This window comes from Chryseobacterium sp. Marseille-Q8038, assembly GCF_965111995.1.
On the sequence record NZ_CBCOPN010000002.1, the window covers coordinates 57672 to 113002 of the forward strand.

The following is a 55331-nucleotide window of genomic DNA, read 5'->3' on the forward strand; positions in this document are numbered from 1 at the left end:
AATCCTTCAAAGAGAAAGTAACAAACGGTGCTCTTGATTGGGGTACTATAGCTCTATCCATTGGTGGAGGTCCTGAAGGAATGTTAACGGTACAAGGAGGAAAAGTTCCTGCTTTAAGAGCTTTCGAGTCAGTTAAAGAGTTTCAAAGATTAGAAAAGAAAGCTGCAAAATTAAGTCAAAAACCAAGACCAAATTTACCCTTCACTAAAGCAGGAAAAAAAGTTGTTATTAACTTGAATTCTCATAAGTATGGAGGGAAAACGAAATGTAAGAAATGTCAAGTTGAAACCGTTCCAGCAAAACAGTCTAAAAAAGGAGTTGTGCCAGACAAGAATGAAACGCAGGTTGATCACATTGAAGCAGAATCTCTTGGAGGAAGTGGAACACCTAATAATGGGCAAGTTTTGTGTAGAGACTGTAATATTAAAAAGAGTAATAAAAGAGAATAGATATGGAAAATAGAACAAGAGTTTTTTTTGTACAGCAAATAGCTGAAAATAAATATGAGACTGAATCATTATGGTGTAAGGTCGAAGACAATTTATTTATTGTAGATAATATTCCTTTTATAGCTGAAAGAGTCTCTCTTGGTGATACAATAGAGGCTGAACTTGATGAAGATGATAAACAATATTATTTTGAAGATTTTGTTGCTAATTCTGGTAATACTACTGTGAGAATTTACGTTTACAACGATTATGTAAATAAAATTGAAGAGATTAGAAACCGATTGAAAGATGAAGGCTGTAATACTGAAGTTTTTTCCGAGAGAAATATTATCGCAGTAAATGTTCCACAAGCCGTTTCATACGCACCAATTAAAAAATATTTGGAAAATGGTGAAGGAAATTTGTGGTCTTATGAAGAATCTTGTTTAGAACATGAATATTAAAGTAATGGAAAATAAAGTAACAGTTGTATACTACGATGTCAATCAAGAAATAGCTGAAGAAAAGCTGTGGATAGAAAAGAAGAATGATTTAGAATATCAAATTAAAAACATCCCCTTTTTTGCACCTAACTTGGCATATAATGATATAATATCGGTTGACAATGATGAAGGAGAGTTATATTTCGAGGATCTAATTCGAGCTTCAGAACATAGTACTATACAAATTGTATTTTTTAATTTGGAAAGTATAAAAGATGTAACGAATGATATTGAAAAAATGGACTGTTCTTGGGAAGGAATAGATAATCAACATATTATAGCTATTGATGTGCCTAAAAATGTGGATTATAAGAAAATCCGAGAATATTTAGACAAAAAGTTAAATAGTAAAATTTTAGATTACAAAGAATCATGTCTTTCTGAAACTCACTCAAATAATTTGTAAAATATGAATCGTACAAATAAGAAAATTAACAACATTTCAAAAATGTCAGAAGATGAAAGGTATAACTATTTCATCAGAAAAGTAGCAGATTTTGAAGAATTATGGGGGTTAAATGATGATGGTTGAACTCTACTTGGAGATAATGATGATAATCGAGTACTTCCCGTATGGCCAGAGAAAGAATTTGCAGCACTTTGCGCAGTTGATCTATGGAAAAGTTATAAGCCTGAGGTAATACGATTAGATAACTTTATAGAAAAATGGATTCCTGGTATGACTAATGATAAAACATTAGTAAATGTCTTTCTTACACCAAGTGCTAAAGGAATAGTTATTTCACCGAATGATCTTAACACAGATTTACAAGAAGAATTGGAACAATATGAATAAAAGATAATATAAAAGCTAATAGCAACCCTCCTGCGTTTATACGTTCTCAACCTGTTCGAAAAGATGCATGTGCTAAAATTCCTAATTGTATTTAATATAATAAAGTAAAGAATAATGAACAATGTCGAAAAATTAATCAAAGCAATACAAGAACAAGCTGAGAAATTTTTAGTTGAGAATGGGGAGTTTGCACCTTTTGCAACGTATATAAGAGAAAACGGCAAATTAACATATATTGGAACATATTCTGAAACAGCAGATTCAAAAGAAATGTATGAAACTCTTTTAAATGGAGCTTATGAGAAATTGAAAGATGAAGATGTAAGACTTTATGCCATAGGTTTAGACGGAAAGTTTAATGGCATGGACGTATTAGTTATAGAAATAATTTTATCTCCTGATGATAGATATATTGCTAAATATCCTTATGCTTTGGGAGAGAACGATGTTATATTTGGTGATAAAATTTAGCAAATTACTATGTCAGAAAAATATATAACAGGAATTAGTCAAATCGTTGAAACAAGTAAGAAATTCTTGAAAGAGCTAAAGGAGTTTGCGCCCTTTGGGCTAATTTATAAGAATGGAGAATGGATAGATTTGGCAACTTATGATGATTCTATGGATTCTAATAAGATGAAAAGTTTTTTAATCAATACGATAGTGAAGGATTTTGAAGAAGGAAATACTGAGTTTGGAGCAGTATGTGTTGATGCTAGAATTAAGGATATAGGAGATGTAATAATAATCTATAATACATCGAATGGAAAAGATTGGTATGAGCTAGTCTATAAGTATGAATTTGATGGTGAAGATGCCCAGATTGTAGAAAAAAATATTGAATATTGAGAATGTTATTTTTCAAATGTTAATGATTTAGGGTATTGATCTCAGTACCCTAAATTTTAAGAACCAAAACATATACTACCGATCATCAAGGAAACATCAGAGTTGCGTATTATAAGGATGCTTCCGGAAACCTGAAAATAGACAGGACAACGAACTTTTATCCATTTGGGCTTGAATTCGGTGGAGATCTGAGCACTGCCAATTCAATATCTCCAAACTACAAGTACTCTTCCCAGGGGCAAGAAAAACAAACAGAAACAGGCTGGAGTTCTTACCGATGGAGAAACTATGATGCTTCAATGGCAAGGTTCTTTAATGTTGATCCATTAAGTGAAGACTATGCTTATCAGTCACATTATAATTTCTCTGAAAACAGAGTTGTAGATGGTAGAGAGCTAGAAGGCTTAGAATGGCAAAGCACAAAAAGAGCACAAGATCTTCCTGGTGATCCTGCAGAATTTGCAGAAATGATTGGTGGTGGGATCAACAGTCTAAGAGCTGCAGTAGCCAATAATGTTGTAAGAACAGCTAACTTTTTCTCGAATGATGCTGTAAGAAATAAACTTGTAGTTGGTGAAGATGGTGGTTTAACTCTGTTAACTGGAGTTCCTAAAGAATCCTTCAAAGAGAAAGTAGCAAACGGTGCTCTTGATTGGGGAACTATAGCTTTATCTATTGGGGGAGGGCCTGAAGGTGTTTTAATGGGGAAAGGAGGTAAAGCTCCAGCGATTAAGGCAATTGAAGAGGTTAAAGACGCAGCAAAATATTCACATTTATTGGATCACAAATCAGTAGGTCCAGGTAAGCCATTTACAAGAACTCAGAAAAGAAACATTCTTGCTGAGAATATGAAAAGGAATGGAGGTGTGATTAGAAGTGATAAGAGTGGGGAAATTTTAGATATGCCTAAACAATCGAGAAAAGGAGAAAAGGCCAACATGAATCAAGCAGAAATTGATCATATAAAAGCCAAAAGTAAAGGAGGTGCTAACTCTTATAAGAATGCACAAGTTTTAAGCAAGACAGAAAATCTTGATAAATTAGATAAATAAAAGTACTATGGAAAATTTAAATGAAGCAGTAATAACAACACGCTTTGTGTTAGAAAATAACTCAACAATTGTTTCAGCATTTAAAGATCCTGATGGAGAATGGCAATTTTTTGGGAATGAAGAAGGTATTTCTGAACAAGATGCTAGGATTATCAGTTTAAATGAAATTCTACAGATAGACCCAACTATAAAGAAATTATTAGAAATTGCTTCTGGAAGCCACGCTTATAGAGACAGTAAGGAAGATGATTGGAAAATTGAACAGTATGAATAATAAAGAGGAATTTTTCAAAAAAATTAAAAATAATATTGAAAGAGATATCTTTCATATTACTGTAGTTCAAACCAGCGAAAATCCTAGATTTGCTTATACAATCGGGAATTTAGAAAAACTACAATTTGAATTAATATTAGCAGGAAATGAAAACTATCTTTATAATGATATTTCAAGAATTTTTAATTCAATCGTGCCCAAACTAGGTAAAGAATTAGATACTAATGAATTTTCTTTTGAAGTTAAGGGGCTGGGGACATTTAGACTTAAACAAATTCATGATTCATGGAGTAAACTGATGATGCTAGGAGTCTATGACTATTATAAAGTTGAAGCTTTTAGGGCATATCAAATTTTACCCGATAATAAGCATTATACATTGGACATTCCAGACATGTCAATTGAATGGGATGCAGATAATATTATCTGGAAGTGGCTTGATGATAGAATTGAATGGGAATTTGAAGTACCTCGGGATTCACAAGTTGTAACTGAAGTACAAGTTTTGTTTGGTGAAAAAATAACAGAGGTAACAAGATGGGAAGAAAATGAGTGGGAAGGGTTTACTCAAAATGGAGAAGATGTTGATAAAAATAATTTAAGAGTGATTCCCATTGCAACTTTACTTGGAATTGATAATTCTTTAGAGCCTATTCTAAAGCTAGGCATTGAGAAAGGACTATGGAGAGAGGATGAGAATTCAGAATGGAATAGTTGGGACTAGGCACTTTAACTTTTAAATATTTTGATAATAATTTAGGGTATTGAAATCAATACCCTAAATTTTAACAAAGCCCCCGCTGGTGCGAGCATGCTGCTCGTGTCCACGCTAAAATAAATAACAACCCTTGCATTTATGCAAGGGGTTGTTTATACTATAAGTTTTACTACTTTTAAACTTTGGATGACAACCAGCTTTGTTTCAATCTGTAATTGAATTCTTAGAATAGTTATATATAAACTTAATGATTTTGTTTATGGAGCGTTTAAATTCTAATGATTTTAAACGTAGATTAATACAAAATAAAATTGCATTTTTAAAAAATATGTCTCAACAAGCTTCTGAAGAAAACAAAAAACTTTCTAACTATATTACAAATATTGTTGGTATTAATAAAATAATTGATCGTCATTATGACAAAGAAAAAAGAATTTTATCGATATTTTCACCTGTGATGATCCTCTTTATCCTAGAATAAAAATTTGTGGTACGATAGGAGTATCTGATCACCCCAATAAAATTGAAATGAATAATAATAGCTTTAAAGACATTCCAATAGAGCTTTTAATTGGTGGATACAGAGAATTCAAAATGTTGTCAAATATTCTATCCACAGCAGGATTTTATATTACTAATAATGGGTGGGAATGCCAACCAGGTTCAGTATTTATGAGAATTGTTGAAATGTATTTTGAGACTTCTGAAATGAAACATATTATGTTTACATCACCATTTTTATGGGAGGACAAATTACAACCACTAAAACTTGAAACGAAAACAGTACATTGGCTTTTGTGTATTCCTATTTCTGATAAAGAACTTGAATATAAAATGGAAAATGGTACATCTGCATTAGAAGATATATTTCAGGAAAAAGATATTGATATATTTGATATTAATAGAAAATCAGCTATTTAAGAGTTTTATTTTAGTAGCAAAATTCAAATTGCCACATGAATCCTTTTGTGTGGCATTTTTCTGAATTTAGTGATTAAATACTTCAAAATCTTACTTCCAAATGATAATCCTTAAAAATTATGAAGCTTTTAATTTTACTTTCCTTTGTTCCATTATTACTTGCTAATCCAAAAGAAATTATTTCTGGAAACCTATCTTGCAAAGATTTTAAAACCGGAAAATTTGTATTAATAAGCAATGAGACAAACAGAAAATATCTTATACACAGAACCAAAACTCTTCAGATAGAAGAAGTTTTTGATCTTTCAACAAAGAAAAAAATACAAAAGGACAGATATTATAGAATATTATGGAAGAGTGACTGTCAATTTATATTATTATTAGACCTTACCAAAAGCCAGCATGATGAAACTGACAAGTATATTAACTCTCATGGTGGGTATCTTTGTACGATCAAAAAGATAGAAGGAAAATGTGCTATTATTGAAACCCAATTTGCAGGGGAGATTTTTGCTTCTGAAGTTTGTAAAACTCAATAAGAGATAAATTTATAAATATGTTGATTATTTAGGGTATTGGAAACAGTACCCTAAATTTTAACAAAGTAATTTACTATCAGGTAGGAAACATCAGATTAGCGTATTACAAAAATGCTTCCGGAAAACACTAAGGTAGACAGCGTCCCGCTCATATCCACGTTAGAATAAATAACAACCCTTACATAAATGCAAGGGTTTGTTTATACTACAAGTTTTGCTACTTTTAAACTTTAGATGACAGCCAGCTTTGCTTCAATCTGTAATTGAATTCTCAGAATAGTTATATAAACTTAATGATTTTGTTTATGGACACGAGCAGCATGCTCGCGCAAGCAAGGGAATGCTTTTATCATCAACAAACCAAGCTTATTTCTCTCAAATTCCTACTGCAGATCTAAAGTGGTAGTCTGGATTCCTAAGGAATGACAAAGACATCATGTATATAATCTGTATTAGTTAATTATTCAACATCTACAATTCAACAATACACTTCCCTACCTACATAGCTTGTCATTCCGCAGGAATCTCAACAATCTATTACTGTTTGGGTTAAAACCAGATAAATGCTTTTATCATTACAACAAACCAAGCTTATTTCTCTCAAATTCTTACTGTAGATTAAAGTGGCAGCCTAGATTCCTACGGAATGACAAAAACGCAGGTATAGGATCTGTATTAATTAATTATTCAATATGTACAATTCTAATAATGCACTTACCTACCCACACAGCTTGTCATTTCGTAGGAATCTCAACAATCTACTGAAGTTTGGACTAAAACCAGATGAATGTTTTATCACTACAACAAACCAAGCTTATTCCTCTCCAATTCCTACTGCAGATTAAAGTCGCAGCCTAGATTCCTACGGAATGACAAAAACGCAGGTATAGGATCTGTATTAATTAATTATTCAATATGTACAATTCTAATAATGCACTTACCCTACCCACACAGCTTGTCATTCCGTAGGAATCTCAACAATTTACTGAAGTTTGGGCTAAAGCCAGATGAATGTTTTATCATTACAACAAACCAAGCTTATTCCTCTCAAATTCCTGCTGTAGATCAAAATGGTAGCCTGAGTTCCTATGGAATGACAAGAATCGAAAATATATTTTTTGTAACTTTTGAAAAATAAACACACAAATGATTGAATTTCCAAAAGGAAGATACACCTACTATATCTATATTCTTACTAATAAAAATAGAAAAGTACTTTATACAGGGGTTACAGAAAACCTCCACAGAAGATTGTATCAACACAAAACAAAGCAAAATCGCAGTAGCTTCACGGCAAGATATAATCTTGAATTTTTGATTTATTATGAGAAATATGACTGGATTCATTATGCCATTGAAAGAGAAAAAGAAATTAAAAACTGGTCAAGAATTAAAAAACTTGAACTTATAAGGACAATCAATCCTAATCTAGAATTTTTGAATTACTTGTTTGAAAATTGGCGTTAACATAAACCATTTTATATCAAAATACTAATATTGTCATTCCATAGGAACCCAATTTTCTACAATAAAAATTCTTTATATAATAACTTTGGCTGGATTCCTACGGAATGACAAAGACGCAGGTATAGGATCCGTATTAATTATTCAATATGTACAATTTTAACAATGCACTTACCTTGCCCACGCAGCTTGTCATTCCGCAGGAATCTCAACAATCTATTGATGTTTGGGCTAAAACCAGATGAATGTTTTATCATTACAACAAACCAAGCTTGTTCCTCTCACATTTCTACTGCAGATCAAAGTGGTAGCCTGAGTTCCTTCGGAATGACAAGGTGAATACGTATACTGACTGCTTTATAATAGACGAATGTTTTCCGGAACTCCTACGCCCTTCATAATACTTTAACACCCATTATACCCCATGCCCCAATAAATTTTCGTTCTTTTGCAAAAAGTTTTAATTTTTACCCAACCGCATGTCTAAGTTTGATGAAATCCGGTATTTCAATGATCAGGAAGTAAATGAGAGATTACAGAGTATAGCCCGTGATCCGATGATGAAAGCCTTCATGAATTTTACTTTTCCTGATACGGATGAGCAGGTTTGGCTGGAACAGTTTAAGAATATTCATTCTATCAGTGATTTTCAGCATCAGTTTGTAGCCTATGCCGTTCGCCAGATCCTTGCAAAAAGTTCTGACGGCTTAACGACTTCAGGCTTTGATAAGCTGGATAAGAATACCCCTTACCTTTTCATCTCGAACCACAGAGATATCGTTCTGGATACTTCATTGCTTAATCTGGTATTGCTGGAAGGCGGTTATGTGATGACAGCTTCAGCAATCGGTGATAATCTTGTTCGCAAAAAGTTCTTAAATGTACTGGCTAAACTGAACCGAAATTTTCTGGTGCAAAGAGGTCTGCCACTTCGTGAACAGCTAAAAAGTTCACAAACCATGTCTGAATATATTAAAGAACAGTTGTCTCAGGAAAACCGTTCTGTATGGATTGCACAGCGTGAAGGCCGTACCAAAAACGGTAACGATTCCACCCAGCAGGGAGTTTTGAAAATGCTTGCCATGGCTTCCGGAGACCAGTCTCTGACAGATTATTTTAAAACATTAAAGATCGTTCCGGTTTCCATCTCCTATGAATATGATCCCACAGATTCGTTAAAGATGCCTCAGCTGCTGGCACAGCACAGAGATGAGGAATACATTAAAGGGAAAAATGAAGATTTTACCAATATCATCAGCGGAATTCTGGGGCAAAAGAAACGCATCCATATCCACGCAGGTGAGGTATTAGATAGAGAACTGGATGAAATTGCAGCTACCATTGACAATAAAAATAAACAACTGCAGGCTATTGCACAGGTAATTGACCGTTCTATCATCAGCAATTATAAGCTTTGGCCTACCAAGTATATCGCTTACGACCTGCTTCACAACACTCATACCTATGCTTCCGAATATACGGAACAGGAAAAACAGTTATTTGTCCGCAGACTTGAAATGCGTATTGATCCGTCAGATCCTGTTTCTAAAGAGTATTTCCTGGCGATGTATGCAAATCCTCTGGTCAATAAACTGAAGATCCAGGAAAACCCTGAAGGATAATTAACAATCAGATAAAATTAAAAAACCACTGCTATTGAGTAGTGGTTTTGTTTTATTGAGAATACGAACGAAAATTCATATCAGCTGACCAATAAAAGGGTTGCTATTCTTGAAATTCTGTAATTTTTTATTGGGATGATGACATGGAATCTACTTCTATGATAGCCTCTGCAAATGCTTTCGGAGCTTCCTGTGGTAGATTGTGACCAATTCCGCCTGTTAGGGTATGGTGTGCATATTTGCCTGTAAATCTGGAGGCATAACTTTCCGGTGCAGGAAATGCAGCTCCGTTGGCATCACCTTCCAGGGTAACGGTGGGAACAGTGATAGAAGGAGATTTTGCCAGTCTGGCTTCAAGCGCATCATATTGTTTTTCGCCTTTCGCTAATCCCAGACGCCAGCGGTAATTGTGAATCACAATATCAACATGATCAGGGTTATTGAATGCCTGGGCAGAGCGTTCATAAGTAGTATCATCAAAAGCCCATTTTGGTGAAGCGGTTTTCCATATCAGTTTATTAAATGCCGTAGTGTTGGCTTTATATCCTTTATACCCTCTTTCTGTGGAGAAATAATACTGATACCACCATAAAAGTTCAGCATTTGGAGGTAAAGGCTTTTCATTTGCTTTTGGACTTCCTATTAAATATCCGCTTACAGCTACCAGTCCTGAGCAGCGTTCAGGCCACAGGGCTGCCATGATATCAGCAGTTCTGGCTCCCCAGTCGAAACCGCCAATGATCGCTTTATCAATTTTCAGGGCATCCATAAAAGCAATAATATCCAGTGCAACAGCGCTCTGCTGACCGTTGCGTTTGGTATCCGGAGACACAAAGGTAGTGGTTCCGTAGCCTCTTAAGTAAGGCACTAAGACCCGGTACCCTTTTTCAGCAAGAATAGCAGAAGACTGTTCAAAACTATGGATATCATAAGGCCATCCGTGAAGAAGGATCACAGGTTTTCCATTTTCAGGCCCTACTTCTGCATAGCCTACATCCAGCAGCCCGGCTCTGATTTTCTTTGTATTCTGGAAAGCAGTTCTTACAGCAGTGTTTTCAAGATCTTTTTCGACATTCGTGTAAGTCTGTGCTTTAAGAGATAATAATCCCATTCCTATAAAAATGACCAAGGATAAAATGGCCTGTACTTTTTTACTGAAGTTCAATGTAGTATTCATAATAGTGATGTTTTATGAGGGTAAAATTAGGGTAAAGCAGCGCTCAAAATAAGGGTAAATATGTTGAACAGGTCATATTGAACGGCGAAAACTGATTTTCGGACGGTAAACCAGACAGCTTCCATGCTCTTCTTCATTGGTTTTATTTTCAAAAGAAAGGATTCCTGATGAATAAAAAAGTACCACATCTGGTAAAAACATCATGATAATCATTCTATTAAAAGTAAAATTGCTTATATTTAATTAGATATATTCAAAGAATTCATGTTGTAAAGGCAGGATAATTGCAATAATCTACAAATCACACAAAATAAGACTTATGAATGTACAGTTAGACCCGCAATCTAAGACTGCAAAGAATGCTGTTGATCAATTCCGTTCAGATATTTTGAACGGCCTTAGCAATACTCCTAAAAAATTATCTTCAAAATATTTTTACGATAAGGTCGGCGATCATCTTTTTCAGAAAATCATGGCCATGCCTTCCTATTATCTGACCCGTTGTGAGCTGGATATTTTCAAAAATAAAACAGATGAACTTATTGATCTGCTTATTCCCGGAGACGAACCTTTTGATCTGATTGAATTGGGTGCAGGAGACGCCATGAAATCCACCTATTTACTTGAACAGCTGATCCGGAAAGGGATTAACTTTACTTATATGCCGATTGATATCTCAGGAAATATTCTTTCCATACTTCATCAAAAACTGAGCAGCCAGTTTCCGGAAATTAAAATAACCTGTCTGGAAGGAGATTATTTTGAAATGCTTCAAAAAGCAGCTTCCTTATCGGACAGGAGAAAAGTTGTTCTATTTTTAGGAAGTAATATCGGGAATATGACTCTGGAAGAGGCTGAAGGTTTCTGTCTGCATCTGAATAAAAATTTATCTCCGAAAGATCGTGTATTGATAGGATTTGACTTAATGAAAAATCCACACATTATTCTGGAAGCTTATAATGACAAAGAAGGAATTACCGCTTCTTTTAACCTTAATCTTCTTACCCGCATCAACAATGAACTGGGCGGTAATTTTGATCTGAAACAATTTCAGCATTACCAGACCTATGATCCGGTTAGCGGAGCCTGCAGAAGTTTTCTGATAAGCCTTATCAGCCAGGAAGTGACTATTGACAATACAAGGATTTCTTTTGAAGAAAACGAATGGATTGACATGGAGATTTCGCAAAAATTTTCTTCTGAAAAAATCATGGGTTTAGCCCAACAATCAGGATTTGCCATCGCAGGAACTATCAACGATTCTAAAAAATGGTTTGTAGATTCGATCTGGCAGGTCAAATAAAAAAAGAGGATACACACCACACCTATGTAAAAGTGAAATAAAATAGACTTCTTTCATTGAACATCAATCATTAAAAACTAAAAGACATGACACCAGAGATCACCACAAAAGATTTTACTAAAAAGTATAAGGACATCCGCAGACGTTCTGAAGAAATCTGTGCTCCGCTGGAAATCGAAGATTATGTAGTACAGCCAATTGTAGATGTAAGCCCCCCGAAATGGCATCTTGGTCATACCACCTGGTTTTTTGAAACCTTCATTCTTACCCCACATTTCCCGGATTACAAGGTTTTTGATCCCCAATATAATTTTGTTTTCAACAGCTACTATGAAACTATCGGGGCACGGGTGATCCGGACCGACCGTGGAAATCTCAGCCGTCCTTCCGTTTCAGAGGTGTATCAATATAGAAAATATGTAGATGAGCATATGGAGGTTTTTCTTCAAAGCTCATTTCTGACAGAAGCTCTTGAACCCCTTTTGGAACTGGGGCTTAACCATGAGCAGCAGCACCAGGAGCTGTTAGTTACTGACATTAAATATATTTTAGGACATAATCCGCTTTTCCCTGCTTATACAAAAGAAAAATCCGGACAAAAGAACCCCGGAGATCTGGAAATGTTAAGGTTTTCTGAAGGCATCTATGAAATTGGATTTAAAGGAGAAGGATTTTGCTTTGATAATGAATTAGGAAGGCATAAAGTATATCTTCCAGACTTTAAAATTGCCAACCGTCTCGTCACCAATAGTGAATATTTAGAATTTATGAAAGCAGGCGGATATGAAGATTTCACATACTGGCATGCTGAAGGATGGGACTGGGTGAAACAGAATGCTGCAAAATCTCCACTGTACTGGCATTATATCGAAAACAAATGGATGTATTATACCCTCAACGGATTACAGGAAATAAACCCTGATGCTCCATTGTGCCACGTTAATTTCTATGAAGCGTCTGCTTTTGCTTCCTGGAAAGGAATGCGTCTGCCCACCGAGGAAGAATGGGAAACAGCTTCCATTTATTTTGACTGGGGAACACGCTGGGAATGGACGAATTCTGCTTATCTGCCCTACCCTCATTTTAAGAAAGAAGCAGGAGCAGTAGGTGAATATAACGGAAAGTTCATGATCAATCAAATGGTTTTAAGAGGAGCTTCGGAAGCCACACCTCCGGGACACAGCAGAAATACCTACCGCAATTTTTTTCAGCCTAATTTAAAATGGCAGTTCACAGGAATCAGACTTGCCCAGTAATTTTTTACCGATGATCACAGTAGAATCAATTTCAAAAAGTTTTAACGGAAAAAAAGCAGTAGATCAAATTTCTTTTCAGGCACTTGATCAGGAAATCCTTGTTCTTTTGGGAACCAGCGGGTGCGGGAAAACAACCACACTTAAGATGATCAACCGTCTCATAGAAGCAGATTCCGGAAATATTTTTATAGATGGCAAAAATATCCGTGATCAGAAAGCTGAGGAACTGAGAATGGAAATTGGTTTTGTCATGCAACATTCGGGGTTATTTCCCCATTATACCATTCAGCAGAATATTGCGGTAGTTCCTGAACTGTTGAAATGGGACAAAAAGAAGACGCAAAGAAAAATGGATGAGCTTTTGGCCAAACTCCACCTTTCTGAAGAGATACTTTCCCGATTTCCCCACGAGTTGAGCGGTGGACAACAGCAGCGGGTAGGTATTGCAAGAGCATTGATTGCAGATAATCCCGTTTTGCTGATGGACGAACCTTTTGGAGCGCTTGATACCATTACTAAGGCTGACATTCATTCGGAATTTAAATCGCTGGAAGAACTTAAAAGTAAAACTATCATATTGGTTACCCATGATGTACAGGAGGCCTTTGAGCTGGGCCACCGGATATGCCTGATGGATCAGGGAAAAATTATACAGACCGGTACTCCCGGAGAAATGCTTTACCACCCTGAAAATGACTTTGTGCGTGATTTTTTTGCCAAAAACCGTCTTTTATTAGAGTATAAAGTAACATCATTACACCACATCAGTCCGTTTCTTACACCAGAAAATGTATACCACAGACCAAATGGTACGGGCAGTACAAGTGTGTGGGATATTTTACAGCAATTGAGTTCCGATCATCAAAACGCTGAAGTATATGAACAAGTGATCAGAGCGTTTAATCATTACAGAAAATCACAGATGGTATGACGCAGCAACAGAGTCTTTGGCAATTTATTGCCGAACAGCACGAAAAGCTTACTACCCAGATCATTCAGCATCTTGGGCTTACCTTTTTGTCTTTGCTTCTGGCCATCATTGTTGGAGTGCCATTAGGTATCCTGATTTCAAGAAAAAAGAAACTTTCCAGCCCGGTGCTGGGTACCGCAGGTATTTTACAGACCATTCCGAGTATTGCCTTGCTTGGATTTATGATTCCTGTTTTCGGGATTGGTCCGAAGCCGGCCATTGCTGCTTTATTGATCTATGCTCTTCTTCCCATTATCCGGAATACCTACACTGGAATTATGGGTGTAGATCCGGCTGTGATTGAGGCAGCCAAGGCTATGGGAATGAACAGAAACCAACTTCTTTTTAAGGTTAAACTTCCTTTGGCCATGCCGGTTATCATTGCCGGTATCAGGACCGCTGCTGTAATTAATGTAGGAGTGGCTACTCTGGCATCATTTGTGGCAGCAGGTGGTTTGGGAGAGTTTATCTTTGGAGGAATTTCACTCAACAATACGAATATGATTCTTGCCGGAGCCATTCCTGCGGCATTATTAGCTATCTTTCTGGACCAGGTTATTGCCATGATTCAGAAATCGGGATACCGGTTCTTTCAAAAGCTGAAATATATTCTTCCTGTTATCTTTATTATTCTGGGAATAGGATATCTTCTGACTTTTGTGTCACACCGGTCGATTAGGGCTGGTTTTACACCGGAATTTATGGGAAGACAAGATGGTGATATCGGGCTTCGTTCGGTATATGGACTGAATGTGAATCCCCTTGTGGTAAGTGATGCGATAATGTATAAGGCTGCTTATGAGAATGAACTGGATCTGATCAGCGGATATTCTACAGACGGAAGAATCAAAGCGTATGATCTGTATGTCCTGAATGATGATAAAAAAATATTTCCGCCTTATTATGCTGCTCCCATCATCAAGACCAAGACTCTGAAAAAATTCCCGGAATTGGAAAACACCTTAAATCTATTGGCTGAAAAGTTCAATGATTCTATCATGACGGATCTGAATTACAGAGCTGATCATCTCCATCAAACTCCGGAAAAGATTGCAAAGGAATTTCTCATCAGAAATAATCTGTATAAAAGTCCCCGGAAAGGTAATGCAGGAATCGTCAGGATTGGTTCAAAAATCTTTGGGGAACAATATATTCTCGCAGAAATATATACCCTGCTTATTGAAGGATACACAGATTATAAAGTGGAAACCAAAACAGGTTTAGGAGGAACAAAAATATGTTTTGATGCTTTAATGAATGATGCCATAGATTTTTATCCTGAATACACGGGAACAGGGCTTCTGGTGCTTTTAAAACCTTCCACAGAGACCATCAGCAATGTGTCCAAAAGTCCCGCTGCAACCTATGAATATGTGAATACAGAGTTTGAAAAACAATATGGAATTCAATGGCTGAAACCACTTGGGTTTAACAATGCTTATGCTCTGATGATGCGGAGAAAGCAGGCTGAAGAGCTTCATATCAAAAGTATATCTGATCTTACCCATTATTTTGATGGAAACTAAATTTCCATTGATGATCCGGATAGCTTGAATCAGGAATATATCTCATTTTTATTAAAAAACAGCAGGAAAAGTCTTTTGAAATCCATCAGTTTTTCCAAAAACCCTATCTTCGTATCTGAAAAAAATTGACAAAAATTGACAAAATGAAGAAAATAATATTGCTGGCTTCGGTTGTATTTGTTCTCCATTCATGTGTGGTAAGAACAGCTACAAAAGTAGTTTCCGGAGCGGTAAGCTTAAGTTATAAAGCCGTAAAAGGAACCGTAAACGGGATCAGCTGGGCGGTAAGCAAAGCGAAAGGAAAAATAGACGAAGACCGCGTGGATGGTACCTGGAAAGTAGTAGGTGTATACCGTGGTTCTTTTGAAGATTTTTCGAAAGATCAGAATCCTGACGGCTCATTTACCTCAGAATGTACAGAAGGTTTTGATCAGATTGTTTTCAAGGCTAAAAAATCTAAATTCAAACCGGTACACTGCAGTACGCAGGATGAGGATTGGGTGAAATATTCTATGGAATTTGGAAAAAACCCTTCAACGAAGGAAAAGGAAAATTATATAGAATACAATTCCAACAACTATATTTCAGTTATTGATGTTACTAATAAAACGATGGTTCTGGAAGGCAATCTGATGCCGAAATTAGGTTTTTCCGGAGCTAAATTATATCTTCTGGAAAAAGTAAAATAACAATATAAAGCAGGTTATTTTAAAAACTGAGCTGCGATAAAATATCCGGCTCCTACCACCAATAATGGCAGTGCTATTGAGATCAGGATTAATGGCCAGGCAAAAATTCTGAAATACGTATATAATTCTACCGAAGAAGGATCATCCGGATCATAGATAACCGTCTCCGTTTCCCCTACCGACCACGCTGAAGGATTGGTTCCTTCAGGCAGTTCATAGGTATATTCAATATTATTTTGGGTACGGAAGGTAAATAGAGGACTGAATACTACTCCATCCGATTCAAATTCCCGAAGTGAGGTAACGGTTGCCGTTGCCTTTTCGGCTTTCTTTAAGAATAAGAGTGTGCTTTTGAGGCTCAGCAATGCTGCAACAAACAGAATCACTCCTGCTCCAAGGATAAAATAATATTGCCACATACCTTTCGTTTTATTTCTGTTCATAGTACTGCTTTCCGGAAACAAATATTCATCTATTGCATTTATTTTCAGATTGATACTCTAAATATACAAAGATTTTCATTGTAGGAGCAGTGATCTGGTTTCTATGTCCACAATCTTCTTTCCCTGTTCTCCCAGATAGTGGACAACCAGTTTTTCATATACTTTGTAACCGTCATCAACATTGGTAAATATCACAATCCCTTTACCTGAATTAGGCACTACAATAGCAATACAATGGGTGCCATGATCCGTCCCGCCGTGAGCCAATGCATAATCCCCATTTCCAAGGTCATATATTTCAAAACCCAATCCGAAATACTTGTTCTCTTTAGTTTTTACCTGCTTTTTAATCATCTCCTGAAAAACCTCTGGCTTCATATTTTTCTTTTTCATGACACTGACCATAAAATTCCCGTAATCTTCTACCGTAGTATGGAGATCATCGGCAGCATTAGCCGTTTTAGTTTTTTCTATGGGATAAGCTTCTCCTTTTTCATTGTATCCTGTTACAAATCTTGATTCATCCGTGCTTTGATCCCAGATGTAGCTTGTATCACTCATTTTGAGGGGGTTAAAAATCAATTCTCCGGCAAGCTTTTCCAGCGATTTCCCAAACTTCTTTTCTAATGCTTTCCGAAGGTATTCAAAACCATCTCCTGAGTATTGGTATTTTGTGCCGGGATCAAATTGAAAATTCAGTTTTTTATCTGTATTCATCCATCTCCAGTTGGGAAAACCGGTCTGATGGGTCAGGATCATTCTGGTGGTAAGTTTTTTATGCCTAGGATCGTTGGCAATATCAGGATCTGTCCAGTAAGTATCTAAGGGTTCGTCCAGTTTCCATTGTCCTGAACTTATCAGACGTAAAGTGACCATTGCCGTGACAGGTTTGGTGAGAGATGCTACATTAAAATAGGCATTACGGGGAGCTGGCATTCCTTTTTTATAATCTCCAAAAACTTTTACCTGCTGAAGTTTTCCTCCTTCAATAATTCCTAACCCCAGCGCAGGAATATTATTTTCTTTCAGCCAGTTTTCCATGGAACGATCGTTATCAAATAGGGTTTCACTATCTGTAGTCTGCTTCGGATGGTGATTAAAACTCAATGAATTTTTAAGTTTCCATTCATCATTTTCCAGCATCCAGAGGTGGGTAAACTTTGCTTCTCCAACTAATTTTTCAACGTGATTTCCGGTGTTTTCATAGAACAGATGATCTCCATTCTGAATAGCAGCATATATTTTCCCTTCTTTATACATGGGATAAATTTCAGTACTTTTCTCCACCAGAACTCTTTTTAGCTGATACGTTTCGGGAGATTTGCATAATCCGTTTTTAAAATCAATGATGAATTTTTTCCGGTCTTCAAAACCGCCTTTATCGTGATAAAATTCAAACGTATCGCTTAACAGATTTTCCATCTTCTTTATGTTGCAGGTATTGTAGCCTGCTGAAAAAAACAGGCTGTCTTTCGACATAATGGTTTTATAAAGGGAATCTGTATTTTTGAGTTGCGCCTGGTGTATGCTAAAGAATAGGGTGCAAAAAGGAAGGAAAAACTGAGTAAGCTTTGTCATTGTTATTTTTTTGACAAAGATTCAATTTCATTTCGTTTTTTAAATAAAAATGAACCCGACAAAAACCCGACAAAGTCACGACACAAATTATAACATACTGAATTTCAGATTGAAATACAATTTCTTCTTACGATCAATCTCAGCAGCATTCCGGAGGATCATCAATACGTTGGATAATACAATAAGGATCATCAGAATAAGGGTAAACTCTTTTCCGAGCTTTAAAAAGATACCGAGCATAAATACAATGGGCGCCATAGCAGTCCAAAACATCTGCAACGAAATAATCTGTTTAGTAAGAGTGTTTCTCTGCTTCATGAAAAACATCAGCAGAAAAGGAGCCAGAATATTTAATGGAGGTATAATTACAAATAATAAGGAGGAGAGATTGATCATTTTAACCAAAGAATAATTGATGGTTTCAGATTCTTCTGCAGCTTCTGTTGTTACCTCATTATTTTCCGGGAAAATGACAGCTTCTTCCTGCAATAATAAAGATTCGTCTATTTCCAAAGTCTGTGCAAGGGCTCTCAGCGTATGTCCTTTAGGTTCTGTTCCGGATTCTATCCTTTGAATGGTTCTTACAGAAATCTTTGATTTTTCTGACAGCTCCTCCTGCGTCAGGTTTTTTTGTTCTCTTATGGCTTTTAGCTTGGACATCTTTTAGAGTAATTCGAAAAAAATTATTTTGGCTAATTTACAGTTTTCCCTTATAAAAAAAACAGAAACTATTTTCTTTACGGAGGCTAATGCTAAAAATTGGTATTCGTATAAAAAATAAATGTATTTTTATTTAAAAATAACCTTCTATTTTTCAATCATTTATAAACATCAACACCAGATCAGTTTATGGAAAATACAATCTCCAAATCCGAAATCAGGAAGAATATTGCTACTTACCTGATTCTTACCTTACTTTTCTGTCTCCCGGTTTATTATATGTGTATCCGTACCGGAAAACTTGGCGGCGGCATTATATCTTATGCTACTATTGTCATGTGGTGTCCCGCTATTGCTGCATTCCTTACCTGCCGTATCCGAAATATCCCGATTTCTTCTCTGGGCTGGAAATGGGGACTTACGAAATACCAGATCATGGCTTACTGCATTCCTGTTCTTTACAGTTTAGTTCCTTACCTCATCATCTGGATCAGTGGAGCCGGCGGTTTCTATAATCATGAATTTGTAGCAGAAATGGGCAAAGGAATGGGCTGGAATCTTTCTGATGGCATGACGATCATCCTGTATATTATTCTGATGAGCAGCTTTGGTATGGTACGTTCGGTAGGATCTGCATTAGGGGAAGAAATAGGCTGGCGCGGTCTTCTGACTCCTCAATTGGCCAAAATGAATTCTTATACTGCGACTTCTCTTTGGATGGGTGTGATATGGTCTGTCTATCATTATCCTCTGCTGCTTTTTTCCAATTATAATACGGGCGGCCCCAAATGGCTGGCTTTTTTATGTTTTACGGTGATGATATTTGCAGCCTGTTTCATTTTTACCTGGTTACGGTTAAAATCCGGAAGTTTATGGACAGGTGTTATTTTACATGCCAGCCACAATCTTTTTATACAGTCTATTTTCACACCGCTTACGGTAGATACGGGAAATACCAATTATTATATTGATGAGTTTGGGGTTGCTCTGCCTATTGCAACCGCTATTGTTGCTTATTTCTTCTGGCGAAAGAGAAAAGAACTTCCAGCAGTTTCAGATCGAACATCCGCTATTTTTTGTATTTAATTTAAATAAGAAACGGCATTCTGAATAGCTTCAGAATGCCGTTTTTTTTGGAGCATGGTATATTTATTTTAATCAATCTTTTCGGAACTTTCCAGGAGTTTTTCGTAGCTTTTCTTTCGCTGCGGGATATTACGTTCGTATCCTGTTTCTCTTTCTACCCAGTCTAAGGGCTGCAGATATCTCAGAATAATATCCATATCATCAGTATTAAAGCCTTCTGAGTAGTTGCTTTTTTCTTCTTTCAGAATAGGTTCGGGAGGCTTTTGATCTTTGCGATAGGGAGACAGGTCGGATCCGGCATACTTTTTCTTTTTGGCATCGCCTTCATCGTCTATTTCTTTTATCTTTTTTTCAAGGTTTTTGATAGTCTGACTTTGCGGATTTTCCCCGCTTTCTTTTAATCTTTCAATATGATCTTTAAATGGTTGTTTCCTTCCCCTGATCTCTGTGTTTATTTCCTGAATCTGATATTGAATAAATTTACCGGATCTTGTAGGAGGTTCACCCAATAAAAGCCTTTCATATCCGGTGGCTTTACCTCCTTTTTCTGTTTCACCGTCTCCTCTATTAAACCAAATGGTCATTCTGCCTCCGCTTTCACTTCCTTTTTCTTCCATATACCGAACCGTGTATCCTAACATCGCCATCACTTCTAAGTTACCACTTCTGAATCCCAGATGTTTTACATTTTGAAAATGCCTCTGAAAATAATCATACAACTTAAACTGGCCTAAACGGGTGTTTCCTCCCCATGCTTTCAGTTCGGAAGAGTTTCCTTTCCAAAATTCTGTAATATTGAATACTTTTTTTGGGCCATAATATCTATTAATCTCCTCTGCTGTTTCATCGTATTTCTTTGCTCTTTCTTTTATGTATCCCTTATCTCCGGTAATAATGATGGCATCATACATATCTGCCACTCTATGCACAATCTGCTTGATTCCCCAATAGCTGGTATCATGTTCTATGTGAATATCACCTCCTTTTCCGCTGAAACGGGACCATAAAATCAGTAAATTTTTCCCGCTTGTGGGGATCCCCTGTGTTTGCAGCCATATTTCTATCGCATTATCCTGGCTTCCGTTGATGTCCCAGACATTTCTAAGATTATTTCTCATCTCATCAGAAAAGTTTTGCGCAATATACTGGGTTCCTTCCCCTACTGGTTTATAGTAGTTTCTGATTATTTCTCCTTTTGAAATATTAGGATAATGTATTAAAAGGTTTATTACTTTTTTTTTCAGCTCACTTGCCAACCCGGGACTTCTCACTTCCGGAACTCTATGAGTATGTATCCTGTCTTCACTTATTCCGGAATTCCTGTAGAATTCTCTGATCGATTTGCTGTTATCATACGGATCATTTACATTCTCAAATTCATCCATTGTTGTAGATAGCAATACGTGGTATCTTTCATCATTAATCAATGTTGCAGCAATGGCAAACATATCTCCGGTGGCATATCCCGGCTGTACTATTATAAAGGGAGGTCTCACTTCCGGTTCTTCGTTGTTCTGATTATTCATATTATGATTTTAAATGTTAGAATAGGTTATCAGACAAATTTCAAAGTAAACCTGCTGCTGTTATAGAGGGGATCTACCCATTTTCAAAAACTAAGGGTTTACCCGTATTCACAGGTGATGTATTTATGTATTCATATGTATTTTCATGAAGCAGATAGGAAGCTGGAGGTTGGGAGGGGGAAGTTCATGAACGCAATTGAAGAGCGTCCTCTTTTTTATTCAACTTTATAAAATTTCATTCATCAATAAACCCTTAAAGAAATAATTGGCCGGATAGTAACTTCCGGCTTCATTCTTCCAGCTTCTGGCTTTTAAGATAGATTATTTCTTTTTTTACTATTTCTTAAATACAATCCATTTTTAAAAAAATTCACTCATAGGAGAATTCCCTTATTTTTTAAAATTCCGTTTTTTCCCTTAATGAAGATTTATTGAGTTTGATGAAATTTGTATCAGACAAAAGAGATCAACAATCTCATAGTGAAGGCTTAACCGGAAAATAAAAAAAGGTTGAGTTTAAAGAAAAGTCTTTGAAAAAAGATACTTGAACATAAAAACAATAGTAACCCAATAAACCCAGAATATGGCAGATACAGTAAACACCCAGACTACAGATGCAGTAACACAGACGAATGTTACGGTACTTGGTGAGTCTCCCGCACAGGCTATGAGTATGCTTTACCAGATGGCCACCCATGCCAGTGGAATTTCCATTCAGAATTCTGTAACGAATCAGCAGAACTTGAACCAGCTCAACCCAGCGATTGTTGCAGATGCCATTAAAATTTTAAAAGGATAACCTAAAACCTTACAATCATGAGTGAACACAACAGTGAAACCCAACAATCCCAGGCAGCAAATGCTACCACTCCGGCGGAGAAAGCTGTAGTATTTGTGAACAGTGAGGTATTGGCTCCCCCTAAGGCTTCCCCAATGACCGGAGTAACGAAAGTAATGATAGAACAGTCTACAGGAATGATGGTTCAGGATTTACAGTCTTTTTTAAAAGGATTCGAACAGGTAGGTTTGATTGCATTAAGCAGGCTAGCTAATAATTTACTGACGTATGGAACCACTTTCGGGCCTGCTCCCGGAAGTAAAGAAACCTCTGTTCAGATGGCCGAGAATCTTCAGGGCCAGGATGCAGGAAAAGGCAATGAAATGATGAAGGACTTATTCAAAATGGTAAGTGAATATGCTGAAGTAAAGGCTAAAATTTCCAATACTATTTATAATGTGAACACCCTTCCAGTCTCAGAAGCACTTCCTTCTCCCCCATCTTATACGGAAGTTTCCCCTGAGATTGAAGATTCTGAAAAAAAAAACGAGTAGATCCGGTTTCGGAAGAAGTCTCATCAGAAAAGGAAGGTATGAGAAAAAGCTTTATCACGGCTGATCATGGGGGAAAATTAGTATTAAAGTCAGTAAAACTGACACAGCCACTTGTAAAACCAGAGATTAAAGAAGCAGTAATTCCTTCAGTAGAGCCTGAAGATAAGCCAAAGAAAAAAACAATCATCAACCAAATCATTGAAAAAATTAAAATAAATAAGAGATGAATTATTCCTCAGTAACTAAACCCGCAAAAATTTTAAATCTAGAAAGTTTAAACGATTTAAATGAACGACTTTACCTGGTCAAAGACCATGATAATGATTATTTTGATACCAAAAGTGCAGATGCCAAAAGGACAGAAAACAATGCAGAGCGTTTTGTATTTAATCTTCAAACATCCAATATTAATATACAACCCTCTGTAAGACTGGTCAACTGCCTCAACAGAAATAGTAAAAGATACAATCAGTTTCAGTGTTTTGTGGTGGAACCTATAGATAAATCAACGGGAATTGCCGTGATCATGGTCAAACTGGATGATCCAAAGGTGTTTTATTGTAATGTCAGAATTATGCCTCTTACCACCTTAAGTGACATTGCTGTTCCTGATTATGATTCAAAACTTCTAACGGTCAATCTTGAAAAATCAAAATGCATCCTTAAAGCAGATATTACGATCACTCCATCTGATACAGGTGAAGCACAATATTCAGTACATGATGTAGATGTGGCTGCTATTTCTGACCTGGCTACCCAGGAGGAAACAATAGCCTTAAAAAGGGAACTGGAATTTCAGGCCTCCAAGCTGATTGCTCATTATTTCCAGGAAATCCTGAGTATTGTGGTGAACGAAGCGATTCCACCTGGTAAATCTCTTATCATTCCGGATGATTATATCCTTACACTTCCTCCACACCAGCTGAAAGAAATGTTATCTGCCAGTACTATTGCGGCATGTGTAGCATTGGAAATTACAGGGTATAATGTATTGAAAGAAATCAACCGTGACTGGAAGGCTGCGTCTGCATTTATTAATTATCTGCTGTAATAATTTTTACAACATTTAAAGCAATATGTATGCGCAGAAGAACCAGAAAGAAAGCTCCCGCCTATAAACCTCCGATTCCTGTATCGGAACCTGAAGTTGTGGAAAAAGAAATCATGCCTTTTGTTTTAAGACATGAAGATGAAATCATCAATTATATCAGGGATAAAGCCATCAAAGAGACGATGAAGTCATTGGCTCCTCTGCTGGAAAAGCTTGAAGAAGCCGTTAAACAACAGGAATCTGCCCAGGTTCAGGCTGTCACACCAGATCCACCGGATACTCCTGTGATGAATTATGAAGAACAGCTGAAAAAGCTTCAGGAGGCCTCTACAGCAAAGGTAAAAGAGAAAGAACTCAAAATAATGGACCGGATGAATAAACTGAATGCCAGATTTGGAAACATCCGACCATAGAACCCCCAAAATCCACTATTATTATGAACGAAATCGATGCAATGATTACAGGAATGTCTACCGCTGTACCTCAGGCGATCACCACACAGGTAAGTGCACATTCTACGGGAGCAATGCAGATCAATTCTGCCTTGAACCAGCAGCGAAATAATATGACTGCCATGAGCAACTATGTCATGGGCTTAAAAAAAATGAGTCCGAAAAACAGTAAAATAAAGGAACTGGAGATATTTAGAAAAGAACGTTTCTAATTTCAATTTTATCACTACAGATGCGGTCTGTTTCCTGCAAAGATGAAAGCTGGTGCCCTCAATATATACAATCAGGTCAACATTTATCCTGCACCGCCTTTCAGATGCTGCCAATGTACAAAACAATCATTCAGAATCCATCTTTAGCCCAAAGGAATCCAGCATTGTCAGCATACCCGCAGTAGAAATTTATTTTTAAGACAGATATTAAAAATAAAGACCGCATCCTTTTATCAGAAAAAACAGGCTTTAAACTCGCGCAGATTTTACAGAGAGGGTTTCAATCATTGTATTCAGAGCCACCCTTCAGATTTAAATATTCATAACTATCACCTGTCTATACCAATGTCTTTGAAATGTATTCATCTGAAGATCTGTGGTGAGTTTAAAACTCAAATAGTAAACTAGTTTACCTCAAATAATTATTAACCGAGATCAGATCTCAACAAAAACAATTACAATTATGCCAGTTAATGAACAAATCACAGACGCAGTAACGCAATCTAACGTGAAAGTAGTAGGAGAATCTCCTGCAATGGCTTTAGCCAACGTGTACCAATCTGCAGCACATTCAACAGGAATTATGTTTGAAAATGCAGTAAACGCACAGAACCAACAGAATATTTTAGGTCAGGCAGCTACTACTCAGGGTATTCTGCAGATCTATAGCCTGGACACGGTAGCAGATGCAGTTTCTATTGCAAAGATTCTTAAGCCGTAGTTTTTAACTTTTTCGAAAAAAGTAATCATCCCAGCCGGAAAATCCGGTTGTTTTTTAACCTAATAAACTATAATCATTATGCCAGTTAATGAACAAATCACAGATGCAGTAACGCAGTCGAACGTAAAGGTAGTAGCAGAATCTCCTGCAATGGCTTTAGCCAACGTATACCAATCTGCTGCGCACTCTACAGGAATCATGTTTGAAAATGCGATGACCGCTCAAAACCAGCATAACATCGTAACGCAGGCAGCTACTACGCAGGGAATCTCTCAGATCTACACGAAGGATACGATAGCTGATGCCATTTCTATTGCTAAAATTCTTAAACCTTAATTAAAACAATTCTATAAAGCCGGAACAGCCGGTTATTTTAACCCAATAAACAATAATCATTATGCCAGTAAACGAAAAAATCACAGACGCAGTAACGCAATCAAACGTAAAAGTAGTAGCAGAATCTCCAGCAATGGCTTTGGCCAACGTATATCAATCTGCTGCACATTCTACAGGAATCATGTTTGAGAATGCAGTAAATACCCAAAACCAACAAAATATTGTTACCCAGGCAGCTACTACTCAGGGAATCACTCAGATCTACAGCCTGGATACGATAGCAGATGCGGTTTCAATGGCTAAAATCCTTAATCCGTAATCCATTTTTGCGAACAGCTTACATTTCATTATCCGAACAACCGGAAAATCCGGTTGTTTTTAACCTCAACTAAACAATAATCATTATGCCAGTAAACGAACAAATCACAGACGCAGTAACACAGTCGAACGTAAAGGTAGTTGCAGAATCTCCTGCAGTAGCTTTAAGCAACGTATATCAGACCGCAGCACATTCTACAGGAATTATGTTTGAAAACGCTGTGAGTGCACAAAACCAGCAGAACATTGTTACCCAGGCAGCTACTACACAAGGTATTGCACAGATCTACAGTCTGGATACCATAGCTGATGCGGTTTCTATGGCTAAAATCCTTAATCCATAATCCATTTGCGGACCTCTTTTAAAACTATTATCAAAACAGCCGGAAAATCCGGTACTTTTAACCCCAATAAACAATAATCATTATGCCAGTAAACGAACAAATCACAGACGCAGTAACGCAATCGAACGTAAAAGTAGTAGCAGAATCTCCTGCAATGGCTTTAAGTAACGTATATCAATCAGCTGCACATTCTACAGGAATTATGTTTGAAAATGCAGTGAATGCACAAAACCAGCAAAATATTTTAGGTCAGGCAGCCACTACACAGGGTATTTTGCAGATCTATAGCCTGGACACTGTAGCCGATGCAGTTTCTATTGCTAAAGTATTGAATCCTAAATTATAGTGTGTTTTTAGATTTCTTGTGATCAGGGAGTACATCATGTACTCCCTGATTCTTTTTGGATACAGACTACTTGTCAAATAACACTATTTCATCAGGATCTATCACCTTATTTTGTACGGCATAAATAACCAGTCCTGCCATATTTTTTACGCCTGTTTTGATCATCAGGTTGGTTTTATGCGTTTCTACGGTTTTCGGAGAAATAAAAAGAGAATCAGCAATTTCCTTGGTGCTGAGCTGCTGGCAAACCAATCGCAGAACATCTATTTCTCTTTCGGTGAGTTCATTCCTGGAAAACGCATGAAATTCCGGGAGTTTATTGGAAAGCTGAGTTCTCATGACATCAATTTGATCATTGGAAAAATAATGTCCTGTGTGGTGAACGGTTTTGATGACAGCCAATAATTCTTCTAATTCAATTTCTTTAGGCAAAAAAGCATGGGCTCCCATTTTCAACATTTGTCCCATGAATGAGCGGCGGTAAAAGCTGGAAAGAACGATAATTTTTGTTTCCGATTCTCTTTTGGTGAGTTCAGCCATTACTTCCAGACCGTCACCGTTTGTCATCCTAAGATCCAGAATCAGAATATCTAAGGTTACGGAATTTTGCTGTGTGAGAAACTGATGTCCACCTGTAGCTGTCATTACCACCTGATAGTCACCATTATTTTCAATATAATTTTTTAAAAGCTGTACAAACAGCAGGTCGTCATCTACAATTCCGATTTTAATTTTTGAGTTTTCCATGTTTATTTTTTATTGTATGGCCATACAGGCTATGAATTTTGTTCCTTTTTGAGGTTCTGTTTTAAGTTTATAGATTGCTTTAATTTTTTGTGCTCTTGACTGAATATTCCTCAGACCAATACCTCCGGAATGGGTTTCTATGATAAACCCGCGCCCGTTATCTTCTATGGTTAATATCAGATAATTCTGAGAGATTCTTAAGGACACCTCTACTCTGGTAGCTTCAGCATGTTTTAAAATATTGGTTATCAATTCCTGTAAGATTCTGAAAAGATTCAGTTTTACAGGATTACTGATGGGTGTACTTATCGTGATATGCCGGAAAATGACTTCTATGCTTTTATTGACCTGATCAAGATAATCGGCAATTAAATCTTCCAGCTCAATCTCATCAAGATCAGGCGGGGTAAGATTATGGGATAATTCGCGTATCAGCTGCATAGATTTTTTTAAATCACGATTAAGCTCTTCAGGGTTTTTATCATTAAGGTTCAAACGGATAAGATTCAACTGTGAAATAATATTATCATGAAGTTCTTCTGCCAGACGTTCCCTGTCCTGTTCCTGTAAAAGCAGCATACTCTCCCAATATTCATTTTTTGTATTCCGAACCATTCGGGAAACCTTCTGTTTATTTTTTTTAATACTATTTAAATAACTAATAACCAATAATGTAATGAATAATGTTGTTAAAAAAAACAGTCCAATTCCGATCCATATCCATACAACTATCTGATCCTGATTTTCCCAACGCCACATCCCAGATTAATAAAAGCAATATAAAAAAACAATAGCAGGAAACCTCTGAAAAGCCAGATAGGAGCTACCCAGTTCAGATGGTTGCTGATTAAAAAATTATAGGTAGTAGATATGAGACATTCGATAGAAAAAAACAAGAAAACAATGATATTCACGATAAACATATCCCTATCTGTCCTACCTTCCCTTATGATCTTCATAAAATAAGAGGAGGCATAACTACAAATAATAATACTGGTGATAATATTGGAATAAAAAGTAATCTGTGTATCTCCTTGTACATACAACACATTCGTAACTAACACCAATATTGCATAACAATAGATCATCCATCTCAGCTCACGGGAAAGCTGGATATAATAATTGCTATAGATCACCGTAAGAATCATCAAACCAAAAAACTGGCTTAATGTATAATTGTAGGTATTGAAAGTATTTAACTTCATCAGCCTTCCGGCCAAATCTGTCAGTTCCAGCATGAATTCTCCTGAAAGAAGTATGATTACAGGAAGTTTCGTTTTTTCCCTTTCTTTTATCAATAGAATCAGCCCTGTACATAAGACCAGGTTAATAATGATCTGCAAATACAGGGATAAACTGTTATACGAAAACACTGGTGCTTACCTTCAAAAGTTGATAATCATTAAGAGTATCAATAATGGTAAAAGGAGGTCTTGGAGTAGAATAATTTTCTGCGGTTTCACTCATATGATCAATCGCCAGACTTTTCATGGTAATAATTTCGATATGATAAGGAAAATCTGTGTCCTTTTTTTCTAAATCATCAGTAAGTCCAAAGAAACTGGCACACGTCTGTCCGCCAGCAATTCCCATTTTTTCATAATCCGAAAACGGAATGGAAATAAGCTGAAAGATATCTTCTTTTTTCTGAGCCTTCAGCCATGACGTACTAAACATATTCCATCGGAAACTACGGTTAATAGCAGATTCTGATGTGATTGGAGGAACATTTACTGCAATATCGTTACTGCTTTCTATTTTTGATTCATTGAACTCAAGTAAAAAATCTTTAGTAATGATTGTACTGAAATTGGCATCTTTATCGCTTTTAGAATCAATCAGGAAAAATTTCAGCTGATCTTCATGAATCCCTACATAAGCATGAATCATTTTCAGTTCTGCGGTTTCAAGATTTCTTTTCCATTGTTCAATCTCTTCCCCTGAAACACTGAAGTGGGTTCCCTGATTCAAATAATTCAAAATTTGTTTACCATTTGTATCAATTCCGTTTTTATAAGAATCAATAAGATTTTTCCATTTTCTGATGGCTTTAAAGATGTTTTCAGTAGTCATGATAATATTTATTTGTGAATGATAATTATTTTATGTGTTGAAATTTACAAAAAAAACAGACTGCTATTTATTTTTAAATCACATTCAAGTGGAAAATAAAATATAATGAAGTTAAAATGACTATTTCTTCTTTTTTTCATAAAATTAAATGAGAAACACCTCTTATCTTTGCATCAGAAAACACCTCATTTAAATAAACACCAGCGTATGATTCCATTTCACGAGCTTATATTTTTCATTCTGGCGGCACTCATCTTAGTGATCAGCCCCGGTCCCAATATGATTTACCTCATTTCAAAGTCTATAACACAGGGGAAAAAGTCTGGTTTTATCTCATTAGCCGGAGTAGTATGCGGATTTTTATTCCATATCATCATGGTTTCTTTTGGTCTGACCGCTGTTTTACTGGCCGTACCATTCGCTTATACCATTCTTAAGGCAGCGGGAACGTTGTACCTTTTATATCTTGCCTATCAGGCGATCAAACCCAACGGCAGGAATATTTTTGATGTTGATAAAAGCAGTTCTCATGACAGTCCCAAAAAGCTTTTTACCATTGGTTTTTTAACGAATGTCCTGAATCCAAAAGTGGCAGTCTTTTATCTGTCTTTCTTCCCTCAGTTCATCAAACCTGAGTATGGTTCCATATTCACTCAAAGCCTGGAGCTTGGTGTTATTCAGGTTCTGATCAGCTTCAGCATTAATTTTATCATTGTCTTAACTGCTGCAAGAGTTTCCTTATTCTTTTCCAATAATCCGGTCTGGATAAAAGTCCAGAAATGGTTTATGGCCAGCGTACTGACTTATCTGGCGATAAAAATGGCATTTTCTAAAGCAAAATAAAATCCGGAACAGGTTTCTTTCTGTTCCGAATTCTGTTGTATATTCATATAAAATCTGACTTGAAGAAAGCATCATGGTTATGCACCGCGAATTTGAGATTAATATTCGGGGTATAAAACTGTGAAAATACGTAATTTTACCATTGCGTATTATCCTCATCACAACAGGTTTAAAGATGAAACAGACCATTCCCACTTATGATTTAAACGGTATTTCCCCTCATCAGTTCCATGTCAAAAGAATGGATAAAAGTACTCAGGAAGCTGAGGATATTCTTTTGGACAAAGGAATACACCGGGACAGTCACTATATTTTTACCTGTATGGAAAGCGGACATGTAAGAATGATGGTGGATTTTAAAACGATTGAAGCCAAAGATTCCACTCTTTTCTGTGTATTGCCGGGACAGGTACATCAGGGACTTTTAATGAAAGACGTCTGTGGGTGGTTTGTCGCGGTAAAAGCAGAGCTTGTTCCTGATGCAGTACGTACTTTTTTTGATGAATCTCTGGGAGAAATTCAACCGCTGGCTCTGGATAAAAACCTGGTTAAAAAACTCAATACCACAGCCGGTATCCTTCATACTTCCTATACCAACGAGATGCTTTCATCTAAGGAGGGATTCCTGGTGGTTCAGTCATTACTAAATGCATTTCTTGGGATGTTTGCTTTGCTGTATTCCCAGAAAAACAGGTCTCAGGCTTCCGTTGAAAGCCGATCTGTGCAACTGTCAAGAGCCTTCAGAGGTTTAGTTCGAAGAGATTTTAAAACCCTGAAAAGTCCATCAGAATATGCAGAGATTTTAAATATTACAAGAGGGTATTTAACCGAAGCGGTTCGTGAAGTAACAGGAAAACCCGCACAACACTGGATTCATCAGGAAATTTTAATTGAAGCGAAAAGACTACTGGTCTTTACTCATCTGAGCGTAAAAGAAGTAGCCTATGAACTGGGCTACAGTGATCACACCTACTTCAGCCGTTTATTCTCCAAACTGGAAGACCAATCTCCGTCAGAATTCAGAAATCAACACCAATAACACAAACCACGAATAGTCCAATTAATTCCCCGAAACAGCTATCGGTATTTTCTGATTTTGCAACGTCCTTTGCAATAAAAATGATTTATGCCAAGCCTACCAAAATGGATCAATGACACCGTAGAAAATGTTTGGTCCTCAAAATTTAAAGAATGCACTGTTACGCATATAGAAAAAATTACGGAAGACCTTTGCCGTATACGTTTTGAAACAGATTTACAGGAAGTTCCCTATGAACCTGCCTACGCCATAGGAATAAGAATTAACGACCGGGATTTCCGGAATTATTCTCCTTATAATTTCAACAGGGAAGCAGGAACTTTTGATATTTTATTTCACCTTCATGACATTTCTGCCGCCGGAAGCCATTTTGTAACCCAATTGACTCAAGGAGATTCTGTAAAACTTTTAATGCCCAGAGGAAAACAGTTCTTTGCTCCTGAGGCAAAAATTCATTTTTCGGTGGGAGATGAAACGTCTTTGGGAAGTTCTCTTTCCCTCAAAGAAGCCGTGGAGGAATGTGGTTCTTCATTCATTTGTCTTCATGAACTGGAAGAATGTTCCGCTCTTGAGAAACTCAATTTATATGGCTATCACAGTCCTAAAAACAATACCATGAGAATGATTGAAGCTTTGAATGACTTTCTGAGAGAAGAAAAAGAAGCCATTTACAATGATGATGCTGTGTTCTACCTTACCGGAAACGGAGGAAGAATGTCTTTAATCAGGAAATTCCTTAAAGCCAGAGGGGTTTCTCCCAAATGTATAAAATCCCAGGCTTATTGGATTGAAGGGAAAAAGGGTCTGTAAAAAGGAACAACAACAATATTTTCACTTTAATAATGAAACTTTATCTGACAATAGAAAATTATTGCCGGATAAAGTTATCATTACTACATCTTAAAATTTAAATTATTTATGTTTCTTCCCTAATTCTTTTACTTTTCTCAACCATTGAGCCCGCTGCTCATCTTTAGAATTCCGGATAATCCCGATATAAGTTAGTTTAACAGGTTTTACGCCGCAATATTCCAGTATGGATTTTTTAAGCTGATTTACGCTGGGCCTTCCAAAAAACAAACGGTAATACCAACCCGGTTGGTCTAATGTAGTCATTATATGTGCCGTTTTACCTTTCAAAAGCTTATCCCACCAGACAGAATTCTCCCGGTATTTATAAGCCATTCCCGGTAAGAAAAGACGGTCTATGAATCCTTTCATCAGGGCAGGAAATCCTCCCCACCAAACGGGATGTACCCAAACCAAATGATCTGCCCATTGAATAATTTCCCAGGCTTTCATTAAATCCGGCTCCAGTTCCATTCTTTTCTGGTATCCAAACTGCAGATTGGGATTGAAATTTAAATCTCTTATGACGATCTCTTTTACTTCTGCACCTGTTTCTACTGCTCCCAACCGATATGCTTCCGCAAGACCAAAATTGAAGGAATCTTTATTAGGATGTCCGTTGATTATTGCTATTTTCTTCATTGCGTGACATTGATATTAATTGAATCATAAGCATGAAGCTGTGCCATTAAAGATAATGGGTCGTGCAGCTGATGACTGAAGTAGACCTTGTTTTCATGGGGATTTCTCAGCAGCTCTTCTGAGTGCAAAACAGCCGATAAAGCAGTCAGTTCTGCCTGTCCTTTTAAACTCTGAAGGCTCAATTTCTTTTGTCCGGACGGATCTTCAACAACAATTTCAAAAACAGACTGATCTCCATTCCCACTGGAACCGAAAATCATTTTTCTCTCTTTTAAAGATAAAATATTGTAGATCCTCAGGAATTGAAATGCGCCCAGCAACCAGGTAATGAATTTTGAATTATATGTCATTTTCACACTCACATCGGAAATTCTTTCCACCTTATTAAGAATATACAGATCAGGCACATCAAAATTATAAGCACTTCTCTTACCGATTCCAAAGGAAAAATTAAAAGCTTCCGTATCTAGAAAATGTCTGATAGAAACTGGCCTGTCGTTTTGATAATACACAAAAGGAACCGCTACATTTTCTGCCATAAAGTGAGCCGAACTCTCGCCTGCCAGATCCTTCACAGAATAGTATACAAAGAGTTTTACTTCATTGATATCACCTGAATCTGAAAGGGTATTCACCAATCCCGGGACAATCCCGCCCATCCATCCTGAACTGAATACAATTCTGCTGTTCACGTCTGCTTTTCCGGCAATAGCATAAGCTTTTACCAAAGCCGGAGTAGGTTTGGTAATATCCAGATAGTCTATTTGATGAGTAATCGCGAAATGAAGTATATGATCTTCTTTATCATTCACAGAAAGAATGATGAGGTTTATTTTTTTTTCTACAATAACCTTAAAAGAGGAAGGGTCTGTAACATCAATCCTTAGGTCCTTATCCGTTTTTCCCCCTTTTCTTCCGCCAATAAAAACATTGATATGAGGATTTCTTGATTTGAGAATGCGGGAAATCGTTTTTCCTACCAATCCATTTCCTCCGATAATTAAAATATTCTGCTCCATAACTTTTTTTGACAAAAATAGAGCGCTCCTATTTCAATGAGCAGGACAAATGTCTAAAAAGAAATTTCCTTTCTGATACGGCTTAAATCGCGTTGGGTAATTCCCAGATAAGAAGACAGATACTGCAATGGAATATTCTGAATATAGTCAGGATGATTCTTTAATAATGTTTCATATCGTTGCGCTGCGCTGTCTCTCTGAAGCTGAAAAAAACGTGTTTCAAGTTCAAGATATTCCTGCTCTGCAATGATCTTCAAAAATTTCGTCCAGTTGATGCTGTTCTTTACCAACTCATCTACTGCTTCTTTTTTAAGAATAATCAGTTCTGCATTGGTAATAGCCTGCATACTTTCTTTACTGGGACAACCTGAAACAAATGATGAATAGGCAGCAATCATATGATTGGGAAATCTGAAGCAATAGGTCATGTCTTTTCCTTCATCTGAAGTATAAAAAGAACGGAAAATACCAGATTTCACCAATCCTACTTCTTTGCAAAGTTCGCCTTCCTGTATGAAATAATCATTTTTATTAACGAGTCTTAACTCGGAAAATTTCAGGAATTCTTCAATTTCATCTTCTGAAAACAGATTAAAGCTTCTAAAGTAATCATGTATCATCATTCTTCAAATTAAGTGCATTCTAATAAAACACGAAAATAGATAAAAGATGAATGCAACATGCTTTATAAATGCGAAGTTTTCATTTTTTCTAAGATTTTATTTTAAGTGAGAAGGCAAAATCAATTTCATGGATTCTTTCTAAGTGAATATAACCAGAAAAAGAAACTATTAAAAAAGCACTTGAAATTCAAGTGCTTCCTGTTTATCTTTCTAAAGAGTTATTAAATTTTTTAATTGCATCTGCTAACTGATTCCGTTTGCTTTTATCCATTATTTTGGAAGGATAAGGATTAGATTTAAATTCTTCACGTTTTCTTAAATATTCCTCTCTACTTACTGGAATTCCATTTTGGAGTTGAGCAATTTCTACCTGCTTCTTTTCAATACCAATCGTTTTAAATGTATCATAACCTTTGATATCTTCAACCTCCATAACAAGCCCTGGTAAACCCTTAAATCTATACGGCCCTTCAGATATAGGAATTTCCTTTGTATACCAGGCTATATATTGTCTTTTATTAAAGGTTGTAGTTGCTTTTTTACATCTATATCCTAAAATTATTTTCTCATCTTTAAAATTAGCCTCCCATTTTGGTGATTCTCCTTCAAAAGTAAATAAATCAGTTCCAAGACGGCTTGTAACAAAGTTTTTTCCATTGGCACGATATACTGAATAATCAACTTTTGGTTTTGCAATTTTACCCGCGTCAATTTTTGCCATTCCTCCTGAATTTTTAGCAATCATGAGTTCTGTTTCAATTGATTTACGACGTTGCAAAAAGGCATCACTATAATAAAGGGAAGAACTAGAATTTAAATCTAAAATCATCATTTCCTCCATTCTGTTAGCCAAATCAGTAGTGTCTTTCGTTGTACTATAAAGAAACTTTACTTCCAATTCTGAAAGGTTTTTCTGTTCCTTATCCATTTTATTTTGAGCAGACAAACAGCCAGCTACACACAAAGCTAAAAACAAACGTATTTTCATAATCATTTAAGCATAACCCCAAACAGTTATAGCTGCATCACATTCTTCTTCCATTCTGTCTATTTCTACCTCAATACAACTTATTGAAGATCCACCTAATTCAATAAACTCGGTATAGCCACACGATGATTTAATTTGAATTGGATTATAAAAAAATACTTTTTTATGCTCTAATTTTTCTATGTTTTCTTTTACTCCTAAATTTTTTGCACCTGCTAGCCCTGTAATACTGAACATTGTTAGTAATAATAATTTTTTCATAATTTTTTGTGTAATGATTAGTTTTAAATTAAAAACTCATTTCAAAAATATTAAAATAATTCAAACAAAAATGAATTATTTTTTTATGTTAACTTACTATGTTCTAATCACTTTTAAAAAATTCAGAATATAGCGTTCAATTTCATTACGAAAATCATTAAGGCTATTAAAAAGATTTTTTCATGAGTGTTTCAATACTATTTAAATATCTATTTTTTTGACAACTTAGTTTTGATAATGATTTCATTAGGTCTTATAAACTTCAATTAACAGCAAAAAAAAATCATCTCAGGACGAGATGATATACCGTTTTGAATTTACTTGAGTTATTTATGAAGATATGAATGATGTTTTGTTGTAACAAAGATAAGCCAGTCCCGGTTTTTATCCATCAGTGGAATCCCTAGAATTATATCCGTAAAAATACGGTTGTATAAAAAGAAAAGCCCTGCAGGAAATACCTTACAGGACTTTGGTTTATCTAACAATTCTTCTGTTTATTGTTTAGAATTCAAAATGTAAAGTAATGATTATCATATACTTTTGATCCTAAACTTATCTTTATTAAATTAAAGAGGGCTTACCAATTGCAGGAACCATTCTTTAACTTCTCCATCTAAATGAGGAGCCAGCTTTTCTTCACAGGTTTTATGGTAACCATTCAGCCATTCAATTTCATTTTCTGAAAGAATTTCCTTCACTACAGTGTCTTTAAAGAATGGGCAGAACGTCAATGTTTCAAACTCATAGAATGTTCCGTGAATTGTTTTTTCTGCTTCTTTTACTGCGATCAGGTTTTCATGGCGAATTCCATAATGACCTTCCAGATAATATCCAGGTTCGTTTGAACAAACCATTCCCGGAAGAAGTTCCTGAGGATTCAGGTCTTTTCTGATGTTTTGTGGTCCTTCGTGTACATTCATGAAGCTTCCTACCCCATGTCCTGTTCCGTGGTTGAAGTCTTTACCTTCCATCCATAACGGAAGCCTTGCAATAGCATCAAGGTGTACACCTTTTGTTCCTTTTGGGAATTTCACCATGGATAAACGGATCAATCCCTGTAATACCAATGTTGAATTTCTTTTAAACTCTTCTGAAGGTGTTCCTAAAGCAAAAGTTCTCGTAATATCTGTAGTTCCTTCAAGATACTGACCTCCTGAGTCTACGAGGATTGTTTCCTGGTTGGTAACATCTTTACTTCCTTCTTTTTTGGCAGAATAATGCATGATTGCACCGTTATCTTTATATCCTACGATAGATCCAAAGCTTTCTCCGACAAAATTTTCTCCTTCAGCACGGAAGCCTCTCAGTTTTTCCCCGATGGAATATTCATTCATTGCTTCTTTTCCAGCATTGTGAGTTAACCAGTAAAGGAATTTCACCATCGCTACTCCATCTCTTACCATTACTGTTCTGAAACCTTCCAGCTCAGCTTCATTTTTCTGAGCTTTCATCAGATTTCCGGGAACCGGAGCTTTGATAAACTGATTGTCTGTTTTTAATGTTTCGAAAATCTGCTGGTTGCTGTTTGGAGAAACCAATACTTTTTCATTTTTGAATGTCTTCAGATAATTGTAGAATTCTTCGTACGGCATCATTTTCACAAAGGCATCATCCATTTGTTTTCTTGCAGCCACTTCCATTTTTTCTAATCCTGTGAACAGCACCGCATCATTTTTAGTAATCACGATATATCCTAAAAATACAGGATTGCTGTCTACATCACTTCCTCTCAGGTTCAGTGTCCAGGCAACATCATCCAGGCTTGAGATAATATGTACGGTAGCTTCCTGTTCTTCCATTTTCTGACGGATTGCAGAAATTTTATCGGATACCGATTTCCCTGCTCTTTCTACCGGATGTACAAAAATTGGATTGGCAGATGGAGTTCCTCTTTCTTTCCAAACTTCTTTTAAAAGTGGAAAATCTACCAGCGTAATATTTTTTGAATTCAATTTTTGAGAAAGCAATTCCCAGTTTGCATTGGAAGCTGCCACAGCATTTACCGCCACTTTACCGCCGGAAGGAATTTCTGAAATGATCCAGTCGATATAGTGGGGAGTTCCTTCCATACCATCTTTGAAAAGGTCGATTCCTGAACCATCCAGCTCGATAGCGGCTTGAGTAAAGTATCTTCCGTCTGTCCAAAGCCCGGCTTTATCCTTGGTAACCACCACAAAACCAGCGGAACCTAAGAAACCTGACAGCCAAGCTCTCTCCTGCCATTCTTCAGGAAGGTATTCACTCATATGCGGGTCTGCAGAATATACTATAAATGCATCAACATTATTTTTCTGCATTTCTTCACGAAGTGCAGCAACTTTTTCCTTTGAAGTCATTATTTTTATTTTTAACCACCGAAAGTTACAAAAAATTTGATGTCTGAAGGGTAAATCTACTGCCTATTTTGCTTAATAATCTGTTATTTTTAATGGGCTCTAAAAAAAATCAAACCCTTAAACATATTCAATAAAAAAAACCATTTTCAAGTAAAAAAAACTACCACATTATCAAAATAATAAATTTTTGGAAGGATTATTGCTTCATTCTACTTCATGAAACAGCAAAACTACAATAACCACAGGAAATTTTATCCGCCACATCATTTTATTTATCTTCCATTGCTTATTATACTGGAGATTTTAGGAATTTACAAAATCTGGGATGATCCTGGAAATCAGCTGGTCTGGATACTCTTTTCTGTTGTGATTTTTTTGCTTTTTTATCTGGCATTTATGACACGGCAGCATTATGCACTGGGACTTCAAAACCGGATGGTAATTCTGGAGTTTAAGCAGCGTTATTTCGAGATTTTCAATAAAAGATCTGATGAAACTGCTGAAAAACTGAGATTTGACCAGATTGCTGCCTTGAGATTTACCTATGATGATGAATTCAAAGAGCTTTTATACAAAGCACTTCATGAAAACATCTCAGGAGACGAAATTAAAAGGTCTATAAAAAAATGGAGGGCTGACCGACTCAGAATCTAACACACCCACAAAATATATACTTATGAAAAAATGGAGCTTTTATAGTATTACGATATTAAGTTTGTTGACACTAACAAGTTGTGAAGCAGTAGAAACGATTTTTAAGGCAGGAATGTGGTGGGGAATAATCTTAGTCTGTGTGATAGTAGGGATTCTTTTACTGATTTTTTCGAAGGGTAAAAACTCTTAACCATGTTTTATGGAGAAGAATACAGATTTGGAGATCATTTCTCACCTAAAGCCTTCAAAAATTGTTAAAATAATGAAGGATCCGGAAGCTTCTGCAAAGGCGGTACATCTCGTATATACCACCGATGCAGAAACCGACGGAATTACCCGTAAGAAAACCGGAAACACATATTCCTATTATAAAGACGGCAAAAAGATAAAAGATAAGGAAGAAATTACCAGAATCAAAAGTCTTGTTATTCCGCCTGCCTGGGAAAATGTATGGATCTGTGCTCTTGATAATGGCCACCTTCAGGCAACAGGCTTTGATGTCAAAAAAAGAAAACAATACCGCTACCATCCTCTTTGGAGCGCTTTAAGAAATCATACCAAATTTTACAGAATGCTTCAGTTCGGGTATGCGCTACCGGACATCCGGCTGCATATAGAACAGGATCTGGCGCTGAGAAATTTTGAAAAACGAAAAATCCTGGCCTTAATTGTAAGCCTTATGCAAAGAACCAATATCCGTATTGGAAATAATGTCTATGAAAAACTGTATGGTTCTTTTGGCCTGACCACTTTAAAGGATAAACATGTAAAGGTAAACGGACAGAAAATCTCTTTTTCTTTTAAAGGAAAGAAAGGCATTATGCATCAAATCGACCTTAAAAGTAAAAGGCTGGCGAGGCTGGTTCAGAAATGCAAGGATATTCCCGGAAAAGAACTTTTCCAGTATTTTGATGATGAGGGAAACCGGCATTCAATAGATTCCGGAATGGTAAACGATTATATTAAAGAAATAAGCGGTGAGGATTTTACGGCAAAAGATTTCAGAACATGGTCCGGAACAGTGAGTGCTCTGATTGCTTTTAAAGAAATCGGGTATGCAGAAAATGATTCTCAGTATAAAAAGAAAGTAAAAGAAGCCCTGGATATCGTTGCAGAAAATCTGGGAAATACCTCTGCTGTCTGTAGAAAATATTATGTTCATCCATTGGTCATCAATCTTTACGAGAACAATACCATCAAAAAATATCTTGATGAGCTGGAAGTTATTGAAGAAAATGACGGAAAAGCCGATCTGACAAAAGAGGAAAAGCTGGTTCTGAAAATTCTTGAAAACGAGAGAATGTGAGAAGATGGAAGAAAGGAAGCAGGGAGATGGAAGTTCTGAAATTCCTGAAATCAAATTCTGAACTTTCAACTTATTTTGATTAGGTTACTGCAATACTTCCAGCATCTGGCTTCCAGCTTCCAGCCTAATTATATTGAAATCCTGTTGTTGTTCAAAAACTGAACTCTATATTCCTTTGGCGTAATGCCTGCAATTTTTTTGAAAAGCTGTGTAAAATGGGAGGCAGTATGAAAATTCAATTCGTAAGCTATCTCCGCAATGTCTTTACTGGAGTGCAGTAATGCTTTACTGTAATTGATATCAATCTCGTTGATCCATTGTTTTGGGGACTTCTGAGTAACTCCTTTCACACATTTATTCAGATAACTTTCCGTTACCGATAGTTTATCAGCATAAAAAGCCACTCTCTTTTCTCCTACATGATATTTGAACAAAAGATCCCGGAACTGAAGGGACAGCTCCATTGGCCGTGTGGCAGATTTATGATGGGTATCAGAATCTGTGCTCAGCATCTTGATTAAAATAAGATGAAGCATGGTAACCACAACATCATTGACATTAAGGTTATTCAGCCATAGTTCCTGCTCCATGATCGGGAGAAGCTGGGTAATCGTTCCATAGGTCAGGCTGTCAAGATTCAAAAAAGGAGTCATGAAAAAAATACTGCTCTTGTGCTTAGGCAGTTCCTGTTCAGACAGAATATTATTTTCATAGGCAAGGAAGAAACCTTCAATATCGTCTGATAACTCAACAGTAGCCGTAATGGTTCCCTGTTTAATAAAGATCACACCTCCTTTTTCAGCATGATATTCTTTATTTTCAAGATACTGTCTGATATGTCCATTGGTCACGAAAATAATAAAATTGAACGTTGTACGGTACGGAATGACCGGCATGAGAATTCCTTTAAGATAATTTTCTATCCGATACAGCTGTATATCAGCATTATTGGCTAATATCTTATCCGTAATATTCGGGAGAAAAAGCTTTTTATATTGAAAATTGGATAGTACTTCCATAGTGAATTGATTATTACAAATTTAATACTGAAAATTGAATATTTGGATGTTTTTGTATTTTGTATCTTGTACCATGTCGGGTGTAAAATGTACAATGTATAAGAGTAACATTATTTGAACAATAGCTTTTTTTATTTTAAAATATTCAAGAAACAATTGCCCGCGCCACATTATACATTATACATTATACATTATACATCAGAATTTATAGTACACCCCGACTCTCACTCCAAAAGGACTTCCCGGAGTATACGTAAGGTCTGTAATAGGTTCTGCTTCTCCTTTCAGCTGGGTTTCTGTGGCAAACTGAGCTTCGTTCCATTTTACATTGAAAAGGTTGTTCAGCTGCACATTAGCGCCCCATTTCTGACGGTTATAAGAAAGCATCAGGTCATTTACAAAATAAGCTTTGGTTCTGATGCTGTTATCTTCCACAGCAGGTCTTGCTCCCAAATACCGGTACTGCAGTCCTAAAGAAAATCCGTGCAGGAAATCCCAGTTTACAGATCCTGTACTGGTTACTACCGGAGCCAGCGGTACATAATCCTGTCCTTTTTCTTCTTCAGTAAATCTTGCGTGGGAATAGTTGACATCCGCATTCAGATAGAAGTTTTCCAATGGCTGAAAACGAACTCCCAGATCGGCCCCGAAACGTCTTGATTTTCCGGAAGGTTCTACTACGGCATCATCTCCTACGTACACAAATTCCTGCTGCAGATCCATATACCATAATGCTGGAGTAATAATTAATGATTTGAACGGATGTAATCTGACTCCGAAGTCTGCGCCAATAGAGTACGGAAGTGTATTTTCGTTTTTATTGGGAACTACCACTCTCAGGTCATTGGAGTGAAAGCCCATTCCTGTTTTCAGGAACCACATTACGTTATCATTCTGGGCATAGGAGAAATTAAGTTTAGGGCTCAGTCTTGTTGCTTCTTTTGACTGTCCGGAAGGCAATTGTTCCGCATCCAGCAGGTTGTGCATATTAAAAATAAAATGATCTACTCTCAAAGCCGGATTAATCGTCCATTTCCCTGTTTTCCAAACCAGTCCGGAATAAGCATGAAGATTGGTTTCTGTTCCTGTTACATCAGATAATCTGTCCAGCAGAAGATCTCTGTGATACACATGGTTAAGCTGCAGGGTATTAATATCATCATTTCTTAATCCAATTCCTGAAGTCCAGTTTAAAGAACTGTTGGCAAATGAAAAAGTCTTGATGTATTTTACTTCAGCTCCGTAAATATTTCTTCCGTCCGTTTGCTGAATTTCGTCACCATGCTCTTTATCTTTTAAATTAAAGGTAAAATCAGAATACAGATTGAAATTATATTTTGAATAGAAAGCCATGGCATCAATCTGTTCGGAAGGAGAAATAATGTGTTTAAAATTCATCTGAAGGTTTGTTCTGGAAGTTTTTCCGCCTTCTGTAGGGTCAATACTTCCCCATCGTCCGATGATTCCCTCATCTACGGCGCGTTCGGGAATTTGTCCGGAAGCATTCCAGGAGGAATTAAATGTTGAGAACTGGATATTGAAATAGTCTTTATCCGTAAGCCACTGGTTGTATTTTCCGAAGATATTGACTCTGTTAAAATTCTGTTTTACATCAAAAGGACCGTCTGTATAATTGTACTCTGCTGCGATATAGGCATTTTTTCTCCCCAGATCATCATGCAGAATATTGAACATTCCCAATACTCTTTTTGAATTGAATGAACCTCCTTCCAGTTTAATCATACTGTTTTTCAAACCATTGTACGTCTGAAAATCCACATATCCGGCTGTATTAAAGTCTCCACGATCCATGTAATAGGCTCCTTTTCCGAAATCAATATTATTAACGGTTTCAGGAATTACAAAGTGTAAGTCTGAATATCCCTGACCATGGGCATGAGAAACGATATTCACCGGCATTCCGTCTACATTTACGCTTACATCGGTACCATGATCGGCATCAAATCCTCTTAGGAAAAGCTGTTCAGCCTTTCCACCTCCGGCATGCTGCGCAATAAACAATCCCGGAACTTTTCTCAACAAATCCTGCGCGGAATTTACCGGAAATTTGTTCAGATCAACCTTTGTAATAGCGGATAAAAACGAACTGTGATTAATGGCTACTTCAGAAATCTGAAAAGGTTTATGCTGTAAAAAAATAACTTTATTTTTATCATCATCACTGGCAACTACCCATTTTACCTCATCATATCCCTGACGGCTGATCACAAGGGTATCTGGAAGGGATTTTACAGGGATGGCAAATGTTCCGTCTGTTCCTGTGTGAGTATGGCTGTTTCCGTGGTCATATTTTACCAAAGCATCTGCAATAGGAAATTTGTCATCTGCATCTTTTATTAGCAACTGTTTTTCTGCTTCCTGCGCCATTATTTTTCCACTGAATGCCATGACCAGAAATACTGCGGCTATTTTTGTTATTTTCATTTTTTTAGTTTAATTATATTTAAATTTTAGAAGTTAGAAACCAGAGGTTAGAGGAATATCAATAGTGAGTTTTGCTTCGTAAGTGAATGGTCAATCATCGTGAAAAAAAACCTTAAACCTTAAACCTTAAACTTTGAACCTTGAACCTTGAACGTTGAACTCTCTCACTCTCAAACCCTCCAACTCTAAGACTCTCTGACTCTTTATTTTTTTGCTTTAAGAAATACTTTCTGAATTAAAAGCGTAATCCAGGTTCCGGCTACAAATGGGAACGTAAATACACCACCCACTCTATCCAGACAGTGATTATCAATTAAAAGATCATCAATAGCAATGGTTAAAAGAACGGCAATCAATACCCACAGACCATCTGTTTTCTTTACTCCGGAGAAAACAATTGCGGAAAGCACGGCATTAAATCCAAATAATCCCATGTGAATTTCTTTGATAGGTTCTCCATTCAACTGTGATAATCCTGCTCCCAATATAGAAGCTGCCAATCCATACAAAGCCGCTATCGGAGAGCTTATGAAAACAGCAAGGAAGAAAATCATTCCTGAAAGTATGCCTCCCTGAAATATTACTTCTCCAAAACCATTGGTACAGGCAAGAAAATCATCATATTCTGTAGGAATGACTTCACTGCTCAACATCGCAGAAGGTGGAATATGAGTAAAATGATGCAGCGTGAATACCAATACCCATGTGATAATGATAAATGGAAAAGTAAACACCGGAATTTTCTTTTGGATAAAGAAATGCTGAATAACAGCGGCCAATGCACCTCCCAATACGATAAGAACCCATATTAAGAATGTTGCCTGAAACAAAAATGCCAATGCTACTCCTACAAGGGCTGCACTGAAGCCGTAAAGCCCTGCGTTGATCTCAGATTTGGCATAGCTCAGTTTCATCGCCGTAAAAGTTCCGGCTGCTGTGGAAAGCAGTACTGCCACTCCGCACTGCCAGCTTCCCATAAAAATTCCTATAAGAAACAAAAGCCCGGTCCATCTGTTTTCCTGGAGCATAATCTGCCCGATTCCTTTTAAAACATGATCGATAAAAGGGAGTTTTTTGAAAAATTCGTCCATAGTTTTTTTTGTATAATGTATTTTGTACAATGTAAAATGTATTGATGATTTGAAATTAATAGAGGGAGGCTGGAAGTTGGAGCTGAAAGTGGGACTTTACCCTAAAGCTCTCATTCACTCTTACCCTCAAACCCTTTCACTCGAATCCCGAACCTCATCACCATCCAAGAAAGACCATTCCGACACCGCAAACGGTTACTACTGCTCCACTTACCACTCCCATATACCTTTCCAGTTTTTCAGTGTTGAATAATGTTGAGTAGCCATAACGTCCCAAAAGAACCATTCCAAGCATTGTCAGAACCGTAGTTGCCGTAAAAGAAATAACCAGAACAGCAATTTCAGACATGGAATGTTTCACTCCTGAATAAAATAATAAAGGAATAAGAGGCTCACTGGGTCCCATCACGAAAATCATAAAAAGCACAAGCGGAGTTACTTTTATTCTTTTTTGGGGCATTACCACTTCGCTGTGATTATGTTCGTATACATATACATCATCTCCCATCACATCGAAATGTTTGTGAGGTTTGTTTCTGATTGCCTGAATGAGACCATATACCAGATAAACCCCTCCAAAGATCAGCAATGCCCATCCTGAAAAGTTCCCTCTGATATCCTGGAACCATGAAATTTTATTGAGCTGCCATCCGAGAAAAACTCCGATAAAACCCAAGATCAGAGAGCTCAGCACATGTCCGAATCCACAGACAACCGTTAATATTGCGGTTTTCATTCCACTCCATTTTTTGGATTTTGAGATCACTATGAAAGGCAGGTAATGATCGGGCCCGGAGGCTGTATGTATAAAGCTTATTGAAACAGCACTTAAAAGAAGTGCCCAAACTGTACTATCCATTTTTTATTTATTTTTTTACCTGAGAGCCTTGTCAAGGTTTTGAACCTTGACAAGGCTCTCCTTTTTTACTCGAGTGTCCAAAGGATTTCCTGAATATGAAGGAAGAAGTTGTACATCAGTTCTCCGCCATGTCCCAAAGCTCTTACTACAAAACCGTTATCTTCCATAGCGGAAACACCCACTTCCATTTCTTCATGTTGCTGTGTTGCGGCTTCAACAATCTCCTCAATCAATCCGGTTTTATCTACATTTTCTTTTGTACTGTAAAAAATCAGGGTTCCCTGGTGGGTATATTGTTCGAGATTTCCGATGCTGCTGATTGGGATCGTATCAGGCTGGATCAGGACATTATCTTTTACAACAAGTTTATTGTTGTGGTAGATTTCCATCACATTCTGAAAACGCTTCAGTTTAAAAACTTCTCCATAATGTTTTCTTCCACAGGTAATAATCTCGCTGATGATGATCTGACTATTTTTCCCAATATGAATATTCGCTTTACTTTTAAAGTTGGAATCCTCATGCGGAACAATAGGATGCGGAACATAGGCAAAAGAAGTTTCATCTTCCATTGAAACATTCAGTTCCTGACGCGCTTCATCCTTCATATTGAAAAGCCTTTGATAGGATTGTGACTGTAACTGAAGGGCAGCTCCTTTTTCAATGGCAACGTCTAAATGGTAATGATCACCATCCAGAATTCCCGGAGAGGAGCTCATCACCATCTGATAGAGCTTTCTGTCACTTTTTCGCTGTCCTACAGAAACTACTCTGAAAGGAAGTGAGACATAAAGGTCTTTCACATAGGATTCTCCTCCCTTGAATCCTGCAATAATTTTTAAACGACTATCCATTTATCTTACTAAGTTCGGTTCTTCAACTTCTTCTAAAAGAGCATATTTTTTGATCCAACCGATTACTTTATCTAATCCTTCATCTGTTTTAAGATTGGTGAATACAAAAGGATTTCCTTTTCGCATTCTTCTGGCATCATTTTCCATCACTTCAAGGCTGGCTCCTACGTAAGGGGCAAGATCTATTTTGTTGATGATCAAAAGGTCTGATCTTGTGATACCAGGTCCTCCTTTTCTGGGAATTTTCTCTCCTTCCGCTACATCGATAATAAAGATGGTAACGTCAGCAAGATCCGGGCTGAATGTTGCGGAAAGATTATCCCCTCCACTTTCAATTAAAACGAGTTCAATTTCCGGGAAACGTGCTGCTAGTTCATCTACTGCTTCAAGGTTCATACTTGCATCTTCACGGATAGCAGTATGAGGGCAGCCACCTGTTTCTACTCCAATAATTCTGTCGTGGGGAAGAAGACTGTTTTTCGCCATAAATTCAGCGTCTTCTTTGGTATAAATATCATTGGTAATTACTCCAAGGTCATACTTACCAAATAATTTTCTGCTTAAACGTTCTAATAGTGCAGTTTTTCCTGAACCTACAGGTCCTGCTACTCCTACTTTTATGTATTTTCTATTTTCCATTTTTTTATTTTTTTTAACGCTAAGGGCGCTAAGTTTTTTTTGATTGAGAATATTTTACGATCGCAAAGGTGTTTCACTCAGCAGAGGGCGATTCATCAATTTGCTCTTTTATCTTTTAGGACATATAAAGTCTTGAATACAGTCTTTCATGCTGCATACACCTGATATCAAAGGCGGTGTTGCAAAGTCCCACCATATCCCTGTCCAGCTCCATTGTTTCCCATACTGTTTTTTCCATTACGGGATATAGTGAGAATAAAATATCTTGTCCATCCAGCTGTCCGAGAGGAACGAGCTTTACCGCATTGGTAATCATTCCTGCAACAGAGGTGTAATAGAATCCCAAAAGAGCTTCATACAAAGGAATCTTCATTAAGTAAGCATATACTCCGAATACAATACAGTAATGAGAATTGGCTTCTTTATGCTGAACTGCTTTTTCAAAAGCCTCCATAAAAGGGAAACTTTCCCGTCTTTTGAAAATCTTGATCAGTCTGAGCCCCAACTTCTGACTGGCCTGGCGGATTTCTCTCGGGCATTTTATTGCATTGCATTCATTATCGAGGAGTATCAATGTTTCTAAATCTCCTTTTTCTGCAGCTTTATAAGCCAGTTTTACAAAAGCTCCGTCATTGAATTTAAGATTGTACTGAAGCATATTCTGCACAAACTCTTTTGCCGTATCTGCATTATGTACAATTCTTTCCTGAACATACGTTTCAAGTCCGTTGGAATGGGTATATCCTCCGATGGGAAGTGTAGGATCTGCAAGATGAAGCAGTCCCGACAGGAAGTTTATGTTCATATTATTCATCTTTTGGGGCGGCCATTTTTAGGATTTTTGTGAAGATTGTTGAGCCCAGACTTCCGTGTCCATGAGGTTCTACGTTCGATTTAAGAAGATTCAGCAGTTTTACAGATTGTTTTTCCGGTCTGAAACCACTTGCTTCCAGCCATCTGAACATGGGCATTTCAAAAGGAAGCAATACTTTATCATTCTGAATGAAAAGTGGAATATGTTTGTTTCCGATCTCATAGCACACGGTACCCATTTCTAACAGTGAGGCGGGCGACATCACAATCGCTTCTGTTTCGAGAACGTTTACTACAATTATTTTTTCTGCATCCTCAAAAAGAATATCTCCTTCACGCAAACGCTGTCCCTCTCTCAGAAACTTGATCGCAATATCAGTTCCTTTTCTGGTTTTTTTACGTTGAATTCTTTTGGTGGTTTCAAACCATTCCAAATCGAGATAGTCTATGGTTTTATCTGAAGAATTTTCAGAGAGATTGCCTATGATTTGATTAATTATCATTTTTAGATTTTTTTCTGAAGTCTAAGTTTTTGGAAATGCCTACCCCGAATGTTGAACCGCTGATTCCTGCTACATAACTTTTTGTCCAGCCTTCTTCTTTCGTTTTGGTTTGCAGCATTGAAAGCTCAGCAAATTTGAATTTCAAAGCCCATCCTCCACCCAGCAAAATCCCGATCAAAGGATAGGCACGAAGACGGAATCCATTAAAATTCTGCATGGCATCAGCAGCCGTTGAAAGTTGCTGTCCCCAAACATAATGAGCATCCACCTGCCCGATTAATACAAAGTATTTCCCAAGCATTACTGACGGACTGTACCAGATACCGGCCTCATTTTGCTTATAAACAACGTTATGGTCTACCGTATTCTGTGAGTAGGCATAGTTGACTCCAATAAGATCATTATTGTTGATGAAGTATCCTACTCCAAGCGGTGCGCTTGAAACCGTACTGCTGCTGCTTGATGGTGTTGTAATTTTAGAGTAGTCTAATGAACCGTACACCATAAACTGCCCTTTGGGTCCATCTTCATCACTTTTAAGCCTGTGTCCGCCAAGAAACTGAGCGCCCAGATTTCCTGAAAGCACAGACATTCCGGCTACAGCAAGAGAAAAAACTGTTTTATTTAAATATTTCATTTTTAACCTTAGTTCTATAATTATTTTAAAATTCTAAAGATCAACTTGGATAAAGAGAGTTTCTGAAAATGTCATTCTGACGAAGGAAGAATCTCCCCGATAAATTCTACGAGATTCTTCACTACATTACATTTCGTTCAGAATGACAAAAGCCAAATAATTCTGGTTTCAAACACTCTACTTTACGTTGAGCCTAGAATAAGAAATACAACTGTGTTAAAGGAAGTTTTTCTGCCGGTTCACAAGTGATGTATTCACCATCTACCGTTACTTTGTAGTTTTCAGGATTCACTTCAATCAGAGGAGTCTTATCGTTATGGATAAGGTCTGCTTTTGAAATATTTCTACAATTTTTCACCGGAAGAATCATTTTCTCTAATTTATAGGAAGCGATGGTTCCGTTGTCGATAGAGATCTGAGAAACAAAATTGGCACAAGTTCCAAACTTAGCTTTTCCATGAGCTCCAAACATATTTCTGTAAATAATAGGCTGAGGCGTAGGAATGGATGCATTCGGATCTCCCATTTTAGCAGCAATTACAAATCCGCCTTTTACAATCATTTCCGGCTTTGCTCCAAATAATGCAGGTTTCCAGATGACCAAATCTGCTAATTTCCCTTCTTCAATTGATCCTACATATTCTGAAATACCGTGTGCAATAGCTGGGTTGATGGTATATTTAGCTACATATCTTTTTGCACGGTAGTTATCGTTTCCACTGTCCTGATCTTCAGCCAAATCACCTCTCTGCTCCTTCATTTTACTTGCCGTCTGCCAGGTTCTTGTGATCACTTCTCCGGGTCTTCCCATTGCCTGGGAATCCGAACTCATAATACTGAAAACACCCATATCATGAAGAATATCTTCTGCTGCAATGGTTTCAGGACGGATACGAGAGTCTGCAAACGCCACATCTTCAGGAATATTTTTACTCAAGTGGTGGCATACCATCAGCATATCCAAATGCTCATCAATGGTATTAACCGTATAAGGACGTGTAGGGTTTGTAGAAGCCGGCAATACGTTTGGATACATGGCTGCTTTAATAATATCCGGAGCGTGACCTCCACCTGCTCCTTCTGTGTGGAAAGTGTGAATCACTCTTCCGTTGATTGCTCTCATGGTATCTTCAAGAAATCCTCCTTCATTCAGAGTGTCGGTGTGGATGGCAACCTGAACGTCATATTTATCCGCTACTTTCAATGCTGCATCAATGGTTGCAGGGGTTGCTCCCCAGTCTTCGTGGATTTTTACTCCCAAAGCACCTGCTTCTACCTGCTCTTCAATAGGTTCTTCTGCCGAGCAGTTCCCTTTTCCGAAAAATCCAAGGTTCATAGGATATTCTTCAGCGGCTTCAAGCATTTTCTGCATATTGAATCTTCCCGGAGTAACGGTTGTAGCATTCGTTCCATCATTTGGACCTGTACCTCCGCCAATCATTGTTGTGATTCCGCTGTATAAGGATGTTTCAATCTGCTGAGGGCAGATGTAGTGAATGTGGGTGTCAATTCCTCCTGCTGTTACGATATACCCTTTTCCACCATGAACTTCCGTGGAAGCTCCGATAATCATATTGGGAGTCACTCCGTCCATTGTATCAGGGTTACCGGCTTTTCCGATTCCTACAATTTTTCCGTCTTTGATTCCTATATCCCCTTTTACGATTCCCCAGTGGTCAATAATTACGGCTCCTGTGATACAAAGATCCAAAACACCTTCGTCTCTTTTAGCAGTAACATTCTGTCCCATTCCGTCACGGACTGTTTTTCCTCCTCCGAAAACGGCTTCGTCTCCGTAGTGCGTGAAATCTTTTTCAATTTCAATAATAATTTCAGTATCTCCCAGTCTGATTTTGTCTCCGGCTGTAGGACCTAATATATTGGCGTATTGTTTTCTGTCTACGTGTAAGCTCATCTTAGTGATTTTTAAAGTTTAACTCTTCAACTTTTGCAAGGCTTGCTTTTTTCTGTTCTTCAGAATCTACCTGTCCATCGACAAGGTTGTTGAAACCCATTGCTTTTTTAGTTCCTCCTATTTCTACCAATTCCACTTCTTTTTCTTCTCCCGGCTCAAATCGAACGGCAGTACTTGCTACAATATTCAGTCTCTTTCCGAAAGCTTTTTCACGGTCAAAACTCATGGCTTTATTAACTTCGAAAAAATGGAAGTGTGAACCTACCTGAATAGGGCGGTCTCCTGTATTTGTTACTTTTATTTTTACAGTTTCTCTGCCTTCATTACAGATAATTGTACCTTCTTTTACAAAAATTTCTCCTGGTATCATAATCAGTAGGTATTAACGGATTGGATTGTGTACGGTTACAAGTTTAGTCCCATCCGGGAAAGTAGCTTCAATCTGAACATCGTGGATCATTTCTGCCACGCCAGGCATTACATCCTCTTTAGTAAGAAGATGAGCGCCTTCCTGCATCAATTCGGCTACTTTTTTTCCATCTCTTGCTCCTTCAAGCAAAAAATGACTGATGAGTGCTATGGATTCCGGATAGTTTAATTTAAGGCCTCTTGCCTTTCTTTTTAGAGCGAGCTCGCCTGCCAGAAATAGCATAAGCTTCTCCGTTTCTCTCGGTGTTAAGTGCATAATATTTTTATTTAAAATTGGACAAACAGAATCCCGTTCACCTTTTTGCAAAGGCAAATAGAAATGTTCAAAAATGTAAAATGGGAATGATTTTTATGGACTTGTATTGACATGAATACAAATCATAACGGATCATTAAAATTTTAAAAGATTTAGCAGCGTGCTATCTGCAGGGAATGATACAGAATGTATCTTGGTTCGGTAATATAAATACGGGTTTGAACGGCCGCAACACGTGTATTGTAAGTATAATCTGCAAAGAAATAGTGCAACCACTGCTGGGCAAGTATCGAATAGTCAAACTTCACTTTCTCCCAGTCGTTGGAATCCTGTACATCCTGTGCATCTGAAAAGCTATACATTTCAGGCTGGGTCTGCTGATCAGATTTCTGCTGAAGGAGATGAATTTTTGAAAGAATATCAGAGTATGGTTGAGTTTTCCCTGTATGTGCAAAAAGACCTGCACACAACGCTGAGAAAAATATCACAAAAGAGAAAAATAAGACTCTTTTTTTCATACTGTTAATAATGGTGTAAAATTAGAACAATCTTAAAACCCAGGCTATCAAAAAAATTATTTAAAATGTTCAAAATCGCAACAAATGCAATTTTATGTATTTTTAACATTCCACTATAAATCCCTTATTTACAATACATAAGCACTATTTATAAACTATGACAAATATTTAATTGTCCCCATTCCCATAATTCTGATTGTTCATCTCATCTTTTCCTTCTATTTAAGAAATCGAATAAATACATCTTATATTCTCAATTTCATATGTTAAAAAACCGTTATCCATTAATGATTATTCAATAATCAAGTTTATTCCATAAAAGCAGGCGGTATTTTTTCTTTCCTTATAATTATCGTAAATTTGTATACACATCTTATTTAATATAATAAAATAATAAAACGTAATATGTCAAAAGCAATTTCGCAAGTACCATTAGCGGTAAACGAGCCGGTAAATTCTTATGAACCGGGATCTCCGGAAGTTAAAAGCCTTATCGACACTTATAAAAAAATGTGGGCTGAAAAGGTAGAAATCCCAATGATCATCAACGGAAAGGAAGTAAAAACAGATACAAAAGTACAGCTTCAGTCTCCACAGGATCATGCTCATGATTTCGGATTCTACTATCAGGGTGGTATGCAGCATGTGGATGACGCTATCAACGCGGCATTGGCAGCTAAAAAAGAATGGAATGAACTAGGCTGGGAACAGCGTGCAGCAATTTTCTTAAAGGCAGCTGATCTTTTGGCTGGTCCTTACAGAGATGTGATCAACGCTGCAACAATGATCGGACAGTCTAAAAACGTACACCAGGCTGAAATTGATGCAGCTTGTGAGTTCATCGACTTCTTAAGATTCAATGTTGAGTTCATGACAGAAATGTATTCTGAGCAGCCAGTTTCTGACAATGGAATCTGGAACCGCGTTGAGTACAGACCATTAGAAGGATTCTGTTTTGCAGTAACTCCGTTCAACTTTACAGCTATTTCCGGAAACCTTCCGACTTGTATGGCAATGTTAGGAAACGTAGTGGTTTGGAAACCTTCTGACAAGCAGGTATATTCTGCAAAAGTAATTATGGATGTATTAATCGAAGCTGGTCTTCCTGCAGGGGTTATCAACATGATCTTTACAGATGGAAAAGAAACTGCTGAGAAAATATTGGCTCACCGTGATTTTGCAGGTCTTCACTTCACTGGTTCTACAAAAGTATTCCAGGGAATGTGGAAAATGATCGGAGACAATATCCACAACTACAGAACATATCCAAGAATCGTTGGAGAAACAGGCGGTAAAGATTTTGTAATCGCTCACCCTTCTGCTAACGTAGAAGCTGTAGCAACTGCATTGGTAAGAGGTGCTTTTGAATATCAGGGACAAAAATGTTCTGCTGCTTCAAGAGCCTATGTACCTAAGTCTCTTTGGGCTGATGTGAAAAAAGTAATGGAAACTCAGATGAACTCTATTAAAGTAGGTTCTCCAGAAGATACTTCAAACTTCGTAAACGCTGTAATTGATAAAAATTCTTTCGAAAAATGTAAAGGATACATCGACAGAGCAAATGCTTCCGGTGAAGCTGCTGTAGCCATCGGTGGAAAAGTTGACGATTCTAAAGGATGGTTTGTACACCCAACAGTAATCGAAACTACAAATCCTCACTACGAAAGTATGGTGGAAGAGATCTTCGGGCCAATCTTATCGATCTACGTATATGAAGATCAGGACTGGAAAGAAACACTAAAACTTGTAGATTCTACTTCTCCTTATTCATTGACTGGTTCTGTGTTCTCACAAGACCGTTACGCAATTAATGAAGCTTTTAAAGCGTTAGAAAATGCATCAGGTAACTTCTACATCAACGATAAACCAACGGGTGCCGTAGTAGGACAACAGCCTTTCGGTGGTGGTAGAGCTTCAGGAACTAATGATAAAGCAGGTTCTAAAATGAATCTTCTAAGATGGACCTCTGTAAGAAGCGTAAAAGAAACGTTTGTTTCTCCAAAAAACTACAAATATCCATATTTAGGGTAATAAACGATCAATGATCATTGATAAATGATATAGCAGCCTCGGAATTTCGGTTTCGGGGCTTTTTTGTGGATACGAGGATTCGGGTTCAAGGTTCAAGGTTCAAGGTTCAAGGTTCAAGGTTCAAGGTTCAAGATTTAAAGTTTAAAGTTTAAAGTTTAAAGTTTAGAGTTTAGAGTTTAAGGTTACTGGCAGTTAAAAAAGTACTTTCATTTCCATAACACTCTCCCACTTCTAACTTCTAACTTCTAACTCCTTTTCCCTATTCCCTATTCCCTATTCCCTATTCCCTATTCCCTATTCCCTATTCCCTATTCCCTATTCCCTGCTACCTGCTACCTGCTACCTACTACTACCTGCTACCTAACATCTTTTAACAAACTTTACAGATATTTTACGATTTACCAGGTACTGTTAGGAATAATTATTGATTTTTTGTTACTACACCTCAAAATAGAAGAATATGAAAAAGTTATTGTTAACAGCCGTTGGAATAGGAATATTTGCAGTGAGCTGTGGAACCAAAGAATCGACAATGTCAACCAGTAGCCGGGATTCAGCAACAGTAGGTAATACGCAAAGTATACCTCCTACAACAACTGATACCATGACTACAAAAATGACAAATCCTGACAGTATCAAGATAAAAAGGGATTCTATGGCAACGTCTCCTGTCAAATAGTATTTATATAACATTCGATTTAAAAATGGAAAATCTGCAGATGAAAGCTCTGCAGATTTTTTTTATTGAATAACCGGAAAATGTTGAAGTTATCATCAAGTTTTAGCTTTGAAGGACTATTATTTAGGTTTTGGCTAAAGCCGATGATGATATATTATTTTTAAAGGCGGGTTAAAACCCACCCTTATTGAATTTTAATGACAACATCTTTTATCTTTTATCTTTTATCTTTTATCTTTTATCTTTTATCTTTTATCTTTTAATTAATTCCTTATATTTGATTATCATCAACAATCAAAATTAACTATTATGAAAAAATTATGGATAGGAGCTGTTCTTGGACTTCTTTTCCTTGGAAGTTGTGCTCAAAATAAAGAAAAAAGAGAGGAATATAAAGAGGCTCACAATAAAGATTCTTTAAGAAATAAAATGGGAGATTCTGCTGTGGCCAACTCCATCCCTTCACCCGCAACCTCTGATACTTCGAAAATTAAAACCGACAGTACAAAAGTTAAATAAAATCACAAATCCACAGAAATCTGTGGATTTGCACTTAAAAAAACTTGACTGAAAAAAAACCGGGCAATCAACCCCGATTATAATATATGGTTCATATTCCTGATCAGAAGAATATTTTCCTTAAAAGCTAAAAAAAAGGGAATTGCAGTTTGGGCTTACTCTTATCTTGAAAGAAGAAAATAAAAATGATAAGCTGCAGCAGAATTACATCATGTCCCGTGAAACTGATGCAAATATATACCAGCAAAG

Annotated in this window: 68 protein-coding genes and 1 pseudogene (1 of these 69 only partly in view); 40 read left to right on the top strand and 29 right to left on the bottom strand. The window is 37.0% G+C overall.

The genetic code is table 11. The features are described 5' to 3' along the window. The 15 genes and pseudogenes from ACWPWS_RS14100 to ACWPWS_RS14170 all read left to right on the top strand — a co-directional run. A protein-coding gene (locus tag ACWPWS_RS14100; RefSeq protein WP_454046934.1) for an HNH endonuclease crosses the window boundary here: on the top strand, positions 1-449 show its 3' portion. Its footprint begins 316 nt before the window's first position; only the last 449 of its 765 coding nucleotides appear in the window; its start codon lies off the left edge, out of view; the stop codon is at positions 447-449. A 2-nt stretch (positions 450-451) separates the two neighbouring features. Further along, complete coding sequence (locus ACWPWS_RS14105) at positions 452-892, top strand: DUF4265 domain-containing protein (RefSeq protein WP_454046935.1); 441 nt, start codon at positions 452-454, stop codon at positions 890-892. Positions 893-896: 4 nt separating this feature from the next. Continuing rightward, positions 897-1337: a DUF4265 domain-containing protein gene (locus ACWPWS_RS14110; protein ID WP_454046936.1), complete on the top strand. Its 441-nt coding sequence runs from the start codon at positions 897-899 to the stop codon at positions 1335-1337. Between the two features lie 3 nt (positions 1338-1340). Next, on the top strand, positions 1341-1463 hold the full coding sequence (locus ACWPWS_RS14115) for a hypothetical protein (RefSeq protein WP_454046937.1): 123 nt from the start codon (positions 1341-1343) through the stop codon (positions 1461-1463). A gap of 21 nt (positions 1464-1484) precedes the next feature. Beyond that, positions 1485-1727 (top strand): annotated as a pseudogene (locus ACWPWS_RS14120) (DUF2750 domain-containing protein); the annotation flags it as partial. A 114-nt stretch (positions 1728-1841) separates the two neighbouring features. Next, positions 1842-2198: a hypothetical protein gene (locus ACWPWS_RS14125; protein ID WP_209788725.1), complete on the top strand. Its 357-nt coding sequence runs from the start codon at positions 1842-1844 to the stop codon at positions 2196-2198. Positions 2199-2207: 9 nt separating this feature from the next. Further along, positions 2208-2576 (top strand): hypothetical protein, encoded by a 369-nt coding sequence (locus ACWPWS_RS14130; RefSeq protein WP_454046938.1) that lies wholly within the window; start codon positions 2208-2210, stop codon positions 2574-2576. A gap of 188 nt (positions 2577-2764) precedes the next feature. Next, the gene (locus ACWPWS_RS14135) at positions 2765-3628 is read left to right on the top strand and encodes an RHS repeat-associated core domain-containing protein (protein WP_454048192.1); all 864 of its coding nucleotides are present in this window, start codon (positions 2765-2767) and stop codon (positions 3626-3628) included. Between the two features lie 7 nt (positions 3629-3635). Next, positions 3636-3902: a hypothetical protein gene (locus ACWPWS_RS14140; RefSeq protein WP_454046939.1), complete on the top strand. Its 267-nt coding sequence runs from the start codon at positions 3636-3638 to the stop codon at positions 3900-3902. Then, positions 3895-4626, top strand: coding sequence for a DUF4262 domain-containing protein (locus tag ACWPWS_RS14145; protein WP_454046940.1), 732 nt, complete (start codon positions 3895-3897; stop codon positions 4624-4626). The genes ACWPWS_RS14140 and ACWPWS_RS14145 overlap by 8 nt, the downstream gene beginning before the upstream one ends. A gap of 253 nt (positions 4627-4879) precedes the next feature. Beyond that, positions 4880-5101, top strand: a complete 222-nt coding sequence (locus tag ACWPWS_RS14150) for a hypothetical protein (protein WP_454046941.1) — start codon at positions 4880-4882, stop codon at positions 5099-5101. 2 nt (positions 5102-5103) lie between these two features. Next, positions 5104-5541: a suppressor of fused domain protein gene (locus ACWPWS_RS14155; RefSeq protein ID WP_454048193.1), complete on the top strand. Its 438-nt coding sequence runs from the start codon at positions 5104-5106 to the stop codon at positions 5539-5541. Positions 5542-5660: 119 nt separating this feature from the next. Further along, a complete protein-coding gene (locus ACWPWS_RS14160; protein ID WP_454046942.1) occupies positions 5661-6080 on the top strand; it encodes a hypothetical protein in 420 nt (139 codons plus the stop codon). Between the two features lie 1146 nt (positions 6081-7226). Then, on the top strand, positions 7227-7547 hold the full coding sequence (locus ACWPWS_RS14165; protein WP_209788699.1) for a GIY-YIG nuclease family protein: 321 nt from the start codon (positions 7227-7229) through the stop codon (positions 7545-7547). Between the two features lie 476 nt (positions 7548-8023). Then, positions 8024-9166, top strand: a complete 1143-nt coding sequence (locus ACWPWS_RS14170; protein WP_454046943.1) for a 1-acyl-sn-glycerol-3-phosphate acyltransferase — start codon at positions 8024-8026, stop codon at positions 9164-9166. Positions 9167-9293: 127 nt separating this feature from the next. Here the strand turns inward: ACWPWS_RS14170 and ACWPWS_RS14175 are convergent, their stop codons facing one another. Beyond that, positions 9294-10343, bottom strand: a complete 1050-nt coding sequence (locus ACWPWS_RS14175; protein WP_454046944.1) for an alpha/beta fold hydrolase — start codon at positions 10341-10343, stop codon at positions 9294-9296. Between the two features lie 72 nt (positions 10344-10415). Beyond that, a complete protein-coding gene (locus tag ACWPWS_RS14180; RefSeq protein WP_454046945.1) occupies positions 10416-10547 on the bottom strand; it encodes a hypothetical protein in 132 nt (43 codons plus the stop codon). Between the two features lie 115 nt (positions 10548-10662). Here ACWPWS_RS14180 and ACWPWS_RS14185 point away from each other — a divergent pair, with 115 nt between their 5' ends. From ACWPWS_RS14185 to ACWPWS_RS14205, 5 genes are all read left to right on the top strand, one after another. Further along, on the top strand, positions 10663-11646 hold the full coding sequence (locus ACWPWS_RS14185; RefSeq protein WP_454046946.1) for an L-histidine N(alpha)-methyltransferase: 984 nt from the start codon (positions 10663-10665) through the stop codon (positions 11644-11646). An 86-nt stretch (positions 11647-11732) separates the two neighbouring features. Continuing rightward, positions 11733-12902: an ergothioneine biosynthesis protein EgtB gene (gene egtB / locus ACWPWS_RS14190; RefSeq protein WP_454046947.1), complete on the top strand. Its 1170-nt coding sequence runs from the start codon at positions 11733-11735 to the stop codon at positions 12900-12902. Positions 12903-12912: 10 nt separating this feature from the next. Continuing rightward, positions 12913-13833 carry an ABC transporter ATP-binding protein gene (locus ACWPWS_RS14195; RefSeq protein ID WP_454046948.1) on the top strand — a complete coding sequence of 307 codons (921 nt, stop codon included), beginning with the start codon at positions 12913-12915 and terminating at the stop codon, positions 13831-13833. Beyond that, a complete protein-coding gene (locus ACWPWS_RS14200) occupies positions 13830-15398 on the top strand; it encodes an ABC transporter permease/substrate-binding protein (protein ID WP_454046949.1) in 1569 nt (522 codons plus the stop codon). Before ACWPWS_RS14195 ends, ACWPWS_RS14200 begins: the two co-directional genes overlap by 4 nt. A 143-nt stretch (positions 15399-15541) precedes the next feature. After that, positions 15542-16087 carry a hypothetical protein gene (locus ACWPWS_RS14205; protein ID WP_309512509.1) on the top strand — a complete coding sequence of 182 codons (546 nt, stop codon included), beginning with the start codon at positions 15542-15544 and terminating at the stop codon, positions 16085-16087. Positions 16088-16101: 14 nt separating this feature from the next. Here the strand turns inward: ACWPWS_RS14205 and ACWPWS_RS14210 are convergent, their stop codons facing one another. The 3 genes from ACWPWS_RS14210 to ACWPWS_RS14220 form a co-directional block, all read right to left on the bottom strand. Continuing rightward, complete coding sequence (locus ACWPWS_RS14210; RefSeq protein WP_209788677.1) at positions 16102-16530, bottom strand: DUF3592 domain-containing protein; 429 nt, start codon at positions 16528-16530, stop codon at positions 16102-16104. Positions 16531-16605: 75 nt separating this feature from the next. Next, complete coding sequence (locus tag ACWPWS_RS14215) at positions 16606-18108, bottom strand: serine hydrolase (RefSeq protein ID WP_454046950.1); 1503 nt, start codon at positions 18106-18108, stop codon at positions 16606-16608. Between the two features lie 87 nt (positions 18109-18195). Then, a complete protein-coding gene (locus tag ACWPWS_RS14220) occupies positions 18196-18768 on the bottom strand; it encodes a helix-turn-helix domain-containing protein (RefSeq protein WP_454046951.1) in 573 nt (190 codons plus the stop codon). Positions 18769-18957: 189 nt separating this feature from the next. Here ACWPWS_RS14220 and ACWPWS_RS14225 point away from each other — a divergent pair, with 189 nt between their 5' ends. Further along, positions 18958-19854 carry a CPBP family glutamic-type intramembrane protease gene (locus ACWPWS_RS14225; protein WP_454046952.1) on the top strand — a complete coding sequence of 299 codons (897 nt, stop codon included), beginning with the start codon at positions 18958-18960 and terminating at the stop codon, positions 19852-19854. A 68-nt stretch (positions 19855-19922) separates the two neighbouring features. Here the strand turns inward: ACWPWS_RS14225 and ACWPWS_RS14230 are convergent, their stop codons facing one another. Beyond that, positions 19923-21380 carry a hypothetical protein gene (locus tag ACWPWS_RS14230; RefSeq protein WP_454046953.1) on the bottom strand — a complete coding sequence of 486 codons (1458 nt, stop codon included), beginning with the start codon at positions 21378-21380 and terminating at the stop codon, positions 19923-19925. 583 nt (positions 21381-21963) lie between these two features. Here ACWPWS_RS14230 and ACWPWS_RS14235 point away from each other — a divergent pair. From ACWPWS_RS14235 to ACWPWS_RS14285, 11 genes are all read left to right on the top strand, one after another. Beyond that, positions 21964-22179 carry a RebB family R body protein gene (locus ACWPWS_RS14235; protein ID WP_047433885.1) on the top strand — a complete coding sequence of 72 codons (216 nt, stop codon included), beginning with the start codon at positions 21964-21966 and terminating at the stop codon, positions 22177-22179. Between the two features lie 17 nt (positions 22180-22196). Then, the gene (locus ACWPWS_RS14240) at positions 22197-22712 is read left to right on the top strand and encodes a hypothetical protein (RefSeq protein ID WP_105680917.1); all 516 of its coding nucleotides are present in this window, start codon (positions 22197-22199) and stop codon (positions 22710-22712) included. 38 nt (positions 22713-22750) lie between these two features. Continuing rightward, positions 22751-22939 (top strand): hypothetical protein, encoded by a 189-nt coding sequence (locus ACWPWS_RS14245; RefSeq protein WP_209788652.1) that lies wholly within the window; start codon positions 22751-22753, stop codon positions 22937-22939. Next, complete coding sequence (locus ACWPWS_RS14250; protein WP_454046954.1) at positions 22936-23763, top strand: hypothetical protein; 828 nt, start codon at positions 22936-22938, stop codon at positions 23761-23763. The genes ACWPWS_RS14245 and ACWPWS_RS14250 overlap by 4 nt, the downstream gene beginning before the upstream one ends. Positions 23764-23792: 29 nt before the next feature. Further along, positions 23793-24176 (top strand): hypothetical protein, encoded by a 384-nt coding sequence (locus tag ACWPWS_RS14255; protein WP_454046955.1) that lies wholly within the window; start codon positions 23793-23795, stop codon positions 24174-24176. Positions 24177-24199: 23 nt separating this feature from the next. After that, positions 24200-24427, top strand: coding sequence for a hypothetical protein (locus ACWPWS_RS14260; RefSeq protein ID WP_309512520.1), 228 nt, complete (start codon positions 24200-24202; stop codon positions 24425-24427). Between the two features lie 463 nt (positions 24428-24890). Further along, complete coding sequence (locus ACWPWS_RS14265) at positions 24891-25148, top strand: RebB family R body protein (RefSeq protein WP_047378383.1); 258 nt, start codon at positions 24891-24893, stop codon at positions 25146-25148. Between the two features lie 78 nt (positions 25149-25226). Continuing rightward, entirely contained in the window at positions 25227-25484 is a 258-nt protein-coding gene (locus tag ACWPWS_RS14270; RefSeq protein WP_228421494.1) for a RebB family R body protein, read from the top strand. A 61-nt stretch (positions 25485-25545) separates the two neighbouring features. Continuing rightward, complete coding sequence (locus tag ACWPWS_RS14275) at positions 25546-25803, top strand: RebB family R body protein (RefSeq protein ID WP_047387826.1); 258 nt, start codon at positions 25546-25548, stop codon at positions 25801-25803. 85 nt (positions 25804-25888) lie between these two features. Then, the gene (locus ACWPWS_RS14280; protein WP_047421299.1) at positions 25889-26146 is read left to right on the top strand and encodes a RebB family R body protein; all 258 of its coding nucleotides are present in this window, start codon (positions 25889-25891) and stop codon (positions 26144-26146) included. An 82-nt stretch (positions 26147-26228) separates the two neighbouring features. Continuing rightward, entirely contained in the window at positions 26229-26492 is a 264-nt protein-coding gene (locus ACWPWS_RS14285) for a RebB family R body protein (RefSeq protein ID WP_047378387.1), read from the top strand. 66 nt (positions 26493-26558) lie between these two features. Here the strand turns inward: ACWPWS_RS14285 and ACWPWS_RS14290 are convergent, their stop codons facing one another. From ACWPWS_RS14290 to ACWPWS_RS14305, 4 genes are all read right to left on the bottom strand, one after another. Continuing rightward, a complete protein-coding gene (locus ACWPWS_RS14290) occupies positions 26559-27239 on the bottom strand; it encodes a response regulator transcription factor (protein WP_454046956.1) in 681 nt (226 codons plus the stop codon). 9 nt (positions 27240-27248) lie between these two features. Further along, the gene (locus ACWPWS_RS14295; RefSeq protein WP_454046957.1) at positions 27249-27854 is read right to left on the bottom strand and encodes a sensor histidine kinase; all 606 of its coding nucleotides are present in this window, start codon (positions 27852-27854) and stop codon (positions 27249-27251) included. Between the two features lie 113 nt (positions 27855-27967). Then, positions 27968-28582 (bottom strand): hypothetical protein, encoded by a 615-nt coding sequence (locus ACWPWS_RS14300; RefSeq protein WP_454046958.1) that lies wholly within the window; start codon positions 28580-28582, stop codon positions 27968-27970. Positions 28583-28598: 16 nt separating this feature from the next. Continuing rightward, positions 28599-29312 carry a hypothetical protein gene (locus tag ACWPWS_RS14305; RefSeq protein ID WP_454046959.1) on the bottom strand — a complete coding sequence of 238 codons (714 nt, stop codon included), beginning with the start codon at positions 29310-29312 and terminating at the stop codon, positions 28599-28601. A 207-nt stretch (positions 29313-29519) separates the two neighbouring features. Between ACWPWS_RS14305 and ACWPWS_RS14310 the strand changes: the two genes are divergently transcribed. The 3 genes from ACWPWS_RS14310 (at position 29520) to ACWPWS_RS14320 (ending at position 32004) form a co-directional block, all read left to right on the top strand. Then, positions 29520-30155 carry a LysE family translocator gene (locus tag ACWPWS_RS14310; protein ID WP_454046960.1) on the top strand — a complete coding sequence of 212 codons (636 nt, stop codon included), beginning with the start codon at positions 29520-29522 and terminating at the stop codon, positions 30153-30155. 175 nt (positions 30156-30330) lie between these two features. Continuing rightward, complete coding sequence (locus ACWPWS_RS14315; RefSeq protein WP_454046961.1) at positions 30331-31194, top strand: helix-turn-helix domain-containing protein; 864 nt, start codon at positions 30331-30333, stop codon at positions 31192-31194. An 87-nt stretch (positions 31195-31281) separates the two neighbouring features. Next, entirely contained in the window at positions 31282-32004 is a 723-nt protein-coding gene (locus ACWPWS_RS14320; protein ID WP_454046962.1) for a siderophore-interacting protein, read from the top strand. A 102-nt stretch (positions 32005-32106) separates the two neighbouring features. Here the strand turns inward: ACWPWS_RS14320 and ACWPWS_RS14325 are convergent, their stop codons facing one another. From ACWPWS_RS14325 to ACWPWS_RS14350, 6 genes are all read right to left on the bottom strand, one after another. Continuing rightward, a complete protein-coding gene (locus ACWPWS_RS14325) occupies positions 32107-32685 on the bottom strand; it encodes an NAD(P)H-dependent oxidoreductase (RefSeq protein ID WP_454046963.1) in 579 nt (192 codons plus the stop codon). Then, positions 32682-33704, bottom strand: a complete 1023-nt coding sequence (locus ACWPWS_RS14330; RefSeq protein WP_454046964.1) for a saccharopine dehydrogenase — start codon at positions 33702-33704, stop codon at positions 32682-32684. The genes ACWPWS_RS14325 and ACWPWS_RS14330 overlap by 4 nt, the downstream gene beginning before the upstream one ends. Before the next feature lie 53 nt (positions 33705-33757). Further along, complete coding sequence (locus ACWPWS_RS14335; protein WP_454048194.1) at positions 33758-34324, bottom strand: Crp/Fnr family transcriptional regulator; 567 nt, start codon at positions 34322-34324, stop codon at positions 33758-33760. A 205-nt stretch (positions 34325-34529) separates the two neighbouring features. Next, positions 34530-35315 carry a GLPGLI family protein gene (locus tag ACWPWS_RS14340; protein ID WP_454046965.1) on the bottom strand — a complete coding sequence of 262 codons (786 nt, stop codon included), beginning with the start codon at positions 35313-35315 and terminating at the stop codon, positions 34530-34532. Positions 35316-35321: 6 nt separating this feature from the next. Then, positions 35322-35576 (bottom strand): hypothetical protein, encoded by a 255-nt coding sequence (locus ACWPWS_RS14345; protein ID WP_454046966.1) that lies wholly within the window; start codon positions 35574-35576, stop codon positions 35322-35324. Between the two features lie 569 nt (positions 35577-36145). Beyond that, complete coding sequence (locus ACWPWS_RS14350) at positions 36146-37915, bottom strand: aminopeptidase P family N-terminal domain-containing protein (protein ID WP_454046967.1); 1770 nt, start codon at positions 37913-37915, stop codon at positions 36146-36148. 216 nt (positions 37916-38131) lie between these two features. Between ACWPWS_RS14350 and ACWPWS_RS14355 the strand changes: the two genes are divergently transcribed. Both ACWPWS_RS14355 and ACWPWS_RS14360 read left to right on the top strand, forming a co-directional pair. Further along, positions 38132-38569 (top strand): DUF6526 family protein, encoded by a 438-nt coding sequence (locus ACWPWS_RS14355; protein ID WP_454046968.1) that lies wholly within the window; start codon positions 38132-38134, stop codon positions 38567-38569. A gap of 199 nt (positions 38570-38768) precedes the next feature. Further along, positions 38769-39875 (top strand): DNA topoisomerase IB, encoded by a 1107-nt coding sequence (locus ACWPWS_RS14360; protein WP_309512524.1) that lies wholly within the window; start codon positions 38769-38771, stop codon positions 39873-39875. A gap of 128 nt (positions 39876-40003) precedes the next feature. Here ACWPWS_RS14360 and ACWPWS_RS14365 read toward each other — a convergent pair whose 3' ends face one another. The 13 genes from ACWPWS_RS14365 to ACWPWS_RS14425 all read right to left on the bottom strand — a co-directional run bounded on the left by ACWPWS_RS14365 (position 40004) and on the right by ACWPWS_RS14425 (position 51853). Beyond that, positions 40004-40894 carry an AraC family transcriptional regulator gene (locus tag ACWPWS_RS14365; protein WP_209788615.1) on the bottom strand — a complete coding sequence of 297 codons (891 nt, stop codon included), beginning with the start codon at positions 40892-40894 and terminating at the stop codon, positions 40004-40006. A 198-nt stretch (positions 40895-41092) separates the two neighbouring features. Beyond that, a complete protein-coding gene (locus tag ACWPWS_RS14370; protein ID WP_454046969.1) occupies positions 41093-43339 on the bottom strand; it encodes a TonB-dependent receptor in 2247 nt (748 codons plus the stop codon). 203 nt (positions 43340-43542) lie between these two features. Then, positions 43543-44430 (bottom strand): urea transporter, encoded by an 888-nt coding sequence (locus ACWPWS_RS14375; protein WP_454046970.1) that lies wholly within the window; start codon positions 44428-44430, stop codon positions 43543-43545. Between the two features lie 157 nt (positions 44431-44587). After that, a complete protein-coding gene (locus tag ACWPWS_RS14380) occupies positions 44588-45289 on the bottom strand; it encodes a hypothetical protein (protein WP_105680940.1) in 702 nt (233 codons plus the stop codon). A gap of 65 nt (positions 45290-45354) precedes the next feature. Further along, positions 45355-46143: an urease accessory protein UreD gene (locus tag ACWPWS_RS14385; RefSeq protein WP_454046971.1), complete on the bottom strand. Its 789-nt coding sequence runs from the start codon at positions 46141-46143 to the stop codon at positions 45355-45357. Beyond that, the gene (gene ureG / locus ACWPWS_RS14390) at positions 46144-46782 is read right to left on the bottom strand and encodes an urease accessory protein UreG (protein ID WP_105680942.1); all 639 of its coding nucleotides are present in this window, start codon (positions 46780-46782) and stop codon (positions 46144-46146) included. Positions 46783-46897: 115 nt separating this feature from the next. Beyond that, positions 46898-47587: an urease accessory protein UreF gene (locus ACWPWS_RS14395; protein WP_454046972.1), complete on the bottom strand. Its 690-nt coding sequence runs from the start codon at positions 47585-47587 to the stop codon at positions 46898-46900. A gap of 1 nt (position 47588) precedes the next feature. Continuing rightward, on the bottom strand, positions 47589-48098 hold the full coding sequence (ureE, locus tag ACWPWS_RS14400) for an urease accessory protein UreE (protein ID WP_454046973.1): 510 nt from the start codon (positions 48096-48098) through the stop codon (positions 47589-47591). Further along, on the bottom strand, positions 48088-48735 hold the full coding sequence (locus tag ACWPWS_RS14405; RefSeq protein WP_454046974.1) for a hypothetical protein: 648 nt from the start codon (positions 48733-48735) through the stop codon (positions 48088-48090). Before ACWPWS_RS14405 ends, ureE begins: the two co-directional genes overlap by 11 nt. Before the next feature lie 193 nt (positions 48736-48928). Then, on the bottom strand, positions 48929-50650 hold the full coding sequence (ureC, locus tag ACWPWS_RS14410; RefSeq protein WP_454046975.1) for an urease subunit alpha: 1722 nt from the start codon (positions 50648-50650) through the stop codon (positions 48929-48931). Position 50651: 1 nt separating this feature from the next. Continuing rightward, positions 50652-51020, bottom strand: a complete 369-nt coding sequence (gene ureB, locus ACWPWS_RS14415; protein WP_047378418.1) for an urease subunit beta — start codon at positions 51018-51020, stop codon at positions 50652-50654. A 12-nt stretch (positions 51021-51032) separates the two neighbouring features. Continuing rightward, complete coding sequence (gene ureA, locus ACWPWS_RS14420) at positions 51033-51335, bottom strand: urease subunit gamma (protein ID WP_105680948.1); 303 nt, start codon at positions 51333-51335, stop codon at positions 51033-51035. A gap of 152 nt (positions 51336-51487) precedes the next feature. Beyond that, positions 51488-51853, bottom strand: coding sequence for a hypothetical protein (locus ACWPWS_RS14425; protein WP_105680949.1), 366 nt, complete (start codon positions 51851-51853; stop codon positions 51488-51490). 405 nt (positions 51854-52258) lie between these two features. On the opposite strand from ACWPWS_RS14425, the gene pruA reads away from it, so the two are divergent. The 3 genes from pruA to ACWPWS_RS14440 all read left to right on the top strand — a co-directional run bounded on the left by pruA (position 52259) and on the right by ACWPWS_RS14440 (position 55082). Next, the gene (gene pruA / locus ACWPWS_RS14430) at positions 52259-53884 is read left to right on the top strand and encodes an L-glutamate gamma-semialdehyde dehydrogenase (RefSeq protein WP_454046976.1); all 1626 of its coding nucleotides are present in this window, start codon (positions 52259-52261) and stop codon (positions 53882-53884) included. A gap of 532 nt (positions 53885-54416) precedes the next feature. Further along, positions 54417-54563 (top strand): hypothetical protein, encoded by a 147-nt coding sequence (locus ACWPWS_RS14435; protein WP_454046977.1) that lies wholly within the window; start codon positions 54417-54419, stop codon positions 54561-54563. 309 nt (positions 54564-54872) lie between these two features. Further along, a complete protein-coding gene (locus ACWPWS_RS14440; protein ID WP_209788585.1) occupies positions 54873-55082 on the top strand; it encodes a hypothetical protein in 210 nt (69 codons plus the stop codon). The last annotated feature ends 249 nt before the right edge of the window (positions 55083-55331 follow it).

What these genes read in the sequence shown, in the direction of transcription:
- ACWPWS_RS14335 (WP_454048194.1), bottom strand. Translation starts at nt 34,324, where the DNA reads ATGATACATGATTACTTTAGAAGCTTTAATCTGTTTTCAGAAGATGAA.
- ACWPWS_RS14165 (WP_209788699.1), top strand. Translation starts at nt 7,227, where the DNA reads ATGATTGAATTTCCAAAAGGAAGATACACCTACTATATCTATATTCTT.
- ACWPWS_RS14435 (WP_454046977.1), top strand. Translation starts at nt 54,417, where the DNA reads ATGTCAACCAGTAGCCGGGATTCAGCAACAGTAGGTAATACGCAAAGT.
- ACWPWS_RS14315 (WP_454046961.1), top strand. Translation starts at nt 30,331, where the DNA reads ATGAAACAGACCATTCCCACTTATGATTTAAACGGTATTTCCCCTCAT.
- ACWPWS_RS14290 (WP_454046956.1), bottom strand. Translation starts at nt 27,239, where the DNA reads ATGGAAAACTCAAAAATTAAAATCGGAATTGTAGATGACGACCTGCTG.
- ACWPWS_RS14285 (WP_047378387.1), top strand. Translation starts at nt 26,229, where the DNA reads ATGCCAGTAAACGAACAAATCACAGACGCAGTAACGCAATCGAACGTA.
- ACWPWS_RS14230 (WP_454046953.1), bottom strand. Translation starts at nt 21,380, where the DNA reads ATGAATAATCAGAACAACGAAGAACCGGAAGTGAGACCTCCCTTTATA.
- ACWPWS_RS14295 (WP_454046957.1), bottom strand. Translation starts at nt 27,854, where the DNA reads ATGGTTCGGAATACAAAAAATGAATATTGGGAGAGTATGCTGCTTTTA.
- ACWPWS_RS14440 (WP_209788585.1), top strand. Translation starts at nt 54,873, where the DNA reads ATGAAAAAATTATGGATAGGAGCTGTTCTTGGACTTCTTTTCCTTGGA.
- ACWPWS_RS14255 (WP_454046955.1), top strand. Translation starts at nt 23,793, where the DNA reads ATGCGCAGAAGAACCAGAAAGAAAGCTCCCGCCTATAAACCTCCGATT.
- ACWPWS_RS14395 (WP_454046972.1), bottom strand. Translation starts at nt 47,587, where the DNA reads ATGAACATAAACTTCCTGTCGGGACTGCTTCATCTTGCAGATCCTACA.
- ACWPWS_RS14160 (WP_454046942.1), top strand. Translation starts at nt 5,661, where the DNA reads ATGAAGCTTTTAATTTTACTTTCCTTTGTTCCATTATTACTTGCTAAT.
- ACWPWS_RS14215 (WP_454046950.1), bottom strand. Translation starts at nt 18,108, where the DNA reads ATGACAAAGCTTACTCAGTTTTTCCTTCCTTTTTGCACCCTATTCTTT.
- ureB (WP_047378418.1), bottom strand. Translation starts at nt 51,020, where the DNA reads ATGATACCAGGAGAAATTTTTGTAAAAGAAGGTACAATTATCTGTAAT.
- ACWPWS_RS14235 (WP_047433885.1), top strand. Translation starts at nt 21,964, where the DNA reads ATGGCAGATACAGTAAACACCCAGACTACAGATGCAGTAACACAGACG.
- ACWPWS_RS14330 (WP_454046964.1), bottom strand. Translation starts at nt 33,704, where the DNA reads ATGGAGCAGAATATTTTAATTATCGGAGGAAATGGATTGGTAGGAAAA.
- ACWPWS_RS14305 (WP_454046959.1), bottom strand. Translation starts at nt 29,312, where the DNA reads ATGACTACTGAAAACATCTTTAAAGCCATCAGAAAATGGAAAAATCTT.
- ACWPWS_RS14125 (WP_209788725.1), top strand. Translation starts at nt 1,842, where the DNA reads ATGAACAATGTCGAAAAATTAATCAAAGCAATACAAGAACAAGCTGAG.
- ureE (WP_454046973.1), bottom strand. Translation starts at nt 48,098, where the DNA reads ATGATAATTAATCAAATCATAGGCAATCTCTCTGAAAATTCTTCAGAT.
- ACWPWS_RS14375 (WP_454046970.1), bottom strand. Translation starts at nt 44,430, where the DNA reads ATGGACGAATTTTTCAAAAAACTCCCTTTTATCGATCATGTTTTAAAA.
- ACWPWS_RS14405 (WP_454046974.1), bottom strand. Translation starts at nt 48,735, where the DNA reads ATGAAATATTTAAATAAAACAGTTTTTTCTCTTGCTGTAGCCGGAATG.
- ACWPWS_RS14200 (WP_454046949.1), top strand. Translation starts at nt 13,830, where the DNA reads ATGACGCAGCAACAGAGTCTTTGGCAATTTATTGCCGAACAGCACGAA.
- ACWPWS_RS14185 (WP_454046946.1), top strand. Translation starts at nt 10,663, where the DNA reads ATGAATGTACAGTTAGACCCGCAATCTAAGACTGCAAAGAATGCTGTT.
- ACWPWS_RS14210 (WP_209788677.1), bottom strand. Translation starts at nt 16,530, where the DNA reads ATGAACAGAAATAAAACGAAAGGTATGTGGCAATATTATTTTATCCTT.
- ACWPWS_RS14260 (WP_309512520.1), top strand. Translation starts at nt 24,200, where the DNA reads ATGAACGAAATCGATGCAATGATTACAGGAATGTCTACCGCTGTACCT.
- ACWPWS_RS14360 (WP_309512524.1), top strand. Translation starts at nt 38,769, where the DNA reads ATGGAGAAGAATACAGATTTGGAGATCATTTCTCACCTAAAGCCTTCA.
- ACWPWS_RS14350 (WP_454046967.1), bottom strand. Translation starts at nt 37,915, where the DNA reads ATGACTTCAAAGGAAAAAGTTGCTGCACTTCGTGAAGAAATGCAGAAA.
- ACWPWS_RS14225 (WP_454046952.1), top strand. Translation starts at nt 18,958, where the DNA reads ATGGAAAATACAATCTCCAAATCCGAAATCAGGAAGAATATTGCTACT.
- ACWPWS_RS14325 (WP_454046963.1), bottom strand. Translation starts at nt 32,685, where the DNA reads ATGAAGAAAATAGCAATAATCAACGGACATCCTAATAAAGATTCCTTC.
- ACWPWS_RS14270 (WP_228421494.1), top strand. Translation starts at nt 25,227, where the DNA reads ATGCCAGTTAATGAACAAATCACAGATGCAGTAACGCAGTCGAACGTA.
- ACWPWS_RS14370 (WP_454046969.1), bottom strand. Translation starts at nt 43,339, where the DNA reads ATGAAAATAACAAAAATAGCCGCAGTATTTCTGGTCATGGCATTCAGT.
- ACWPWS_RS14195 (WP_454046948.1), top strand. Translation starts at nt 12,913, where the DNA reads ATGATCACAGTAGAATCAATTTCAAAAAGTTTTAACGGAAAAAAAGCA.
- ACWPWS_RS14280 (WP_047421299.1), top strand. Translation starts at nt 25,889, where the DNA reads ATGCCAGTAAACGAACAAATCACAGACGCAGTAACACAGTCGAACGTA.
- ACWPWS_RS14240 (WP_105680917.1), top strand. Translation starts at nt 22,197, where the DNA reads ATGAGTGAACACAACAGTGAAACCCAACAATCCCAGGCAGCAAATGCT.
- ACWPWS_RS14150 (WP_454046941.1), top strand. Translation starts at nt 4,880, where the DNA reads ATGGAGCGTTTAAATTCTAATGATTTTAAACGTAGATTAATACAAAAT.
- ACWPWS_RS14245 (WP_209788652.1), top strand. Translation starts at nt 22,751, where the DNA reads ATGAGAAAAAGCTTTATCACGGCTGATCATGGGGGAAAATTAGTATTA.
- pruA (WP_454046976.1), top strand. Translation starts at nt 52,259, where the DNA reads ATGTCAAAAGCAATTTCGCAAGTACCATTAGCGGTAAACGAGCCGGTA.
- ACWPWS_RS14110 (WP_454046936.1), top strand. Translation starts at nt 897, where the DNA reads ATGGAAAATAAAGTAACAGTTGTATACTACGATGTCAATCAAGAAATA.
- ACWPWS_RS14175 (WP_454046944.1), bottom strand. Translation starts at nt 10,343, where the DNA reads ATGAATACTACATTGAACTTCAGTAAAAAAGTACAGGCCATTTTATCC.
- ACWPWS_RS14145 (WP_454046940.1), top strand. Translation starts at nt 3,895, where the DNA reads ATGAATAATAAAGAGGAATTTTTCAAAAAAATTAAAAATAATATTGAA.
- ACWPWS_RS14340 (WP_454046965.1), bottom strand. Translation starts at nt 35,315, where the DNA reads ATGAAAATACGTTTGTTTTTAGCTTTGTGTGTAGCTGGCTGTTTGTCT.
- ACWPWS_RS14380 (WP_105680940.1), bottom strand. Translation starts at nt 45,289, where the DNA reads ATGGATAGTACAGTTTGGGCACTTCTTTTAAGTGCTGTTTCAATAAGC.
- ACWPWS_RS14115 (WP_454046937.1), top strand. Translation starts at nt 1,341, where the DNA reads ATGAATCGTACAAATAAGAAAATTAACAACATTTCAAAAATGTCAGAA.
- ACWPWS_RS14250 (WP_454046954.1), top strand. Translation starts at nt 22,936, where the DNA reads ATGAATTATTCCTCAGTAACTAAACCCGCAAAAATTTTAAATCTAGAA.
- ACWPWS_RS14220 (WP_454046951.1), bottom strand. Translation starts at nt 18,768, where the DNA reads ATGTCCAAGCTAAAAGCCATAAGAGAACAAAAAAACCTGACGCAGGAG.
- ureA (WP_105680948.1), bottom strand. Translation starts at nt 51,335, where the DNA reads ATGCACTTAACACCGAGAGAAACGGAGAAGCTTATGCTATTTCTGGCA.
- ACWPWS_RS14140 (WP_454046939.1), top strand. Translation starts at nt 3,636, where the DNA reads ATGGAAAATTTAAATGAAGCAGTAATAACAACACGCTTTGTGTTAGAA.
- ACWPWS_RS14180 (WP_454046945.1), bottom strand. Translation starts at nt 10,547, where the DNA reads ATGATGTTTTTACCAGATGTGGTACTTTTTTATTCATCAGGAATCCTT.
- ACWPWS_RS14365 (WP_209788615.1), bottom strand. Translation starts at nt 40,894, where the DNA reads ATGGAAGTACTATCCAATTTTCAATATAAAAAGCTTTTTCTCCCGAAT.
- ACWPWS_RS14105 (WP_454046935.1), top strand. Translation starts at nt 452, where the DNA reads ATGGAAAATAGAACAAGAGTTTTTTTTGTACAGCAAATAGCTGAAAAT.
- ACWPWS_RS14275 (WP_047387826.1), top strand. Translation starts at nt 25,546, where the DNA reads ATGCCAGTAAACGAAAAAATCACAGACGCAGTAACGCAATCAAACGTA.
- ACWPWS_RS14425 (WP_105680949.1), bottom strand. Translation starts at nt 51,853, where the DNA reads ATGAAAAAAAGAGTCTTATTTTTCTCTTTTGTGATATTTTTCTCAGCG.
- ACWPWS_RS14170 (WP_454046943.1), top strand. Translation starts at nt 8,024, where the DNA reads ATGTCTAAGTTTGATGAAATCCGGTATTTCAATGATCAGGAAGTAAAT.
- ACWPWS_RS14130 (WP_454046938.1), top strand. Translation starts at nt 2,208, where the DNA reads ATGTCAGAAAAATATATAACAGGAATTAGTCAAATCGTTGAAACAAGT.
- ACWPWS_RS14320 (WP_454046962.1), top strand. Translation starts at nt 31,282, where the DNA reads ATGCCAAGCCTACCAAAATGGATCAATGACACCGTAGAAAATGTTTGG.
- ACWPWS_RS14205 (WP_309512509.1), top strand. Translation starts at nt 15,542, where the DNA reads ATGAAGAAAATAATATTGCTGGCTTCGGTTGTATTTGTTCTCCATTCA.
- egtB (WP_454046947.1), top strand. Translation starts at nt 11,733, where the DNA reads ATGACACCAGAGATCACCACAAAAGATTTTACTAAAAAGTATAAGGAC.
- ACWPWS_RS14385 (WP_454046971.1), bottom strand. Translation starts at nt 46,143, where the DNA reads ATGGATAGTCGTTTAAAAATTATTGCAGGATTCAAGGGAGGAGAATCC.
- ACWPWS_RS14310 (WP_454046960.1), top strand. Translation starts at nt 29,520, where the DNA reads ATGATTCCATTTCACGAGCTTATATTTTTCATTCTGGCGGCACTCATC.
- ACWPWS_RS14345 (WP_454046966.1), bottom strand. Translation starts at nt 35,576, where the DNA reads ATGAAAAAATTATTATTACTAACAATGTTCAGTATTACAGGGCTAGCA.
- ACWPWS_RS14355 (WP_454046968.1), top strand. Translation starts at nt 38,132, where the DNA reads ATGAAACAGCAAAACTACAATAACCACAGGAAATTTTATCCGCCACAT.
- ureG (WP_105680942.1), bottom strand. Translation starts at nt 46,782, where the DNA reads ATGGAAAATAGAAAATACATAAAAGTAGGAGTAGCAGGACCTGTAGGT.
- ureC (WP_454046975.1), bottom strand. Translation starts at nt 50,650, where the DNA reads ATGAGCTTACACGTAGACAGAAAACAATACGCCAATATATTAGGTCCT.
- ACWPWS_RS14265 (WP_047378383.1), top strand. Translation starts at nt 24,891, where the DNA reads ATGCCAGTTAATGAACAAATCACAGACGCAGTAACGCAATCTAACGTG.